This window comes from Methylobacterium marchantiae (genome assembly GCF_042679825.1).
Classification (GTDB): domain Bacteria; phylum Pseudomonadota; class Alphaproteobacteria; order Rhizobiales; family Beijerinckiaceae; genus Methylobacterium; species Methylobacterium marchantiae.
In genome coordinates this window covers 1-54,400 of record NZ_JBHTND010000022.1, presented here as the reverse complement: position 1 = coordinate 54,400, position 54,400 = coordinate 1, and the positions used below count along the sequence as shown (strand labels likewise).

Genomic DNA, 54,400 nt, shown 5'->3' with positions numbered 1-54,400 from the left:
GTGAGGGGTGTCTCGAGGGCGCCTCCGTTCGGAAGCGCTCAGCGCACTAGGTTTTAATTGCTATTATCTGCCTTTATTGCTAAAAATGCGTCCGTAGGCATCATCTTACGGGGCATTCTCCATGTCGCGGCTCGCAACCTATGAGCATGAGTCCGCAGCGATCCGCTCGGACTTAGCCGGCATCGCCGTCGAGGTCGAACTGGTCCGCGTCGAGCGCGTCCTTGCCCGCAAATATAGCCCCGATCAGCCCCGCGAGCCGGCAGGCCAGTCCGGCGGCGGACGCTGGACTTCAGGAGCCTTGGGCGACGATGGATCAGCGGATCCCGAAACGACGGGCTCTCTCGGTTCGGATACATCGCCGGACAGCGAAGAGACCATCACCGAGGACGGCTCGCGCGTCCTCTCCCTTCGCATCCGCAGCCATCCCTCTCAGGGCTGGGACGAGCAGCACACCGTCATCGCGCCGGACGGAACGCGAACCGTCTTCGAGATGGAAGGGCGAACCCAGACCATCCGCGATGGTGAGACGGGAGAAATCCTGTCGCGCAGCACCATGGTCGATGGACGGGCGGTGCCAGAGGCCTTCGCTCAGAACGCAAGAGCCTCGCGCCCATCCCCCTCACGACACAAGGCAGCGGTTGAGGCGGCATTGGCCTTGCTCTCGGTCTTCGCGCTGCGGAAGAGCCGAGATGGAAAGGCGATTTTCGATGCGCCGGCTAGCGCATACGAGCCAGGGCCGGATCCGAACTATCCTGCGATGTGGGTAGGCCGGGTCGACCAACAAGAACTGGACGCCGCCTGTCCGCGTCGTGGCGAGGTTCAGGAGATCCTCGATGAGTCCGTCGCCCAGGCACGTGGCACCGGCGACTTCATGGACGCGCAGGATTTCGGCAACCGGGTGCACGCCATCGCGGCCGGAAAGATCCGCGCGCTCCACGATCAGAACCTCGTCCCGGAGGTCTCATATATTTACGGCGCGGAAGAACCCGTTCCCTACGGCACGAAGTTCTCACTGCGTCTCGATGCGCTCGAACGCAGCGTGCCTTCGACGGTCTGCGTCCACGATCACAAGACGGGCGAGAGCGGCTTCACGGCTCTGCGTGCGGCGAGCATCGCGGCAATGGTTGCGCGAAATTTTCCCGGCACGCAGCGTACATCGTGACTGAGGTAAGGCCGTCCCGATGACCAACGCCAAGCAGATCAGGCAGGTCTTCAAGCCGCTGATGGAGCGGCACGACGACCTCGTGCATCTCGGCGCAGGCTATCTGTGGCTTCGTCCGGTTCGGCATGTGGCCCTGCGGGTCCTGATCGAGCGGAGCTCCCACAAGGACATGTGCACGCCGCAATGGACGATGGTGAAGACCTTCATTCCCGGCGTCGATCTGACGGTGAGCATCGGCCAGGCGGGCTACCTGATGCCCCCTGAATCGGCCCCCGTGCCACACTGGATCTGGTCCGACCCGACGATCGTCGCGGCGCTGATCTCGGCCATCGAGACCGAGGCCCTGCCCCGGCTTCGCGCCATCGATTCGCTACAGGCCTTCCAGGCCCTCTACGCGGACAATCCCTTCTACCGGAGGGACCAATGGCCGGAGAACCGGATGATCGTCGACATCGCGCTCGGCGACCTCGACGAGGCGCGCATTCTCTGCGAGTCGCTGGAGCCCGAGATTCGCGAGAACCGCTATCCGGACGATCCCTGGTTCCAGAAGCGCCGCCGAAAGGTCCTGGCCGTCGCCGAGCCGCTCTTCGCCAACGACCGCGCCGCCCTCGCCGAGATCCTGCACGGCTGGGAGGCCGACAACATCCGCGGCACGAAGATCGAGCCCTATTGGGAACCGACGCCGTTCCCGCTGGAGACGGCGCCGGGCTGACGCGTGTCAGCCTTCGCTGGCATCGTCGCGAAAATACGGCTCCACCGGGCCCTTCAGCTTCACCGTCATCGGGTTGCCGGCGCGGTCGAGGGTCTTGCCGGCCGAGAGGCGGACCCAGCCCTCGCTCACGCAATATTCCTCGACATTGGTCTTCTCGACGCCCTTGAAGCGGATGCCGATGCCGCGTTCCAGGATGGCCTCGTTGTAGAACGGGCTGTTGGGGTTCACCGCGAGGCGGTCGGGGGGCGTGTCGGACATCGTCTTTGCCTTGGGGTCGATCGATAGCGTTGAGGTCGATCGATCGTCTGTCGGGAAGCCAAGCTGACCGGGTAAGGGATTCAGGCTCCGCCCGCAACGCCGCCAACAGCGCCGACAGCCCTGGCCGCTCGCACGGCCGCGACCAGCTCGGCGACGCGCTCGCTCTGGAGGAGCGGCACCAGGGGGCGGATCGCGGCGGGGTCGAGGTCCCACCACGCGGTCTCGATCAGGTCCGCGACGAGCTCCGGAGCGAAGCGGGACCGGATCACCCGCGCGGGGTTTCCGGCGACGACGGCGTAGGGCGGCACGTGGCGGGAGACCACCGCATGGGCCCCCACCACGGCGCCGTGTCCGATGGTGACACCGGACAGGATCAGGCAGCCGGAACCGAGCCAGACGTCGCTGCCGATGGTCACGTCGCCGCGCGAGGCGTGGTGGTCGGCCGAGGCGTCCACTCCCGGCCACAGCCCCGCCATGGCCGCGAACGGATAGGTCGTGGCCCAGTCGAGGCGATGTCCCCCGCCGAGGAGGATCTCGACCTTGTCGGCGATGGAACAATACCGGCCGATCGTAAGGTGCCGCCCAGCTTCCGGGAAGCGGACTTTCGGGCGGCCATAGGAGTAGGCTCCGATGGAGAACCCGTAGGTTTTCACCAGTTTCGCGAGATGGAGGCGGGTCTCGTTGTGCGGGTTGCGCCCACTCCGCAGGCGGTGCAACAGGGACGTCAACCAACGCATCCCGACGTCCGGCGGGAGAGTCCGGCGGAGCCGAAAAGGCCCGCCATCGAGGGAGTGAGGCTCATGGGCGACAACATGTCCGACGATCTCAAGTCCGGGGCCCTCGTCTACCACCGCCTGCCCCGGCCCGGAAAGCTCGAGATCCAGGCGACGAAGCCCCTGGGCAACCAGCGCGACCTGGCCCTGGCCTATTCCCCCGGCGTCGCCGCCGCCTGCATGGCGATCTACGAGGATCCGCAGGAAGCCGCCAACCTCACCATCCGCCAGAACCTCGTCGCCGTGCTCACCAACGGCACCGCCGTGCTCGGCCTCGGCAATATCGGCCCGCTGGCCTCGAAGCCGGTGATGGAGGGCAAGGCCGTCCTGTTCAAGAAGTTCGCCGGAATCGACGTGTTCGACATCGAGGTCGACCAGAACGACGTGTCCAAGCTGGTGGACGTGGTCTGCTCCCTGGAGCCGACCTTCGGCGGCATCAACCTCGAGGACATCAAGGCACCCGAGTGTTTCGAGGTCGAGGAGCAGTGCCGGGCGCGGATGAACATCCCGGTCTTCCACGACGACCAGCACGGCACGGCGATCATCGTCGCGGCGGCCGTCCTCAACGGCCTCGAACTCGCCGGCAAGCAGCTCTCCGACGTCCGCATCGTCACCTCCGGCGCCGGTGCCGCGGCGCTGGCCTGCCTCAACCTGCTGGTGTCGCTGGGCGCCCGCGTCGAGAACATCACGGTCACCGACATCAAGGGCGTGGTCTTCAAGGGCCGCACCGAATTGATGGACCGCTGGAAGGACATCTACGCGAAGGAAACCGAGGCCCGGACCCTGGCCGAGGTCATTCCCGGTGCCGACGTGTTCATCGGCCTCTCGGCGGGCGGCGTGCTGAAGCCCGAATACCTCGAGAAGATGGCCGAGAAGCCGCTGATCATGGCGCTGGCCAACCCCTATCCCGAGATCATGCCGGATCTCGCGCAGGAGAAGCGCCCCGACGCGATGATCTGCACCGGGCGGTCCGACTTCCCGAACCAGGTCAACAACGTCCTGTGCTTCCCCTACATCTTCCGCGGGGCGCTCGACGTCGGTGCCACCTCGATCAACGAGGAGATGAAGCAGGCCGCCGTGAAGGCCATCGCCGCGCTCGCCCGCGAGACGCCGTCCGACGTGGTCGCCCGCGCCTATGGCGGCGAGGCCCGGCCCTTCGGCCCGCGCTCGCTGATCCCGAGCCCGTTTGATCCGCGCCTGATCCTGCGCATCGCCCCGGCCGTCGCCAAGGCGGCGATGGATTCGGGCGTCGCCGGCCGGCCGCTGGAGAACATCCAGGTCTATTCCGACAGCCTCGACCGCTTCGTCCACCGCTCGGGCTTCATCATGAAGCCGATCTTCTCCAAGGCGAAGGAGAACCCCAAACGGGTCATCTACACCGAGGGCGAGGACGAGCGCGTGCTGCGCGCCGCCCAGGCCATCGCCGAGGACAAGGTCGCGCGGCCCATCCTGGTGGGACGCCCGCGGGTGATCGAGACCCGGATCAAGCGCTTCGGCCTCTCGCTCAAGCAGGGCGTGGATTTCGACCTGATCGATCCCGAGGACGATCCGCGCTACCGCGACTACGTCGCCACCTATCTCGAAGCCGCCGGCCGGCGCGGCATCACGCCGGATGCCGCCCGCACGCTGGTGCGCACCAACAACACGGTAATCGGCGCCATCGCGGTCCGCCGGGGCGAGGCGGACGCGCTGATCTGCGGCCTCGAAGGCCGGTTCGAGACGCGCCTGCGGGTGATCCGCGACGTGATCGGCCTCGCGCCGGGCGTGCTCGACTTCGCCGCCATGAGCCTCATCGTCACCAAGCAGGGCGCCTACTTCCTCGCCGACACCCATGTCCGGCCCGACCCGAGCGCCGAGGAGATCGCCGACGTGGCGGTGGCCTGCGCCGGCCACGTCTCGCGCTTCGGCCTCACCCCGAAGATCGCGCTGCTGAGCCATTCGGATTTCGGGCAGTCCGATTCCCGCTCGGCCATGAAGATGCGCACGGCCCTGGGCCTGATCCGGGGACGCGCCCCGAACCTTCAGGTGGACGGCGAGATGCAGGCCGACACCGCGCTCTCCGAGCTGATCCGCGACCGGGTGCTGCCGGGCTCGCCCCTCAAGGGTGCCGCCAACGTGCTGATCTTCCCCAATCTCGACGCGGCCAACATCGCCTTCCAGTTCTCGAAGGTCCTCGCCGACGCCCTCCCCGTGGGCCCCCTGCTGATCGGCCCGGCGAAACCCGCCCACATCCTGTCGCCCTCGGTGACGGCGCGCGGCATCGTCAACGTCACCGCCGCGGCGGTGGTGGAGGCCCAGGCCACTTCCGTCGAGCCCACCGCGGTGACGGCCGAACCCGGGGCGGCGCCGATCTCCGAGTGAGGGTCTTCGCGGACGCCGCATCGGCGGCCAGACCACGGGAAAGGCCTCCGAGATCTCGGGGGCCTTTCCCGTTTGCGAGCCCGGAAACAGGGGCGGACCCTGAGGCGCCTGGCCGCCGGATTGCATGAGGAATTCGCGATCGACCCTTCCAGCGGGAAAAACCCATGTGTCTCGGTGACGACCCGAACTGCGCGCATTTCGCCGAGCATCGGAGCCGCTTCCTGGGGGATCTGGCGCCCGAGCGGCGCGCCTTCCTGAAGAGCGGGTTCGTGGCCACCGGGGGTGCCGCGGCCCTCGCCGCCGGAGGCCTCTCCCTCGTCGGCCCCGCCCTGGCGCAGACCAGCGCCAAGGGCATCCGGCAGACGGCGCATTACCACCTGCCGGCCACCGCCGAGACCGTGCATTGGGGCTATTTCTCGAAGCTGCTGAAGCCCCAGGTCGAGATCGCGTCCGGCGACTACGTCACCATCGAGACCCTGACCCACCACGCCAACGACGATGCCGAGCGCATGGTGACGGGCGATCCCGGCGCCGAGAGCGTGTTCCTCTGGACCAGGGAGAAGAAGGGCGTCGCCCGCCGCGGCGCCGGGCCGGAGACCGGCCCGCTCGGACCGGGCGGCGGCCTCGGCGTCCATATCTGCACCGGGCCGGTGGCGATCCGCGGGGCTGAGCCCGGCGACGTGCTGGAAGTGCGCATCCTCGACGTGGCGCCCCGCCCCTGCGCCAATCCCGCCTTCAAGGGGCGCAGCTTCGGCAGCAACGCCGCCGCCTGGTGGGGCTACCATTACAAGGACATGATCACCGGCGACCGGCCGCGCGAGGTCATCACCATCTACGAGGTCGATGCGAGCGGCGCCCGCGACTGGGCGAAGGCGGTCTACAATTTCCGCTGGCCCGGCGTGACCGACCCGTTCGGCGTGGCGCATCCCACCATCGATTATCCCGGCATCCCCGTCGACCACACCAGGACGAACCGCAATTTCGACGTCCTCAAGGGCGTGCGCGTGCCGATCCGCCCGCATTTCGGCACGATGGGTCTCGCGCCCAAGGAGGCCGACATGGTGAACTCGATCCCTCCGAGCTACACCGGCGGCAACATCGACAACTGGCGCATCGGCAAGGGCGCGACGATGTACTATCCCGTCGCGGTGCCGGGCGCCCTGTTCTCGGTGGGCGACCCGCATGCGAGCCAGGGCGATTCCGAACTCTGCGGCACCGCCATCGAGTGCTCGCTCACCGGCACGTTCCAGTTCGTCCTTCACAAGAAGGCGGACCTCGCCGGCACGGCCCTGGAGACCCTCGACTTCCCGATGATCGAGACCGCCGAGGATTGGGTGCTCTCGGGCTTCAGCTACCCCAACTACCTCGCCGATCTCGGCCCCGACGCGCAGAGCGAGATCTTCGCCAAATCCTCCATCGACCTCGCCATGCGCGACGCCTTCCGCAAGATGCGGTCCTTCCTGATGCAGGCGAAGGGTCTCACCGAGGACGAGGCGATCTCGCTCATGTCCATCGCCGTCGATTTCGGCATCACCCAGGTGGTGGACGGCAATTGGGGCGTCCACGCCATCGTCAAGAAGGCGATCTTTGCGGATCGGCCGGAGTGAGAATCTAAAATTCTTCTACAACCCTTGATAGAAATCTCATCTGTATCTAATGAGATCGATGATCGCATGTGGCACTATCGAGCCTTTCCAGGCAAATTTGCACCAAATTTCTGGCACCGTCTGCGATGGGCCATTTTAAGCACGTCCCGAACTACGACAGTAAATTAATTATTGCCTAGCGCTATTTCACCATCAGGAATAAATCGCATGAACAGAGATAGAAATGCCGGAAAGCTAGCTGAGATGGCCCTTGGAAAGACTATTGAAGATCTTACGACCAATAATTCTCTTGAATTTGCGAACATCACAAACGCATCGCTAAAAGACGGTGCAATCGAACGCCTAATTGATTGCTTTGAGAATGCAAGTCAAGTCGATGAACGTGGCGTCGAATTTTGGGCAGCGCGAGATCTTCAAGATCTACTTGGGTACTCAAAATGGGATAGCTTTGTCGAAGTAATTGAGAAAGCGAAAATCGCCTGTCGCTCAACGGGCCAAGCGCCTGAAGACCATTTTGCGGACGCCCGGAAAATGGTCTCTATCGGCTCGGGAGCCGAGCGCGCGATCCCAGACATTCACCTCACACGCTACGCTTGTTACCTTACCGCCCAGAACGGCGACTCACGCAAGAAGCCGATTGCGTTTGCTCAAACATACTTTGCAATCCAAACTCGTCGTCAGGAAGTTCAGGACGAGGATTCCTCGCAGTATGCCCCGCTCTCAGAAGACCAAAAACGACTACTCCTCCGCGAGGAAATAAAAGATCACAACAAAAAGCTTGCGAGTGCGGCTAAAGGCGCTGGTGTTATCGATCCATTTGACTTCGCCGTATTCCAAACATTTGGCTATAAAGGTCTTTATGGAGGCTTGGATCGAAATGGGATTCAGCGGCGAAAAGGCCTAAAATCTAAACAGCATATCCTTGATCACATGGGGAGCACTGAGCTAGCTGCGAATCTATTCCGCGCAACGCAAACTGAAGAGAAATTAAGACGCGAGGACATCAAAGGCAAAGGCGCAGCAAATGCAGCTCATTTCGAGGTTGGCGCAAAAGTCAGACAAGCAATACATGACATTGGAGGAACCATGCCAGAAAACCTTCCAGTAGCAGAAGATATCGCCAAGGTGGGGCGACGCTTAAAAAGAGCACTGGCTAATAGTACAAAATCTGAAAAATAACTTTCTGCTTGAAATTTTTCTTATATGAGGGTCGCGCTCACACCACCGCGATCCGCCCCTCCAGCCCCAGTATCCGGCCGAGGCCGCGGACACGGTTGAGGAGGCGGTCGCCCGGCAAGGCGGCCATGTCCGCCGGCAGGGTCAGCGTCACCCGCCCGTCCTCCAGGAGCACCGGCAGGCGCGCGAGCGCCCCCTCCATCCCCGCCGAGACCGGGAAGGCGATGCGCAGGAGGGCCCCGAGGAGGCGGGCGCGCTCGAACAGGCGCGGCCCGGCGAGGCTGCGCAGCATCGGGCTCGCCTTCTCGGCGGCGACGCCCTCGTGGCGGAAATAGACCGCCAGCGCGAGATAGGCCCGGCCGGGATGGTCGATCCCGACGAAGGCCGCATGGGTGATGATGTTGATGCTCTGCTCGCCCCGGTAATCGGGATGCGCGCGCCAGCCGATATCCGACAGCAGGCAGGCGGCGTGGCGCAGGCGGCGCTCGTCGGCGGTCTCCGGCCCGTCGAGGGTGGCCACGAACCGGTCGGTCCAGGCGATGAGATCGGCGCCGTGTCCCGGCGAGCGGGCGCGCAGCCGGTTGAGCTCGGCCGCCGCCGCGAGCAGCGGATCGGTCAGGCGCGTGTCGCGGTCGAGCTGCTCGTAGAGCAGGCCCTCGCGCACGCCGCTCGCCGAGATGGCGAGTTCGCGCGGGCGGCCGACGCGGATGATCTCCTCCAGCACCACGGCGCCGTAGGCCAGAAGCGGCCGGCGCGCCTCGGAGACGGCCTCCACGTCCTGCAGCAGCGCGGCGTCGGTGCGCTCGACCACTTCGAGGAAGCTCAGCTCGTCGGACGGCTCGATCGTGTAGCCGTGCATGACGTGGAGCGGATATCCCCGCGCGGCCTGGTGCAGGCGGGCCAGGGCCCGCCAGGTTCCGCCGACCGCGTAGAAACTGCGCCCGCGCAGGGTCTCGAGCTGGGGAGCCGCCTTGGCGAGGTTCTCCCGGGCGATCTTGAGGGCCTTCTTCACGGAACCGCCGGAGAGGTCCTGGAGGGCGAGCCCTCCGAGCGGCATGGTCACGCCCTGCCCCACCGTGGCGCCGCGCACGTCCACGAGTTCGAGGGAGCCGCCGCCGAGATCGCCGACGACCCCGTCCGGCGTATGGAAGCCCGAGACCACGCCGAGGGCCGAGAGCTCCGCCTCGCGCCGTCCCGACAGGAGCTCGATCCGCTGGCCGCAGGCGGCCTCCGCCGCGGCGAGGAATTCCGGACCGTTCTGGGCGTCGCGCGCGGCGGCCGTGGCCAGCACGAAGACGCGCCCGACCCTCATCGTCTCGCACAGGATACGGAAGCGCGCGAGCGCGCTGAGGGCGCGACGGACCGCCTCCTCGTTGAGCCGGCCGGTGGTGAGCACGTTGCGGCCGAGGCCGCACAGGACCTTCTCGTTGTAGAGCGGGGTGGGCGCGCGGTTCAGGCCGTCATAGGCCACGAGACGCACGGAATTCGACCCGATGTCGATGATCGCCACCGGTTCCACGCGATCCTGCACGCCGGGATCTCCTTGGGTCGTGAAGCCGATGCCCGCCCTGTCGAACCCTGCCCTGCCGTCGCGAGGACGTCCCATGACCGGCTCCTGCTGGGCTCGTCCGTTCACGGGCGCTGGGCTCTGCGGCTCAGCGCACGCGGGCTCGACTTCTTCGAGGACTTGCCCCGGCCCGACAGGCTCGGGTTCGTCATGAAGTACTTGTGCGCGTTGAACGGCTCCTCGCCCTCGGAGGGCTGGACCCGCTCGCTCGCACCCGATGCCAGTACACGCCAGCTCTGCTGGTTGTCGAGGAGGTTGGCGAGCATGATCTGGTCCAGCACCTGCTGGTGCACAGTCTGGTTGGTGATCGGCAGGAGCGCCTCGACCCTGCGGTCGAGGTTGCGGCTCATCAGATCGGCGGACGAGATCGAGACCGTGGCCTTGGGGTGCGGCAGGCCGAATCCGTTGCCGAAGGCGTAGATCCGTCCGTGCTCCAGGAAGCGCCCGACGATGGATTTCACCCGGATCGTCTCCGACAGGCCGGGGATGCCGGGCCTGAGGCAGCAGATGCCGCGCACCACGCAGTCGATCTGCACGCCGGCCTGTGAGGCGTCGTAGAGCGCATCGATGATCTGCGCGTCGACGAGCGAGTTGCACTTGATCCAGATCGCGGCCGGACGCCCCGCCTTGGCATGGGCCACCTCGGCCTCGATGCTCTCGATGAGGCGCGGCTTCAGCGTCAGCGGCGAGACCGACATCCGTTCGAGCTCGGCCGGTTCGGCGTAGCCGGTGATGTAGTTGAAGATGCGGCTGACGTCGCGGGCCACCGCCGGATCGGCGGTGAAGAACGACTGGTCGGTGTACACCCGCGCCGTGATCGGGTGGTAGTTGCCGGTGCCGACATGGCAGTAGCTCACGAGCTTGTCGCCCTCGCGGCGCACCACCATCGACAGCTTGGCGTGGGTCTTCAGCTCGATGAAGCCGAACACCACCTGCGCGCCGGCCTTCTCCAGGTTCCGGGCCCAGCGGATGTTGGCCTCCTCGTCGAAACGCGCCTTCAGCTCGACGAGCGCCGTGACCGACTTGCCGAGCTCGGCGGCTTCGGCCAGCGCCGCCACGATCGGCGAGTTCGACGAGGTGCGGTAAAGGGTCTGCTTGATCGCCACCACGTTCGGGTCGCGGGCGGCCTGGGCCAGGAACTGCACCACCGCGTCGAAGGATTCGTAAGGGTGGTGGACGATGAAGTCCTTCTGCCGGATCGCCGCGAAGACGTCGCCGCCGCTCTCGCGGATGCGCTCGGGGAAGCGCGGGTTGTAGGACTTGAACTTCAGGTCGGGCCGCTCGATCCCGACGATCTGCGACAGCTCGTTGAGGGCCAGCATGCCCTCCACCACGAAGATCGCGTCGTAGCCGATCTCGAGCTCGTCGGCGACGAAGGCGCGCAGGTCCTCCGGCATCCCGGCCTCGACTTCGAGCCGGATGACGACGCCGCGGCGGCGCTGCTTGAGGGCGCTCTCGAAATGCAGGACGAGGTCCTCCGCCTCTTCCTCGATCTCCAGGTCGGAATCGCGGATGACCCGGAACGCCCCCTGCCCCTTCACGAAGTAGCCCGGGAACAGGCGGCCGGTGAACAGCACGATCACCTGCTCGATGGTGATGAAGCGGGCGGTGGAATCCCCCGCCACATCGGGAAGGCGGACGAAGCGGCCGAGGACCGAGGGCAGGCGGATCAGGGCGCGCAGGGTCCGCCCGTCGCGCGGCCGCACCATCATCAGAGCGATGCTGGAGCCGAGATTGGACAGGAACGGGAACGGGTGGGCCGGGTCGATGGCCAGCGGCGTCAGCACCGGGAAGACGTGGCTGAGGAAATACTCCTCCAGCCAGGCCTTGTGCTCGGGGGTGAGGTCGCCGGGCTCCACCAGATCGATGCCGACACCGTGCAGGTCGTCGCGCAATTCGCGCCAGCGCCGCTGCTGGTCGAGGGCGAGGCGCGAGACCTCGGAGCCGATGCGGGCGAGCTGCTCGGCCGGGCTCAGCCCGTCCTGCGACGGCTGGATCAGCCCGGCGCGGACCTGGTCGTGCAGGCCCGCCACGCGGACCATGAAGAACTCGTCGAGGTTGTTGGCCGAGATCGACAGGAAGCGCAGCTGCTCCAGCAGGGGATGGCTGGTATTGGACGCCTCCTCCAGCACCCGCCGGTTGAACTGCAGCCAGGACAATTCCCGGTTCACGAAACGCTCGGGCGAATGGCGCAGGGCACGCCCGGCCGCGAGCACGGTCTCCCGCACCTGGGGCTCGGCATGTGCCCGCTCGGGCGCCGCATCGGCCATGACGGTCTCGACCAGGATCGAATCGGCTTCGTCCGCTTCGTCGATCGGGGCGGATTCCGCCACGGATCGAGACTTCGGGGCCGCTTTCGAGGCGGGCTTGGCCGGCCGCGCCCGAACGGCCGCGGCCCGCACCGGACCGGTCCCCGCAGGCCGGCGGCGGGCGGCGGGGCGTTTGGTGGCGGAGTTCTTGGTGGCGTCTGCCGGGTCGGATCCGGACGACGCGTCGCCCCGGCCGTCCTCACCGGGACCGTTGTCGCCGGGCGAGTCGTCGGCGTTCAGGGCCGCCTCCCTGTCCTCGGCATCGGTGTCCTTGGCGATCGCGTCCGAATCCATTTCCGGCAACGGGTCTTCTCCTCATTCTGGTCGAACGACCGGCCTCGTAACATGAGGCAGGGTCCTGGCGTATGACAATCGGGACGGCCCGCGATCAGGGCAGGGCATCGTCCGCCTCGTCGTCACCCGCCTCCTCGTCCGGCAGGCCGAGCGCCGCCAGCACCGACATGACCAGCGGCCGGGTGATGCGGCGGCCGCGTCTCAGAGCGTCGCGGTCGAGCTCGGCCACCACCGCCCTGGCGCGGGCGAGGGAGCGGTCGATCCGCAGGGCGATGGCTTCCACGACGCTGAGATCGACCACGAGCTGGCGGTCGACGAACAGCTTCACCAGCACCGCACGCATGAGGGCATCGTCGGGAGGCAGGATGGTGGCGCCCGGCGCCAGCCTGAGGCGCGAGCGCAGGTCCGCGGTGACGAGGCCGAGCGTCTCCACCGGCGCGGCGGCGGTGATCAGCACCGGGCTGCCGTGCTCGCGCGCGAGGTTGAGGAGGTGGAACAGGGCCGCCTCGTCGCGCCCCTCGGGCCGGTCGATATCCTCGATGACGAGAGCGCCGTTGGAGACGAGATGCGTCACCGCGCCCGCATTCACCTCGGAGGCCGGGACGGTCCAGGCATGGGAGCGCGTCGCCCAGATCGAGGCGAGGTGGCTCTTGCCGCTGCCGGACGGCCCGGTGATGAGGCAGACCGTGTCCGGCCAGCGCGGCCAGGCCTCGACCAGCCCGTAGGCTGCCTCGTTGGCCGGCCCCACCAGGAAGTCCTCGCGGCCGTAGCGTGGGTCCAGCGGCAGGTCGAAGGCGAGCTGCTTCGGGGGCGCGACCTCGCGCATCGGCGTCCTCATCCCTCGCGCTTCTGAATCAGGATCGGCTCTTCGGCATAGTAGAGCGGGCTCTGGAGATAGCGCGAGATCGCGAACCGGACGACGACGCCGATGGAGGCCGCCACCGGGACGGCGAGCAGGAGGCCGAGGAAGCCGAACAGCGAGCCGAAGGCCAGCAGCGCGAACATCAGCCAGACCGGGTGGAGACCGACCGAGTCGCCCACGAGCTTGGGCGAGATGACGTTGCCCTCGAAGAACTGGCCGATCACGAACACGGCGACGGTCAGCCCGATATGGAGCCAGTCCGATGTCGGCCAGAACTGGACCAGGGCGACGCCCACCGACAGCAGGAACCCGACCAGCGTCCCGACATAGGGGATGAAGGTGAGGAAGCCCGCGATCATCCCGATCAGCACGCCGAAATTCAGGCCGACGAAGAACAGGCCGACGGCGTAGAACGTGCCCAGGATGAGGCAGACCAGGGTCTGTCCGCGCACGAAGCCGATGATCGCCCGGTCGATCTCGCCGGCGAGACGACGCACGGTGGTGCGATGGCGCGGCGGGGTCCAGCCGTCGACGGTGGCGACCATCCGGTCCCAATCGACCAGCAGGTAGAAGGCGACGACCGGGGTGACGACGAGCAGCGAGGCGATGGAGACCAGCGCCTGGCTGCCCGACCACAGGGACTTGAGGAAGGCGAGGAACCAGGCCCCACCCTGCCCCACCAGGGTGCCGACGGAGGATTGCAGGTCGTTGAGCACGTCGGCGCCGCCGACCCTGGTCATGAGCGGCCCGACCCGCTCGACGATGATCCCCTGCAGCCGCGAGACCATGCCGGGCAGCGTCGTCACCAGCGCCGAGACCTGGTTGGCGGCCAGCGGCACCACGATCAGCAGCACCACCACGAGGCCGACGACGAACATGGCCAGGATCAGGAGTGAGGCGGACAGCCGGCCGAGCCCCCAGCGCTGCAGCCGGTCCGCCATGGGATCGAGCAGGTAGGCGAGCGCCAGCCCGGCCACGAAGGGCAGCATCACGCCCGAGAGCAGGTAGAGCAACAGGGCGACGATGCCGAGGCCCACCAGTCCGATCACCGCCCTGCCGCGCATCGGCCCGTTCCCCCTCGTCATGTCCGCCGTTGGGGAGAGTGGGAACGGGAGCGGTTACGGTCAAGGCTGCCAGGATGACGTCACTGCCCCGGATTGCCGTCCGATATCACGGTGAGGCGTCACTCCGAGGCGCCACCCGTTGCCGAATTTCCCGATCCCCACTCGCCGAGATTGGCGCGAGCGGCTAGAGCAGCGTGAAGCGTTGGCAGGCCAACGCTTCACGCTGCTTAGCTCCTTGGTGTGCCGCAGGTCACCGACGCAAAACCGGTGACCACTTTTGCGAAACCTGCTTAGAGGAGCGACAACGACTCTGGCCGACATCCTGATGCCGGTCGTGCGAGATGCGGATTGCGAGACGGGGCGCCGATGACGGCCGAGAACACGAACGGCGAAAGCCAGGGCGGGATGACCTATGCGGATGCGGGCGTCGACATCGACGCGGGCAACGCCATGGTCGAGACGATCAAGCCGCTGGTGCGCTCCACCCGCAGGCCGGGGGCGGATGCCGAGATCGGCGGGTTCGGCGGGTTGTTCGACCTGAAGGCGGCCGGCTTCTCCGACCCGATCCTGGTGGCGGCCAATGACGGCGTCGGCACCAAGGTCAAGATCGCCATCGAGACCGGACGCCACGACACGATCGGCGTCGACCTCGTGGCGATGTGCGTGAACGACATCATCGTCCAGGGCGCCGAGCCGCTGTTCTTCCTCGACTATTACGCCACCGGCAAGCTGGTCCCCGGCGTCGGCACCGACATCGTGCGCGGCATCGCGGCGGGCTGCCGCATCGCGGGCTGCGCGCTGATCGGCGGCGAGACCGCCGAGATGCCCGGCCTCTATGACGGGGCGGATTACGATCTCGCCGGGTTCAGCGTCGGCGCCGCCGAGCGTGGCAAGCTGCTGCCGCGCCCCGGCATCACGCCCGGCGACGTGGTTCTCGGCCTGCCCTCCTCCGGGGTCCATTCCAACGGTTTCTCGCTGGTGCGGCGGATCGTGGAAGCGACCGGCCTCTCCTACGAAGATCCCGCCCCGTTCGAGCCGTCGCGCTCGCTCGGCGACGCCCTCCTCGAGCCGACCCGGATCTACGTGAAGCCGCTCCTCGCCGCGCTGAAGTCCACCGACGGGATCAAGGCGCTCGCCCACATCACCGGCGGCGGCTTTCCCGACAACCTCCCCCGCGTGTTGCCCGACGGCGTCGGCATCATGATCGATCTCGACACCATCGTGCCGCCGCCGGTCTTCGGCTGGCTCGCCCGCGAGGGCAACGTCGCCGAGCACGAGATGCTGCGCACCTTCAATTGCGGCATCGGCATGGTGGCGGTGGTCTCGCCCGAGAGCGTCGGAGCGGTGACCCGCGCCCTCGACACCGCCGGTGCCTCGCCGATCCGCCTCGGACTCATCACCGAGCGCGGACCCGAACCGGTGACGTTCCAGGGCAAGCTCGCCCTGTGATGCCGCGCGCCAAGACGCGGGTCGCGATCCTGATCTCGGGGCGCGGCTCGAACATGGTCTCGCTGATCGAGGCCGCGACGGCGCCGGATTATCCCGCCGAGATCGTCCTCGTGGCCTCCAACCGGCCCGAGGCCGGCGGCCTCGCCCATGCCGAGGGCGCCGGCATCGCGACCAGGGCCCTCGATCACCGCGCCTATCCCGACCGGGCGAGCTTCGATGCCGCCCTGAACGCGGAACTCGAAGCCGCCGGGATCGAGCTCGTGGTGCTCGCCGGCTTCATGCGGATCTTCTCCGCCGGCTTCGTCGAGGCCTGGGCGGGGCGGATGATCAACATCCATCCCTCGCTGCTGCCGCTGTTCCGCGGCGTCCATACCCACGAGCAGGCCCTGGCGGCCGGCGTGCGGCTGCATGGCTGCACGGTGCATTACGTGGTGCCGGAGCTCGATGCCGGGCCGATCGTGGCCCAGGCCGCCGTCCCGGTCCTGCCGGGCGACGATGCCGACAGCCTCGCTGCCCGCATCCTCGTCCAGGAGCATCGGCTCTATCCGCGCGCCCTGGCGCTGATCGCAGGCGGACGGGCGAGACTCGAGGACGGGCGCGTGATCTTCGCCGAGGATGTCGCGGCGGCCGAAGGAGCCTTGCTCAGCCTCTCCGAGTGACGCCCGGTTCGACCTGCCGACCTCACAGAACCGAGGTCGGCAGAGCCGTTGACTAGGCCGGGCGCGGCAGCTTGCAGCTGTCGAGGGCCGAGAGTGCCTTGGCGCGGGCCGAATCGTTGAAATAGCCGGTGGAGCGGTAGGATTCGAGCTCGACCGGGTCGAGGCTCGCCAGCGTCTGCTTGGCGTAGCAGCCGCACGGACGGGCGAGGGAGGCCTCGGGAACGCTCTGCAGGCGCGACTGCGTCACGGTGCAGGCGTGGCGCACACGGCCGGTCAGGTTGCTGGCGGAGGCGGTCTTGAGGGCCGGGTCGGGCGTGTAGCCTTCGAGCGACGCCGTGGGACCGCCCTTGTTCGCGTTGCAGGCGGCGAGGAGGGCGACGAGGCCGGCGGCGAGCAGAATCCGGCCGGTGCGCGGAGCGATGGAGCGCATGGAATTCGGGGTCCGTAAAAGGGATTCGATGAGGGAATCCCTTTCACGCCGCGCACGACTCGCACGCAAGGGCGTTCGCGCCACACCGAGCATCGTTCCGCCAAACGCATCCCGGTTCAGGGTATGGGATGCGATCGAACAACGCGCCCGGGTCGGTCTCCATGCGCGAGACCGCGATGAGCCCGCCCGGGCGCGAAGGTTTTTCCGGGTCAGCCGACGATGTCGGAAACCCTTCAGCCGACGATGTCGGAATCCTGGAAGAACTGCGCGATCTCGATCTTGGCGTTCTCGGCGCTGTCCGAGCCGTGGACGGTGTTCTCGCCGACCGATTCGGAGAAGGTCTTGCGGATGGTGCCCTCGTCGGCATTGGCCGGGTTGGTGGCGCCCATCACGGTGCGGTAGGCGGCGACGGCGTTCTCGCCCTCGAGCACCTGCACGACGACGGGGCCGGAGGTCATGAAGGAGACGAGCTCGCCGAAGAACGGGCGCTCCTTGTGGATCTCGTAGAATTTCTCGGCCTGGGCCTGGGTCATCTGGATGCGACGCTGGCCGACGATGCGCAGGCCCGCCTTCTCGATCACGGCATTCACCGCGCCGGTGAGGTTCCGCTTGGTCGCGTCGGGCTTCAGGATGGAGAAAGTGCGCTCGGTGGCCATGATCAGTCCGGTTATGTTCGCTCAGCCGAAAACGGCTTCGGCGGCCGGCTTATAGCGGCCGCATCCCCTCCCCTCAACCCGATGGCGGAGATGCCGCCCATCCACAGCGGAAACGGCTTGGCCATGGCGCCGGCGCAACACTGCCGGAAAATCGCCCAATTGCGGGGGTCTTCTGGCTCCAGACTTTCTCGACCCCACACCCGCTCGACCTCACGGCTCACGACCCTTTGCGACGCTCCCGCCGACGCGCCGCAGCCCTTCACAGGCCACAGGAGACCCAAAGCCATGCGCGTTGCCCTGACCTCCGCCTTCCTGCTCTCCGGACTCGTCGCCGCTGCCGCGGCCCCGTCCAAGGACCCGTCCGGCACCTGGCTAACCAAGGACGGCCGCGCCAAGATCCGCATCGACCATTGCGGCGCGAACATCTGCGGCAAGGTCGTGTGGCTCAAGACGCCGACCACCGAGACCGGCGCCCCGCGCACGGACGCCAAGAACCCGGACCCGAAGAAGCGCTCGCGCCCCGTCATCGGCCTGCAGCTCATCGAGGGCCTCGCCCCCGACGAGGAAAAGTTCTCGGGCGACATCTACAATATCGACGAGGGCAAGATCTATCAGGTGAGCCTCGAGCGCGAATCCGGCTCGGAGCTCAGCGTGTCGGGATGCCTGCTCAAGGTCCTGTGCGGCTCCGAGACCTGGACCCGCGTGCCAGACGTGAACCAGCAGGCTGCCATCGCGCCGACCCCGGAGGCGGCGGCCCCCAAAGCGGCTCCGAAGCCCGTGGCCAAGCCGGCCGCTCCCCAGGTTGACGCCAAGAAGTAGCGTTCAGATCGCGGCGAGGCCCCGCTTGACGGCCGGCCTCGCCAGGATTCCCACGAGCCAGCGCCGGACGTTCGGAAGCTCCGACAGGTCGACGCCCTGCTTGTCGTGGTGCTTGGCCCAGGTGAAGATCGCGATGTCGGCGATGGAATACGCGCCGGCCACGAACTCCCTGTCGGCGAGGCGCCGGTCGAGGACGCCGTAGAGCCGGTGCGATTCGGTGGTGAAGCGTTCGATCGCGTAAGGGATCTTCTCCTGCGCGTAGATCCGGAAATGGTGGGTCTGGCCGAGCATCGGTCCGAACCCTCCCACCTGCCAGAACAGCCACTCGTCCACCGCCACGCGGGCGCGCTCGTCGGCGGGGTAGAGGCACCCGGTCTTGCGCCCGAGATATTGCAGGATCGCCCCCGATTCGAAGACCGCGATCGGCTCGCCGTCGGGTCCGTCCGGATCGACGATGGCGGGAATCTTGTTGTTGGGCGAGATCGCCAGGAAGTCCGGCGCCATCTGGTCGCCCTTGCCGATGTTCACCGGCACCACCCGGTAGGGCAGCCCGCATTCCTCCAGCATGATCGGAATCTTCCAGCCGTTGGGCGTGCCCCAGGTATGGACGTCGATGGGCTTCTCGGTGGCGGCGGCCATGGGAAACGTTCCGCTCCTGTCAGGGTCGCATCATATCGCCGGATCAAACCGGACGGCGGGCGGATGGTTGCAGGATCCACGCCGACATCGAACGGTGGACGGTGTGCGGCGGCACGGCGAAGGGACTTGCCCTCCACCCGACTTCTAGCTGTGATGGCGGCGGATCGGCGCCATCCCGTGAGCGCAGTCCGACGACCTGGGGTTGCAGAGATGCGGTTTCGTTTCCTTCTCGCCGTGGCGATCACGGCACCGATCGCCTTGAGTTTCGTGAACCCGGCTTTCGCCAAGGACCCGGCGGCGGCCTCGTCCACGGCCCCCGCCGCCGCCGCGAAGGAGCCGACGGTGAGCCAGAGCGCCGCCCGCGAGCGGCAGAAGAAGTGCGGCGCCGAATGGCGCGCGCTCTCGGTCGCCGACAAGGCGGCGCAGGGACCGAAATGGCCGCAATATTTCAGCAAATGCGTCAAGCGCTTGAAGGAGATCAAGGCCTGATCTAAGCAGGCTTCGCAGAAGTGGCCCCGGTTCTGCGACAAAAACCTGCGACACATCAATAAGCTAAGCAGGGTGAAGCGTTGGCTTGCCAACGCGAGCCTGCTTAGTTCGGCTGGCGAGGGGCTCGGGCGAGAGCCCCGCCGGCCTGGAGCGGAGAAGCGGACGGATGCGGGAGCGCGAGGCGCTGCAGCGCGTGGTGGCGGTGGCCGCGATCGTCCCGGTCGCGTCGGGGCTCTTCGGCATCCTGTTCGGGCTCGGAGGTGTCGGCGGCAACAGCCTCTCCGAAATCTCGGCCGACAGCCATTTCCGCTACCTGTCCGGCCTTCTGATGGGCATCGGCATCCTGTTCTGGAGCTGCGTCCCGGGAATCGAGACCAAGTCGCGGCTGTTCCGCTTCCTCACCCTCGTCGTCGTGCTCGGCGGCCTGGCGCGGCTCCTCGGCCTCTATCTCACGGGCCTGCCCTCGGCGGTGATGCTCTGCGCCCTGGCGATGGAGCTCGTGGTGACGCCCCTCCTCTGCCTCTGGCAGATGCGGGTCGCCGGCAGGGCCGTGGATGCGGCGGCGGGCGCGCATTCCCTGTGAGCGGGGAATTGCCTGTGAGCGGGGATTGCCTGTGACTGGGGTTTCCCCGTGAGCGGCGCTTCCGCCGGAACACGCCCCTCCCCCCTCGACCGCGCGCTCTCCTTCGCGGAGCGCATCGTCCCGGCGCCCTCCGCCTGGGCCTTCGCCCTGCGGATCTGGCTCGCCATGGTGCTGGCGCTCTACGCCGCCTTCTGGCTCCAGCTCTCCGGTGCCTCGTCGGCGGCCGTCTGCGTGGCGATCCTGGCCCAGCCCAAGCGCGGCCAGGCCCTGTCCAAGGCGCTGTACCGGTTCCTCGGCACCCTGGCGGGCGCGGCGGTGTCGATCCTGCTGATCGCCCTGTTCGGGCAGGACAGGGGACTCCTCCTCGTCTCCGTGGCGACCTGGCTCGCCCTCTGCGTCTTCGTCGCCCACTTCCTGCAGGATACCCGGGCCTACGGGGCGATGCTGTCGGGCTATACCGTCGCGATCGTCGCCGTCGCCCATATCGATGCGCCGCAGGAGGTCTTCGACGCCGCGATCGACCGTGTCGCCGCGATCACCATTGGCATCGTCGCCATCACCTTCATCAACGATGCGCTGGCCTCACCGAGCACGTGGCGCACCCTGCGCAAACCCCTTTCGGAAGCCCTCAAAGCCACGAAGGCCTTCGCCCGCGAGACGTTGTCGCGAAAAGATCCCGGATCGGAGCGGGCCGCCGCCCTGATCCGGCAGATCGCGGTGATGCGCGCCGATGCCGGCGCCATCGGCGGCGAGCTCGACGACGGCGCGCGGCGGGCCGCGGGCGCGCGCAGCACGATCGCGGCGCTCTACGCCATGGCGGCGGCGAGCCGCGCCTTCACCGCCGCCGGCGGGATGCTGGATCGTCCGAGCGAGGCCGTCTCCGAGGTCCGCAGGATCTGCCTCGGCCTGACCGACGAGGCGGGGACCGGTGCCGACGAGGCCGCGCACCGCCTCGGCACGGTGGTCGACGCGGCGATCCGGCATGGAACGACCGACCCGGTGGAAGTCCTGGCGCTCCAGCGCGGCCTCGACTTCGCGCGCGCGGCGGCCTTCGCCGAGGATGGCCTGAACGCCCTGTCCACGGGGTGCCGGCCGAGGCGCGACGTCGCCCTGCCGACGCATCGCGATTTTCCGGTGGCCCTTCGCGGGGCGGCCCGCGTGGGGATCGCCTTCGCCGCCACCGCCCTGTTCCTCATCGCCGCCGGCTGGCCGGCCACCTCCTTCGCCCTGGTGCAGGTGGCGGCGACCTGCGCGCTCTCGGCCATCGCGCCGGATCCGAAGGCCTTCGCCCGCGGCGTGCTGATCGGCATGCCCGTGGCGGCCCTCTGCGCGGGTTTCGTGCTCTTCGGCGTGCTGGCGGGCGAGCAGGGCTTCCCGCTGCTCGCCATCGCCATCGCGCCCGTGATCTTCGTCGCCTGCTTCCTCAGCCTGAATCCGCCGACCTTCGGGGTCGGCTTCATTCTCCTCGTCTTCTTCATGGTCCTCCTGTCCCCGTCGAACCCGCAGACCTACGACGCGCAGACCTTCCTCGCGAACGCGTTCCTGGTGACCATGGCGGCGGGCATCCTGTTCGTCGCGGTGCGGATCGTGCTGCCGATCTCGAACGCGCAACGCCGGGCCTTCGCCCTCGATTCGGCCAGGGCCTCGGTGCTGGACGCGCTCGCCGGCGATGGCGGCGACGCCACCACCCGCACCAGCCTCAACAGCGACAGGCTGCTGCAATTCTCGCAATGGAGTTCGGGCAGCGGCGCGGTCCGCGCGGCGAGCCTCGACCGCGCCTTCGACCTGTCCCGCCTCGAATCCGCGGCCGCCCGCGCCCATGCCCAGCTCTGCCGCCTCCCCGAGACGCCGGACCTGCGCGCGGCCGCGAGGCAGGCCCGGGAAGGGCTGGAAGCCGCGGATGCGACCGCGATCGCCGAGGCCGCGCGCCTGTTCCTCCGACACGGGCCGGAGGCGGACAGGCGGACACGCCTCGACATCGCCCGCCTCGTCAGCGACCTCGTGACGGCGAGCCGCGTCCTGGAGGATCAGGGCCGCGTCCTGCGCCGCCTCGGCGTCCTGCAACCGGTGCGATCCCCGTGAGGTTCTCAGCAGCGTGCGGACCTCTCCTCCGCCCCACCGCCCGCCCGATGGAGGCGTCCCATGCGTCACGACATCGATCTCGGCGGCGTCCTGATCTCGCCCTTCGTCGCCTATGTGGTGGCGGCCCTGGCGATCATGGTGCTCCTGCGCCTCGGTTTCAGCCGCATCCGCTTCAGCCGCTACGTCGCCAACCCGCCGTTGGCCGAGGCGGGGATCTTCGTCTGCATCCTCGCGCTCCTCATCGTCTTCCTCTGAGCCCTCGCCGCCTTCCCCCGAGCGGAGCCTCCCGCTGACATGGTCTCCCACTGACATGGCCGACGACACAGCCGACGACGACCTCTCGGACGCCGCTCCCTCGAAGGAGCGCTCGCCGGCCCGCGCCGGGCGCCGGATTCGGCGCGGGTTGAGGCTGCTGGCGACGTTAGCGATCCTGGCCTGCGCCTGCGTGGCCGCCGCCCTGGTCTGGCAATTCTACGTCACCGCGCCGTGGACGCGCGACGGACGCGTCCGGGTACAGGTGGCGAGCGTGGCGCCCCAGGTCTCCGGCCAGATCGTCGAGCTGCGCGTCACCGACAACCAGAACGTCGCCCGGGGCGACGTGCTCTACGTGATCGACCCCGTCGATTTCGACATCGCCATCGCCACCGCGCAGGCGGAACTGGAGAACCGCGAGGCCGACCTCCAGGTGAAGCGCACTCAGGCGGCCCGTCGCGAGGCGCTGACCACCCTCTCCACCTCGGTGGAGGAGAAGCAGCAATATGCGGGCACCGCCAAGATCGCGGAGGCGGCGCTGGCCTCCGCCAGGGCTCAGCTGCACCAGGCCCGGGTCAATCGCGGCCGCACCGAGGTGCGTTCGCCGGTGAACGGCCGCGTCACCAACCTCCTCCTGCGCGCCGGCGACTACGCCACCGCCGGCACCGTGAACGTCGCGGTGATCGACACCGATTCGTTCTGGATCGACGGCTATTTCGAGGAGACGAAGATGGCCCACATCCATGTGGGCGACGCGGCGAAGGCCGAGCTCCTCGGCTATGCGCCCCTGATCGACGGCAGGGTGGAGAGCATCACCCTGGGCATCAGCAACGCCAACGCGTCGCCGAGCACGCAGGGCCTGCCCAATGTCGACCCGGTCTATACCTGGGTGCGCCTCGCCCAGCGCATTCCCGTGCGCATCCGCATCGACCGGGTCCCCGACGGCGTCACGCTGGTGGCCGGCATGAACGCCACCGTCTCGGTCGGCGAGGCGGGAGCCCATGGCGGCGCGTTCTGGAAGAGCCTGCGCGACCGCCTCACGGGGACGGCCACCCCCGCCTCGACCGAGAAAGACCGCCGGGTTTCCGATCCGGCCCCCTGATCGTCGCATGGCCGCGGGCTTCGACGAACCCGAGTCGGACACCAAGTCTCAATGAGCCCGGCGGACGACCGCAGCCGCGCGGTCGCGCGGGCAAGCCTGCATGTGCGGAACCTCACGCCCGGCCGAGCCTTCCGGCTTGACGCTTATCATGATCGTCGTCATGTTTATTTTACATGATGATGATCATGAATTTGAGGAAGCCTCCCCCATGTCCACCAAGCCCACCGTTCTCGTCACCGGCGCCTCCTCCGGCATCGGCGCCGTCTATGCCGACCGCTTCGCCCGCCGCGGTCATGACCTCGTCCTCGTCGCGCGCGACGTGAAGAGGTTGGATTCCCTCGCCGAGCGCCTCCGCCGCGAGGCGGGAATCGCCGTGGACGTCGTCCAGGCCGATCTGACGCAGGCCGACGACCTCGCCCGCATCGAGACCCGCCTGCGCGAGGATGCCCGGATCGGCATTCTCGTCAACAATGCCGGCGCCGCCCTCCTCGGACGCTTCACCGACCAGACGCCGGAGCGCATGGCCGACCTCATCGGCCTCAACGTCACCGCCCTGACCCGGCTCGCAGGCGCCGTGGCGCCGCGCCTCGCCGCTTCCGGCGAAGGCGCCATCGTCAATATCGGTTCGGTGGTCGGTCTCGCGCCGGAATTCGGCATGAGCGTCTACGGAGCGACCAAGGCCTTCGTCCTGTATCTGAGCCAGGGCCTCCATCTCGAACTCGCTCCCAGCGGCGTCTACGTCCAGGCGGTCCTGCCGGCGGCGACCCGCACCGAGATCTGGGAGCGCTCGGGTGCCGACGTGAACACGATGTCGGGCGTGATGGACACCGACGAGCTGGTGGACGCCGCCCTCGTCGGCTTCGACCGGCGCGAGACCGTCACCATCCCCCCACTCCCCGATGCGGGCCAATGGGACAGTTTCGATGCGGCGAGAGCGGCCATGCTTCCCAATTTCGCGCAGGACCATGCGGCCGAGCGCTACCGCACCGTGGCTTGAGAATTCGGCTCGGCTCATGCCTCTCACCACCCGGGTATGAGCCGATCCCGTGCTGGGGCGTTGTTTCCGTGGTGCTCGGCCGAAACCGGCACCAGGGGCGCGGCCGCCAAGACGCCATCGCGACACGTCGCGTCCCTCCCGGAGAACAAGACCCTGGAGGAACAGATGACGCCCCCCACGAGACTCCCTTTCGCCCATCTCCCGCGTGCCGCTGCCCTCGCCCTCGCTCTCGCGATCGGCCTGGCAGGTCCGGCCCTCGCGGGGCCGGAGAAAGCCGCCGTGTTCGATTTCCAGTTCGCCAAGGGTGCGCCGACCCCGCCGACGGACGAGGAGCGGGCTCGCCTGACCCGGATCAGCGGCCAGTTGCGTGATCTGCTCGAGGCGAGCGGGCGCTACACCATCGTCTCCACCGACCCGGTCCGCCAGAAGGTCGAGAAGGGGGCGGACCTGCGCGCCTGCAACGGCTGTGCGGAGGAATATGCCCGGACCCTCGGCGCCGAGGCCGCGATCACCGGCGAGGTGCAGAAGGTGTCGAACCTCATCCTCAACATCAACGTCTACGTGAAGGACCTGAAGGCCGGCACGCCGGAGAAGGCCTACAGCGTCGACCTGCGCGGCAACACGGACGAGTCGTTCGACCGGGGCATCAAGTACCTCGTGAAGAACCAGATGCTGGACGGCACGGCTCATTGAGCCGCCGGCCCTGACACTGCCCTCTCACCGTCGCGACGCCCGGAGCTCGGGTCGCATCCCGGTCAACCGTCTGACGGGCAACAGGTTTCCGGAATGCCGCGATGGGAATGAATACAGCTTTCCGAAAGACGAAATAAGGACTTGACGCCTGCCCCGTCTGGTTCCACCTTGATGGGGTGCTTCGATGCAAAGCACATCTCAAGCAACGAGGAGGCGCTGATCGGTTGTCGATCGCGGCCAACTTAGCGGCAGGAGACGGGAATGACTCCACCCCAGCAGCACGCTGCGACGATCGCCCGGGACTAATTCGGTCCGGACGCTGAGCAGCACAGACACGAATTACGGGACGGAAGCGGTCTCCGGGGCGCAGAAGCGGCCGATACGGCACGACTTCGAATGCGCAGAATGCCCCACCTCGACCGCTTCCGCCGCCCGCTGTCTCGGACGAAACTGAGTCTAAGGATTACTTTTCTTCCATATTTCTATCGACATAAGATTTGTTAATAACAGCGTTTGTTTTAAGAAATTTAATCATTATTTCTTCGATTTGATTCCTTAGCTCGTCTTGAGTGATTTTAATGTATGATGCGGCTACAACTATAGGCTTTTTGTACCAGAATGCGTTTGAGTGTTGAATAAGACGCTTTCTGACATTTTTAGATCTTCCGACATAAATCGGCCGATCACTAATATCATAAAGAACATATACCCCAGGCTCTGACGGTATCAGATCAAACGCATGTGGATCGAAATCCTGCAGTGAGCCTAAGCCCTCTACAGATTGCGACGCCTCATCTTCCTTAGTTGTATTTTCTGGCGCTTCAACACCTAGAACTGACTCTATCTTTTCCTTTGTGGAATAGCTTGGGTTAAGCGTTTTGCCATTTTCGATATTATATATTGACTGCGGAGATATGCCAACTTTCTGCGATAGTTGGCTCGCACTAAGGCCAGATTTTTCTCGCTCTGATTTTAGCCATTGGCCAAACTTGCTGACGCCACCTGATATTAAGTACTCGATCGCTTCTTCAATTGATGACTGCGTATCAGCGCTTGGATTTTGTGTCCGACCAACCTCAATGTATCTAATTGTGGCGCTGGAAACGCCAGCTTGTTCTGCTACTGCCTGAGCAGTTAGCTCATTATCTTCTCGAATTTTTTTCAGCCATTTTCCAAATCTGCTGATTTTTGCCGAAGAATTCGCCATAGAGATGCATCCAGGAATTTTTTCTTTCCAGTACATCTTAAGCGAGAAAAGCGAATTTATTCAATCCCTAGCTTGGCCTTCAGCAGCGCGTTCACCGCCGCCGGATTGGCCTTGCCGCCGGTGGCCTTCATGGTCTGGCCCACGAACCAGCCGAGCAGGGTCGGCTTCTCCTTGGCCTGTTGAACCTTGTCGGGGTTCTTGGCGATGATCTCGTCCACCGCCGCCTCGATGGCATCGGTGTCATTTACTTGGTTCATACTGCGCGATTTGACAATCTCGCGCGGGTCCCCACCCTCGGACCAGACTATATCAAATAGTTCCTTGGCGATCTTGCCCGAGATCACGTTCTCGCCGAGCAGATCTAAAATTGCACCTAGTTGCTCAGGCTCGACTGGGGCCTGCGATAAATCTAGCCCGTCTTTGTTCAAACGCCCAAAGAACTCATTGATAACCCAGTTAGCTGCAATTTTTGCATCACGTTTTGGCGCTACCGTTGTTAACTTGCCATCAGGGCCTTTCAGCACTCGTTCGTAGAAATCAGAAAATGCGCGGTCTGCAATCATAACATTGGCAGAATAAGAATCGAGACCGTACTCACTCATCAGTCGCGCCTTCTTGGCGTCCGGCAGTTCCGGCAGGCCCTCGGCCAGGGCATCGACATAGGCCTGGTCGAATTCCAGCGGCAGCAGGTCCGGGTCGGGGAAGTAGCGGTAATCGTGCGCCTCTTCCTTCGAGCGCATGGAGCGGGTCTCAGCCCGGGCCGGATCGAACAGGCGGGTCTCCTGGGAGATCGTGCCGCCATCCTCGATGATCGCGATCTGGCGCCGCGCCTCGACCTCGATGGCCTGGCCGATGAAGCGGATCGAGTTGACGTTCTTGATTTCGCAGCGGGTGCCGAGCGGATCGCCGGGTTTCCGCACCGAGACGTTGACGTCGGCGCGGAGCGAGCCCTTCTCCATGTCGCCGTCACAGGTGCCGAGATAGCGCAGGATGGTGCGCAGCTTGGTCACGTAAGCGCGCGCCTCCTCGGACGAGCGCAGGTCCGGCCGCGAGACGATCTCCATCAGGGCGACGCCCGAGCGGTTGAGATCGACGAAGCTCTGGGTCGGGTTCTGGTCGTGCAGGGACTTGCCGGCATCCTGCTCCAGGTGCAGGCGCTCGATGCCGACGGTGATCGACTCGCCGTCCGCGAGGTCGACCAGCACCTCGCCCTCGCCGACGATGGGGTCCTTGAACTGGCTGATCTGATAGCCCTGCGGCAGGTCCGGATAGAAGTAGTTCTTCCGGTCGAACACCGAGCGGTGGTTGATCCGCGCCTTCAGGCCGAGGCCGGTGCGCACGGCCTGGGCCACGCATTCCTCGTTGATCACGGGGAGCATGCCGGGCATCGCCGCGTCCACCAGGGAGACGTGGTCGTTCGGCTCGGCGCCGAATTCGGTGGAGGCGCCGGAGAACAGCTTCGAGCGGCTCGTGACCTGTGCATGGATCTCCATGCCGATCACGACCTCCCAGTCGTGCAGGCCGCCCTTGATGAGCTTCTTGGGGTTCACGGGTGCGGTCATGATGGCCCGGGTTCAGCGTTGCGCGGCGCGAAAGGCGCGCCAGAGGGTGGAAGTGCGGGCCGGCGCGGTCAAGCGCGCAGTCGGTAGAGGCGGTGCGCGAGGAAGCCCAGGGTGCCCCACAGGAAGCCCGCCATCCAGCGGATGGGAAAGAAGGTCGGCCCGTCATGGCTGATCGGCGCCGGCCAGGGGATGCCGACGGCTGTGACGGCCCAGGACACCAGCACCGAGATGGCGAAGGCCATCAGCGACACGAGGATGACCTTCACGAACTGGTCCGACTTCCAGCCCATGACCAGCGCGATGGCGATCAGAACGGGATCGAACGCGGCCCAGATCCAGACGTCGAAGGGATAGACCGGGACGGTCATGACCGCGCCTTCATGCCCACCACGCGGCGGGCAGCTTGGTCCGTCCGGCCGCCGTCTCGATCACCTGGGCGGCGGCGAAAAGCGTCTCCTCGTCGAACGGGCGGCCGATGAGCTGGAGGCCCAGCGGCAACCCCTGTGCGTCCAGCCCGGCCGGCACCGAGATGCCGGGCAGGCCCGCCATGTTCACCGTGATGGTGAAGACGTCCTGCAGGTACATCTCGACGGGGTCGCCCGAGCCCTTCTCGCCGATGCCGAAGGCGGCCGATGGGGTGGCGGGGGTGAGGATGGCGTCGATGCCGGAGGCGTAGGCCTCTTCGAAGTCGCGCTTGATCAAGGTGCGGATCTTCTGGGCGCGGACGTAATAGGCGTCGTAATAGCCGGCCGAGAGCACGTAGGTGCCGATCATGATGCGGCGCTTGACCTCGCGGCCGAAGCCGGCGGCGCGGGTGTTCTCGTACATCCCGGCAATGTCCTTGCCGGGCACGCGCAGGCCGTAGCGCACGCCGTCGTAGCGGGCGAGGTTCGAGGAGGCCTCGGCCGGGGCCACGATGTAATAGGCCGGCAGCGCGTAGCGCGTATGCGGCAGCGAGATCTCGCGGATCGTGGCGCCCGCATCCTTCAGCATCGCGGCGCCCTTGTCCCAGAGTGCCTGGATCTCGGCGGACATGCCCTCGACCCGGTATTCCTTGGGGATGCCGATGGTCAGGCCCTTCACGCCGCGCGCCACCGCCGCCTCGAAATCGGGCACGGGGAGATCGGCGCAGGTGGTGTCGCGGGAATCGGCCCCCGCCATCGAGCCGAGCAGGATGGCGCAGTCGCGCACCGTGCGGGCGATGGGCCCGGCCTGGTCGAGGGACGAGGCATAGGCCACCGTGCCCCAGCGCGAGCAGCGCCCGTAGGTCGGCTTGATCCCCACCGTGCCGGTGAAGGCGGCGGGCTGGCGGATCGAGCCGCCGGTATCGGTGGCGGTGGCGCCGAGGCACAGATGCGCGGCCACCGCCGCCGCAGAACCGCCGGAGGAGCCGCCGGGCACGAGCTTGGTATCCGAGCCGGCCCTGCGCCAGGGCGAGACCACGTCGCCATAGGCCGAGGTCTCGTTGGACGAGCCCATGGCGAACTCGTCGAGGTTGAGCTTGCCCAGCATCACCGCGCCGTCGCGCCACAGATTGTGGGTCACGGCCGACTCGTAATGCGGCTGGAACCCTTCGAGGATCTTGGAGCCGGCGGTGGTGGCCACACCGTGGGTGCAGAACAGGTCCTTGACCCCGAGCGGCAGGCCTTCGAGGGGGCGGGCCTCGCCGGAGGCGATCTTGGCATCGGCCACCCCCGCCATCTGCAGAGCGCGCTCGGGCGTCTCCAGCAGGTAGGCGTTGAGGCCGCGCGCCGCTTCGATCGCCGAGAGATGCGCCTTGACGAGCTCGGTGGCCGAGAAATCCCCGGCCTTCAGCCCGTCGCGGGCCTCGGCGAGGGTGAGTTCGTTGAGATGGGTCATGTCGCCTGTCCTCAAAGCCCGCCGGACCCCGTCGCCATTCTCAGGCGCCGCGCGGTCCGAGCCGGGCACGCATCACGAAATCGAGCGTGCTACTCGACCACCTTCGGGACGAGGAAGTAATGGTCCTCGGTCTCGGGGGCGTTGAAGACGATGTCGCGGGCATGTCCCCCGTCGGTCACCACGTCGGCGCGCTTCTTCATCGCCATCGGCGTGACCGAGGTCATCGGCTCGACGCCGTCGACATCGACTTCGGAGAGTTGCTCGACGAAGGCGAGGATGGCGTTGAGCTCGCCCTGGAGCGGGGCGACCTCCTCGTCGCTCACCGCGATACGCGCCAGATGCGCGATACGCCTCACTGTGGTTGCGTCGACCGACATGCTGCCTTCGGACCTCGGGACCCCGCGCCGGATCGCGCGTCAGGGGCCGGGCTATAGCACCGGGCTCCGCGGCCCCGCAACGCCGCGGCCGGAGGGAAGCGTCGCGTCAGACGATGGCGTTGCCGGCATGGGCCGGCGCCTCGACCACGATCCCCTTGTCCTGGCGCCTCATCTCCGCCTGCCGGAAACCGAGAGCCATGATCTCGAAAGCCAGGACGAGCATCAGCTTGTGCCGGAGCGGCATGCCGCCCCCGGTCGCGGTACGCGCGGCGGTGGCGCCCGTTCCGAGCGGCCGTCTCGTGCCGAGCCATCGCGACATGCGGTCGAGCCGATGCATTCCGCCTCCGTATCGTTAACAGATCCTTAACGGACTTATGGCGCATTCGCTCCCCGTGCGGCTATTCCCCTTCCGAGGTATGGTTAAAACGCGTTGGGGACAGGCATCATGTGGCAGACGGTGTTCGCGGAATTCGCCGCCGGGCCGAAGGCCGAGGCGGCCGAGATCGAGCGCGCCGAGACGGAACTCGGGTTTGCCCTGCCGGAGAGCTACCGCAGCTTCTGCCTCGCCTGCGGAGCCGGACTCGCGGGCGGTTCCGTCCGCATCGCGATCCCGAGCCCGAGCGAGAGTGCGGATCTCGTCACCCGCTCCGAACTGATCGCCCACAGCATCGCCTCCGTGATCGAGACGCGGGAGGGGCATCGCTTCGAGGTCGAGGGCGACGACCCGGCCGTGGTCGAGCGCGCCTGCTTCTTCGGTGAAACCGAAGCGGGCGAGTTCCTGTTCTGGGACGTCGTTCCCGGCACCGACGGGGACGAGCGCCGGGAATACGAGATCTGGGTGATGGGCGCCGATCTCGAATCGGTCCGGTTCGGCGGAGCCGACCTCTACGACCTCATGCGCCGGCTTCAGGGCCCCGCCGTGCGCGGCATCCTCGGCATGGGCGCCGAACCGCTGCCCTCCAGCTTCCTGGGCGACGGCACCAAAGGCTCGGCCGGCCTGCACTGACCGCCCGCTCCTGGTTCAATGCTGAACCGCAGTCATCGAATGATGACAAGTCTTGGTGAGCCTGTCCCATAGATCAGGCTCACGAAGGTCCGGCGGACGACCGCCGCCGCGCGGTCACGCGGACAGACCGGGATGAAGGCGAGTTCGGCGAGGTCTGATATTATTCGTTGTGGCGCTCGTTTGCCATAAGGCAACAGCTATTGAAAATTTTGATGAACAACTGCAATGTTCATCGATAAAAGCGCCGAAAATTGATTTCGCGTTCCTCACTCTTGTTCTTCGATGTTCCTGCGTCGAAGCCAAGAACGATTATTAGCTTAGGATTATGTAAATTCGTAGCCGGGAGTGCGGAGATGGATGCCGAACAAGCGAAAATTAAAGCCTGCGCTGCGTATCAGGCGAGATATCCTCAAGACATTCATGTGACGGCGACTGATTTCATAGAAAAGGCATTTTCAGGCTCTCTTGTCTCCATACGGGCCGAAGAGCCATCAGGAAATATTACCGAAGAAGTTGTCTATTTAGACAAATCTTACAATGTAACTATATTTAACACTACCGAGGAACTCGTCCGTTTTATGCAGAATAAGTCGAAAATGTGGATTGTTGATCTGATATCGGACCAGTCGTTTGTAACAGGTATTGTTTTTATATCATTGATAGTTTTCATTTTTCTTTTAGGCATGCAAGGAAATGACAAATTTGGGAAAGAGCCTTTGGCGGCTCTCAGCAGTGTTCTGGGCGCCGCGGCTGGATTTTACTTCAGTCAGAAGAAGACCTGATGGGACTAGCGGATGACCGCGAGCGTCGTGCGCGGATTGCCGGGGTGCTATCGGCTCGATGAACTCTTGCCGGCTCGAGTTGGATCGCGCAGGAGGAGCGCCATCACGGGAGCGGGACGGACATGGACGAGGCTGAAATGCGGGCTTTCGCGGAGGCCTCGCAAGGGGGCGCACGCCTCATCGGCATCGATCTCGGCACCAAGACGATCGGCCTCGCTTTGTCCGATGTCGGCCGGCAGATCGCCTCGCCGCTGGAGACCATCCGCCGGGTGAAGTTCACCCCCGACGTCGCCCGCCTGCGCGTCCTGTGCGAGACCCACCGGGTCGGCGGCCTCGTCATGGGCCTGCCCCTCAACATGGACGGCAGCGAAGGACCGCGCGTCCAGGCGACACGCTCCTTCGTGCGCAACATGAAGCCCCTGCTCGACCTGCCCGTGCTGTTCTGCGACGAGCGCCTCTCCACGGCGGCCGTGACCCGCGCGCTGATCGCGGCGGATGCGTCGCGGGCCAAGCGCGGCGAGGTCGTGGACATGCTGGCCGCCGCCTACATCCTCCAGGGCTGCCTCGACCAGATCCGGGGGATGCTGGGGGAGGAGGAAGCGGAGACGGATTTCAGCCGATGAGCGACACCGCTCCGCTGCCATGCCGCTCGATCCGCCCGTCGAGTTCCAGCTCCAGCAGCGTCGTCTGGACGATGCGCACGCTGAGGCCGGCGGCACGGGCGAGGTCGTCGGTGCCGATGGGGGTCGGGCTGAGATAGGCGATGAGGCGGGTCCGGTCGTCCGTCGGTTCGGGCGGCTCCGGCTCCTCTTCCGGCTCGGGGGCCGCTCCGCCGATCCCGTCGAGTTCGTCCCAGAAGATCGGCGCGTCGGCGAGGTCCGGCCGGTCGAGGGCGAGTTGCCCGCTCCCCTGTTCGAAATCTCCCCGGCCGATCAGCGGCGCGATGGCGGAGGTCACGTGCTCGACCTCCGAGACCAGGGTCGCGCCCTGGCGGATGAGGTCGTTGGTGCCCTCGGCGCGGGGATCGAGAGGCGAGCCCGGAACGGCGAAGACCTCCCTGCCCTGCTCCAGGGCGAAGCGCGCGGTGATGAGCGAGCCCGAGCGGCGGGCGGCCTCGACCACGACGGTCCCGTAGGCGAGGCCCGAGATGATGCGGTTGCGGCGGGGAAAGTCGCGGCCGCGAGGCTCCCAGCCCATGGGCATCTCGGCGAGCACCGCGCCGCCGGCCTCCAGGATGCTCTCCACCAGAGCCTCGTGATTGGCCGGATAGATCCGGTCATGGCCGCCGGCGAGCACTGCCACCGTGCCCGAGAGCAGGGACGCCTTGTGGGCGCGGGCATCGATGCCGCGGGCGAGTCCCGAGACCACGACGAGGCCGGCCTCGCCGAGGCCCCGTGCCAGCCGCTCGGTGAAGCCGAGACCGGCGGCCGAAGCGTTGCGGGAACCGACGATGGCGATGGCCGGCCGGTACAGGATCGCCGTCTCTCCCCGGATCGCGATGAGCGGGGGAGCCGAATCGGCGGCCTGGAGCAGCGTCGGGTACTCGTCCTCGCCCATGGCGACGAGGCGGGCACCGATCCTGGCCGCAGCCTCCATCTCGGCTTCCGCCTGCGCCCGCGTCACCGGCACGACCCGCTTGGCGCCGCGTCCGGCAAGCCCCGGCAGGGCCTCCAGAGCCGGACCGGCTCCACCGAACCGGTTGATCAGGGTGCGGAACGTGCGCGGGCCGATACCGTCGGTGCGGATCAGCCGGAGCCAGTCGAGGCGTTGGGCGGGGTTGAGTTGCATGCCCATGCCCCGCACCTCTCCCGATGGCCGATCGGGTCAGCCTTTCTGCCCGATCCGCCCCTCGGACCCGTCGAGCAGCCGGCGGATATTGGGAGCGTGCTTCCACCATAGCAGGATCGCGAGTAGGAGAAACAGCAGCGCAACCGCAGGATGTCCCGTCGCCCACAGGACGATGGGCGTCGCGGCCGAGGCGGCCAGCGCCGCCAGCGACGAGTATTTCAGGGCGAAGGCGAGGCCGAGCCAGATCGCCGCGAAGGCGAGGAGCCCGATGGGGCTGAAGGCGAGGAGCACGCCGAGGAAGGTGGCGACCCCCTTTCCGCCCTTGAACCCGAGCCAGACCGGGAAGAGGTGGCCGAGGAAGGCGCCGAGCCCGGCCGCCAGGGCCGCCCCCTCGCCGAGGCGGAAGGCCACCAGCACGGCGAGAGTGCCCTTCAGCGCGTCGCCGAGCAGCGTCGCCGCCGCGAGGCCCTTGCGGCCGGTGCGCAGAACGTTGGTCGCGCCGATATTGCCCGAGCCGATGGCGCGGACGTCGCCGAGCCCGGCGAAACGGGTGAAGATCAGTCCGAACGGGATCGAGCCGGCGAGGTAGCCGCCGATCAGGCTCGCGAGCAGGACCGGCCAGCCGGTATCGAGAAGCACGCTCACGCCGCCGCCTCCGTGCCCTGTGCCGCGCGGAAGACGATGCGGCCGCCGACCATGGTCAGCGACGCCGCGCCCTGGAGACGGGCCTCGTCGAAGGGCGAGTTCTTCGAGCGGGACTTCAGGCTGCGCTTGTCGAGCACGTAGGGCAGGTCGGGATCGATCAGGACGAGGTCGGCCGGTGCGCCGACGGCGAGCCGGCCGGCCTCGCGCCCGAGGATCCGTGCGGGATGGGCCGTCAGGGCGGCGAGCAGGCGGGGCAGCGCCACGTCGCCGGTATGGACGAGGCGGAGCGCCGCGCCGAGCAGGGTCTCGATGCCGAGCGCTCCGTCGGCGGCCTCGGCGAAGGGCAGGCGCTTGGTCTCGACGTCCTGCGGGTTGTGGTCGGAGACGACGACGTCGATCACGCCCTCGTTCAGGGCCTCCACCAAAGCGAGGCGGTCGGCCTCGTGGCGCAGGGGCGGCGAGAGCCGGCAGAAGGTGCGGTAATGGCCGATATCGCCCTCGTTGAGGACGAGATTGTTCACCGAGGCACCGCAGGTCACGGGCAGGCCGTCGTGCTTGGCCCGCCGCACGATCTCGACGGAATCGGCGCACGAGATCATGGCGGCGTGGTAGCGCCCGCCGGTGAGGCGCACGAGGCGGATGTCGCGCTCCAGCATCACCGTCTCGGCCTCCCGCGGGATGCCGACGAGGCCGAGGCGCGAGGCCATCTCGCCCTCGTTCATGACGCCCTCGCCGACGAGGTCGGGCTCCTCCACGTGCTGCATCAGCAGGGCGCCGAAATCACGGGCATAGGTGAGCGCGCGGCGCATCACCTGGGCGTTGCGCACGGCCTTCAGGCCGTCGGTGAAGGCGACGGCGCCGGCCTCCTGCAGCAGGCCGAACTCGGTCATCTCCTGGCCGGCGAGCCCCTTGGTGATGGCGGCGGCGGGCAGGACGGTGACGCAGGCGGTGTCGCGCGCCCGGCGCAGGACGAAATCGACGATGGCCGGCCCGTCGATGACCGGGTTGGTGTCCGGCATGCAGACGAGCGTCGTGACCCCGCCGGCCGCGGCCGCGGCGCTGGCGCTCGCCAGGGTCTCGCGGTGCTCGGCGCCCGGCTCGCCGACGAAGGCGCGCAGGTCGATCAGGCCGGGAGCGAGGACATGGCCGGCGCAATCGATGGTCTCGGCGCCCTCGGGGGGGGCGGGCGACGCACCCCAGGCGATGTCGGCGATGCGGCCGTCGCGCACGAGGACATGGCCCGGCCCCTCGCGGCCGGTGGCCGGGTCGCAGAGGCTGGCATTGGCGAGGAGGAGCGGGCGCACGGTCAAAACCCTCCCCCCTCCACGGAGAGTGGACAGTGGTAGGCAGACGCTGAACCCGGGTCGCCGTCAGGAAACGCTCGAAGCACCACTAACCTGCTAATCGTTCGAGTTCTGGGACTTGGACGACGATGACCGCATGCCCCAGCGACAATGCCTGCTGTACGTCCGCATCGCTGCGCAGGTCTTCGATAGACCGCGACGGCGGCAGCGCCTCGTTGTCGGCCTGGGCGTCTTCGATCCAGAGCCGTAAGGCCTCCGGCGCTCGATCTAGAGCGATATCCGCTGTCTCGCCCGCGGTACCGCAGCCGGGCAGGTCGGGAAACCAAATTCCCCACAAGGACCCTGGGTCCTTCTCGAGGATGCCGAGATACCGGATCATCGCTCCATCCCTCTCAGACAAGCCAGCCAGCCGAGCGGGCGATGTTTCGGGCCGTACCGAGCGGCAGGTCTCCCCGCCCACGCGGCACCGGAATACGCCCTGGCTTCTGCGGATGTTTGTAGACGTCGTGGTCTCCGGTCGCCACCCGTACGGTCCAGCCCTCTCCGTCGAGACGCTTCCGAATGGCCCGGATGTCCAAGTCGAAGGTGCGTGGCGGCATGGTACGCCCCGGCTCACGCGTTCGGCAGATGCGTCGCGAGGGCTTCGAGCACCGCCATGCGCACGGCGACGCCCATCTCCACCTGCTCGCGGATGAGGGATTGCGCCCCGTCGGCGATCTCGGACGAGATCTCGACGCCGCGGTTCATGGGTCCCGGATGCATCACCAGGGCGTCGGGGCTCGCCAGGGCCAGCTTGTCGGCGTCGAGGCCGAAATAGCGGAAATACTCCTTCACCGAGGGCACGAAGGAGCCGTTCATGCGCTCGCGCTGGAGGCGCAGCATCATCACGATGTCGCAGCCCTCCAGACCCTTGCGCATGTCGGTGAAGACCTCGACGCCGAAACGCTCGATCCCGGTGGGGAGCAGCGTCGAGGGGCCGATGACACGAACCCTCGCCCCCATCGCCTGGAGCAGGATGATGTTGGACCGGGCGACGCGGGAATGCAGGACGTCGCCGCAGATCGCCACGCGCAAGCCCTCGATCCGGCCCTTGTTGCGGCGGATCGTGAGCGCGTCGAGGAGCGCCTGGGTCGGGTGCTCGTGGGCGCCGTCGCCGGCATTGACCACGGCGCAATCGACCTTGCGGGCGAGGAGATGCACCGCCCCGGCCGAATGGTGGCGCACGACGATGATGTCGGGCCGCATGGCATTGAGCGTCGCCGCCGTGTCGATGAGGGTCTCGCCCTTCTTCACCGAGGAGGAAGCCACCGACATGTTCATCACGTCGGCGCCCAGCCGCTTGCCGGCGAGTTCGAACGAGCTCTGCGTGCGGGTGGAGGGCTCGAAGAACAGGTTGATCTGGGTGCGGCCGCGCAGGATCGTGCGCTTCTTCTCCACCTGCCGCGACAGCGCCACGGCATCCTCCGCCCGGTCGAGGAGGGCCTCGATATCGGGGCGCGTCAGCCCCTCGATGCCGAGGAGATGCCGATGGGGAAAGGAACGGGATGCGACGGTCATTCTGGGACCATGGCTATAGGGAGAGGAAGGGGGAGCGGCAAGGAGGCGGGCGCGCCGCCGGTCGGCCGCGCCCCGCGGACTGCATGCGGCGTGTAACCTTTCCGCCCCGTGGCTCGTAGTCCCGTCACAGCCCACGCCCATCCCGGGTTCCCGGATGGGGTTCGACCTGTCGATTCCGGAGTCCGCCCCTTGGCCGCGAGCACCACGAAACGAGCGCATGAGCGGATCGAGACGGTCCGCCGCCGCTGGTCCTTCCGCCATCCTCTGGTGATCCGGGCCGCGCACTGGATCAACCTCGTCTGCCTCGTGGTGCTGCTGATGAGCGGGCTGCAGATCTTCAACGCCCATCCGGCGCTGTACTGGGGCTCGGCCTCGCATTTCGACACGCCGCTCGCCGCCATCGCCGACGACGAGACGCCGCAGGGCACCGCGCGGGGCATCGTCACGGTCGGCGGCCATACCTTCGATACCACCGGCTGGCTCGGCCTCTCGGCCTTTCAGGGCGCGCAGGCGAGCCGGGCCTTCCCCGCCTGGATCACCCTGCCGGCGAACCAGGACCTCGCCACCGGGCGCCGCTGGCACTTCCTGTTCGCCTGGGCCTTCGTCATCAACGGGCTGATCTATCTCCTCTACGGGATCGAGAGCGGCCAGCTGCGCCGCCGGATCGTCCCCCAGAGGGATCAGATACGGGATTTCGGCACCTCGGTCCGCGAGCACCTGACGCTCAGATTCCCGCGAGGCGAGGAGGCCAAGCGCTACAACGTGCTGCAGAAGATGACCTATTTCGTCGTCATCGTCCTGCTCCTGCCGCTGATGCTGCTCACGGGCCTCGCCATGTCGCCGGGTTTCAACGCGGTGCTGCCCCTGCCCGCCCTGTTCGGCGGCCGGCAATCGGCGCGGACGGTTCATTTCATCGTGATGAACCTCCTGGTGCTGTTCACCCTCGTCCATGTCGTGCTCGTGCTGGTCTCGGGCGTCTGGAACAACCTGCGCGGCATGGTCACCGGCTGGTTCGTGATCGAGACGACCAGGACCTCCGATTCGGGAAAGATCCGATGACGCGCCCTCCGAACCGCCGCGGCATCCTGACCGGCGCGGCCGGCCTGCTGAGTGCCGCCTTCCTCGGCGGCTGCGACCGCATCGCCGGCACCGAGTGGGGCCGGCGCACGCTGAAGCTCGGCGAGGATGCCAACCTGTTCGTACAGCGCCTGCTCCTCACGCCGACCTCCCTCGCCCGCGAGTTTTCCGAGAGCGACATCTCGCCCTGGTTCAAGCCGAACGGCACGATCGACCCTCAGGACAGGGGCTACAAGGCACTGGCGAAGGCCGGTTTCGCGCGCTTCGGCCTCCGGATCGACGGCCTGGTCGAGCAGCCTCAGGACCTGTCGCTGGCCGAATTGCGCGCCCTGCCCGCGCGGACCCAGATCACCCGGCACGATTGCGTCGAGGGATGGAGCGCCATCGGCAAGTGGACGGGCGTGCCCCTCGGCGAACTCCTGACCCGGGCGAGGCTGAAGCCGAATGCGCGCTACGTCGTCTTCCATTGTGCCGACACGATGGAGATGGCCGGCGGCGGTCTCGAAGGCGGCGAGGAGGCGGAGGAGGCCACATCTTCCGATGCCGACACCTCGGGCGGCGCCGAAGGCAAGGCCACCGACGCGGCCGATGCCGCTGGCGGCCCGGCCGGCCGGCCGATCCGGTACTATGAGAGCATCGACCTCACCGACGCCTTCCACCCGCAGACGATCCTCGCCTACGACATGAACGGCAAGCCCCTGCCCGTCTCGAACGGCGCCCCCCTGCGCCTGCGGGTCGAGCGCCAGCTCGGCTACAAGCAAGCCAAATACGTCATGCGGATCGAGGTGGTGGACAGCCTGTCCGGGATCGGCGACGGCCAGGGCGGCTATTGGGAAGATCGCGGCTACGAATGGTATGCGGGGATCTGACGGAGGCTTCGATCCGGAAGCGGGCTTCCAGATGGGCTTGCAACGGCGTCGTGCGCCGCCGATTTGACAACCCCGTGCCCTTGACCCACTTGTCCCACGCCCAGCGCCGAGCCGGCCACGGTGTCAGGCCACGTTTCAAGTCTTGCACATAATTTGTGAGCCTCGGCGGGTGCGAACCCTGCCGGCTGCGAGGCCCGGCGGCTGCTCGGGCACTGACGAGAGGCTGATCCGCACATGAAAGTCGTCGTCGTCGAGTCGCCGGCCAAGGCCAAGACGATCAACAAATATCTCGGCCGCGACTACGAGGTGCTCGCCTCGTTCGGCCATATCCGCGACCTTCCGGCCAAGGACGGCTCCGTCGACCCGGAGGCGGATTTCCGCATGCTGTGGGAGCTGGACGATCGCGGCTCGAAGCGCGTCTCGGAGATCGTCAGGGCGCTGAAGGGGGCCGACGGCCTGATCCTCGCCACCGATCCGGATCGCGAGGGCGAGGCCATCTCCTGGCACGTGGTCGAGGCCTTGAACGCCCGCAAGGCGATCAAGGGCATGCCGATCGAGCGCGTCACCTTCAACGCCATCACCAAGGCGGCGGTGGACACCGCCATGCGCAACCCGCGCCAGATCGACCAGGCCCTAGTGGACGCCTATCTGGCGCGCCGGGCGCTGGACTATCTCGTCGGCTTCAACCTCTCGCCGGTCCTGTGGCGCAAGCTGCCGGGCGCCCGTTCGGCCGGCCGCGTCCAGTCCGTCGCCCTGCGCCTCGTCTGCGAGCGCGAGCGCGAGATCGAGACGTTCCGCCCCCGTGAATACTGGTCGCTGGTGGCGACCCTGGTGACCCAGGACGGCGCCGTGTTCGAGGCCCGTCTCGTGGGCGCCGACGGCAAGCGCATCCAGCGCCTCGACGTCGGCACCGGCGACGAAGCCGCCGCGTTCAAGCGCGACCTCGAACTCGCGACCTTCCAGGTCGGCAGCGTCGAGGCCAAGCCGGCCAAGCGCCACCCGGCCCCGCCCTTCACCACCTCGACGCTCCAGCAGGAGGCCTCGCGCAAGCTCGGCCTCGCCCCCGCCCAGACCATGCGCGCCGCCCAGAAGCTGTACGAGGGCGTCGAGATCGGCGGCGAGACGGTGGGCCTCATCACCTACATGCGGACCGACGGCGTCGACATGGCGCCCGAGGCCATCGCCGATGCCCGCCGCGTCATCGGCAAGGAATACGGCGAGCGCTACCTGCCGGGCGTGCCGCGCAAATACAGCGTCAAGGCCAAGAACGCGCAGGAGGCGCACGAAGCGGTCCGCCCGACGGACATGAGCCGGCTACCGAAATCCGTAGCCCGCTATGTGGATGCTGAGCAGGCCAGGCTCTACGACCTGATCTGGACCCGCACCGTGGCGAGCCAGATGGAATCGGCCGAGCTGGAGCGCACCACCGTCGACATCGTCGCCTCGGTCGGTCCGCGCAGGATCGAGCTGCGCGCCACCGGACAGGTGGTGAAGTTCGACGGCTTCCTCACCCTCTACCAGGAGGGCAAGGACGACGAGGAGGACGAGGACGGCAAGCGCCTGCCGCCGATGACGGCCGGCGACGCGCTGAAGCGCGAGCGCATCGTCTCGACCCAGCATTTCACCGAGCCGCCGCCGCGCTATTCCGAGGCGAGCCTCGTCAAGCGGATGGAGGAACTCGGCATCGGCCGGCCCTCCACCTATGCCGCCGTGCTGCAGACGCTGCGCGACCGCGAATACGTGAAGATCGAGAAGAAGCGGCTGGTGGCCGAGGACAAGGGCCGCCTCGTCACCGGCTTCCTCGAGAGCTTCTTCAAGCGCTATGTCGAGTACGATTTCACCGCCGATCTCGAGACGCAGCTCGACCGGGTCTCGAATGCCGAGATCGACTGGCGCGAGGTGCTGCGCGATTTCTGGCGGGACTTCTCGGCCGCGATCTCCGGCACCAAGGAGCTGCGGGTCACCGAGGTGCTGGATGCGCTGAACGATCTCCTCGGGGCGCATATCTTCCCCGAGAAGGCGGACGGCTCGAACCCGCGCACCTGCCCGACCTGCGGCTCGGGACAGCTCTCGCTCAAGCTCGGCAAGTTCGGCGCCTTCGTCGGCTGCTCGAACTACCCCGAGTGCAAGTACACCCGCCAGCTCGCCGCCTCCGGCGTCGAGGGCGAGGGCGACGGCTCGTCGGAGAATGGCGGCCAGCCCGGCACCCGCGTGCTCGGCAACGATCCCGTCAGCGGCCTGCCCGTGACGATCAGGGACGGCCGCTTCGGCCCCTTCGTCCAGCTCGGCGAAGCCTCGACGGAAAAGGGCGCGGAGAAACCCAAGCGCTCGTCGCTGCCGAAGGGGCTCGCTCCCTCCGCGGTGGATCTGGAAAAGGCCCTGCGCCTGCTCTCTCTCCCCCGCGAGGTGGCCAGGCACCCCGAGAGCGGCGAGCCGATCCTGGCCAATCTCGGCCGGTTCGGTCCTTACGTGCAGCACGGGAAGATGTACGCCAATCTCGGCCGCGACGACGACGTGCTGGAGATCGGCGCCAACCGCGCCATCGACCTGATCGTCGCCAAGGAGCAGGGCGGCGGACGCCGCGGCCCGGCCTCCGATCCCGGCCGGTCGCTCGGTACCCATCCCGAGACCGGCAAGGACATCGTGGTGAAGTCGGGCAAGTACGGTCCCTATGTCACCGACGGCACCACCAACGCGACCCTGCCGAAGACCATGGCCGCCGAGGACATCGCCCTGCCACAGGCGCTCGAACTGATCGCCGCCCGCGAGGCGGCGGGCGGCGGCAAGAAGAAGGCGCCGGCCCGCAAGACCGCCAAGAAGGCCACAGCGACGAAGACCACCGCCAAGGCGGGGGCGGCGAAGGCTCCCGCGAAGAAGGCGGCGACCAAGGCGGCGGGCACCGAGGAAGCGGCCGGGACGGCGGCGAAGACCACGGCCGCCAAGACCACGAGCACGACCACGACCGCTGCCAAGAAGCCGGCGGCGAAGGTGGCCTCGCGCAAGAAGGCCTGATCCGTCGGCCCGTCGATGACGCGTCTCGTCTCTCCATCGCGGGGAGGAGAGACGCGTCATCGAGCCCCTCTTGCGCGCCCCGGCGGTCTGGCCGACCATTGCCGTATTGTCCGCGTCAGGCGAGGCTTTTGCCCCATGCTGATCCTGCTCTCCATCTGTCTCGCGGCCCAGCCGTCCCAGTGCAAGGAGGACAGGATCTCCCTGTCCTACGAGGCGACGAACCCGTTCATCTGCCTGCGCACCGCGCAGAGCGCGCTGGCCACCTGGCAGGAAACCCACCCCGAATGGCACGTGACGCGCTGGCGCTGCGCGACGCGGGAGAGCCTGCCCAAGGACCTGTGAGCACCCGCCCCTGCCCGATGGGTCTGGACGCCGTGGCGGATTGCGCTATCGCTCCCGCCTGAGGGAACGGCGAGACACGGGCGGCCATACGCGATGCGCTCTCTGAAGGTCAGGTTCGCGCTGCTGCTCGGCGGCGCCGCGTTGCTGGTCGTCCTGGCGGCACTCGGGGTGCTGGGCTCCATCGGTGCGGCCGAGCGCACCATCGACCGGACGCTGGCGGCGCAGGCGCGGCTCGAACTCCTGGTGGAACTGTCCGGCCGCATGACCCAGTACGGTCTCGCCGCGCTGGAGACCGTGAGCAATCCGGACGCCCAGCCCGAAGGTCTCGCCATCGCCCGCACCAATGTCGACCGGGCGCTCGTCGCCGTCGACGAGGCGCTGGGCAAGAGCATCGCCGTCAGCGACGATCCCCTCGACCGGATGCAATACGCCGCGCGCACGCGGCCGCTGGCCCAGCTCCGCTCGGCGCGGGCCATCCTCGACCGGCAGGTCTCCCAGGTCCTGCGCCAATCGGAGGAGGAGCAGCGGCGCAACTCCATCCGCGGCGCGCTGAACGGGTTCGGCGCCATGACCGGCCAGCCGCTCTCCTTCCTCATCGAGGTGGAGCGCCGCTCGATGATCGCGGGATCGGACGAGGCGCGCCAGCTCTCTTCGACCCTGCGCATCGCGTCGCTCGCCGCCGTCGTCCTGGCCCTGGTCCTGGTCTTCGTCCTCTACCGGGCGGTGACCCGGCCGACCCTGGCGCGGATCGAGGCGGTGCGCCAGGCGGCGGGCGCGGTCGGGCGCGGTGAGCTCGATACGCGGCTCTCGGTGGCGACCCGCGACGAACTCGGGCTGCTGGTCGCGAACTTCAACCGCATGGCCGCCCGCCTCGCCCGGCGCGAAGGGCGGCTGGCCGCCGACCGTGCCGCCCTCGAAGACACGGTGGAGGCGCGGACCACCGACCTGCGCGCCGCCAACGAGCGCCTCGAGGCGGTGGACCGCTCGCGCCGGCGCTTCTTCGCCGATGTCAGCCACGAATTGCGCACCCCGCTCACCGTGATCCTCGGCGAATGCGACATCGCGGCCCGCTCGGCCGGACGAGCCGGAGTCGACCATGCGCCGGTCTTCTCCACCATCCGCAAGCGGGCACTCCGCCTGCAGCGCCGCGTCGAGGACCTGCTGCGGGTCGCCCGGTCGGAATCCGGCCAGATCGAACTCGACCGCCGCGCCACCGGCGCCGTCGCCATCCTCACCGACGCGGTGGACAGCGCGGCCTCGGAGGCCACGCGCCGGAGGGTGAGCCTCACCCTCGAACCGGCCCGGCGCGACGTCACGCTCCTGGCCGACCGGGAATGGCTGCGCCAGGTGGTGGAGAGCCTCATCGACAACGCCCTGCGGCACGCGACCGGGCTGACGCGGGTCACCGTCGCGCTCGCCGTGGAGGACGGGATCTCCGCCGCGATCACGGTGACGGATGACGGGGCGGGCTTTCCGGAAGCCGGCGCGGACCTGTTCGAGCGCTTCCGACGGGAAGGCCATTCGGGCGAATCCGGCTTCGGCATCGGCTTGGCACTGGCGCGTTGGGTAACGGAGCGCCATGATGGAACGATCGGCCTCGGATCGGGCGAGGATGGGAAAGGCGCGCGCGTGACGCTCGTCCTGCCCGTCCTCGACCTCGATTCCGGGGCTCCAGAGGAAACGAAGCGGAAGGAAGGCGTCGCATGACGCGTGTGCTCATCGTCGAGGACGACAGCGACATCCGGGCCATGCTGGCACGGGGTCTGGAGGCGGAGGGGTTCTCCGTGGGCGTGGCCGGCTGCGTCGACGACGCCCTCACCTCCGCCCGCGACGATGCGCCCGGTGCCGTCGTCCTCGACATCACCCTGCCCGACGGCTCGGGCCATGATGTCTGCCGCTCCCTGCGCGAGGGCGGGTATCCCGGCCCGATCCTGTTTCTCTCTGCACGCGACGAGGTCCGCGACCGGGCCGAGGGTCTGGCGCTGGGGGCCGACGACTACATCGTGAAGCCGTTCGTCTTCGACGAGCTTCTCGCCCGCCTCCAGACGCATCTCCTGCGCCGCAAGGAATCGGACCAGCCGCGCACCATCGTCACCGCCGGCAAACTCGTCCTCGATCTCAACATCCGGCAGGTCTCCCTGGGGGATGCGACAGCGCGCCTCACGCCGCGGGAGGCCGAGCTCCTCGCCCTCCTGATGGACAAGGCCAACCAGCCGGTGTCGCGCGGCGACATCTTCGACAAGCTCTGGGCGGGCCAGGGCGGGCTCTCGCTGAATGTCGTCGATGTCTACGTCGGTTACCTGCGCACCAAGCTGTCCGATTTCGTGCGTTTCGGCGGCCCGGTGATCGTCACCGTGAGGGGCCGCGGCTTCATGCTCGATCTGCGCGGGCAAGATTTCCGACACTAAGTCCAAGCCGGATTCCGGAGGGTTCCGGGACGATCCGGCAATTTATCGCTTGAAGAGTCCGGCGGAATTGTCGATATAGCTCCCGCGACAGAAATGACTGCGCCGTCAGTGTCTTAGGATCTTCTTAAAACCGGATCCGGATGCTGCTGACGTCAAAGAAACCTTTTAGGAGAAACACCATGACCTGGGCTGCCCCCGTCGTTTCCGAGATCTGTGTCGGCATGGAAGTCACCAGCTACGAGTCGGCCGAGATCGACACCTTCAACTGAGATATGCGTCGCGCTTGAGGATCGAGGCAGCGCCGGTTCAGCCATGCATGTCGTGATCCTCGGCTCGGCCGCGGGCGGCGGCCTTCCCCAGTGGAATTGCCGCTGCCCCATCTGTTCCCTCGCCCGCGAGGATGCCTCCCGCGTGCGGCCGCGGACCCAGTCGAGCATCGCCGTGTCGCCCGATGGCGAACGTTGGCTCCTGGTGAACGCCTCGCCGGACATCCGGCAGCAACTCTTCGACAATCCGGCGATGCATCCGCGCGAGGGCCTTCGCCATTCGCCGATCCACGCCGTGCTCCTCACCAACGGCGATGTCGACCACGTGGCGGGGCTGCTCACCCTGCGCGAGGGCCAGCCCTACACGCTCTACGCCACCTCCGGCATCCTCGATTCGGTCAATGCCAACCGCGTCTTCGACGTCATGGCCGCCGATGTGGTCTCGCGCGAAAAGATCGCCCTCGATCGCGGCTTCGAACCGGTTCCCGGCCTGACGGTCACGCTGTTCGCGGTGCCGGGCAAGGTGCCGCTCTGGCTCGAGGACGAGACCATGGAGATCGGCGCCGAGACCGAGACCACGGTCGGCGCGATGATCGAGGCGGGCGGGCATCGCCTCGCCTACATTCCCGGCTGCGCCCGCGTGACGGACGGGCTGAAGCAGCGCATCGCGGGCGTCGACGCGCTGCTGTTCGACGGCACCGTGCTTCTCGACGACGACATGATTCGCGCCGGGGTCGGCGTGAAGACCGGTTGGCGGATGGGCCATGTTCCGATGACGGGAGAGGGCGGATCGATCGCGGCCCTCGCCGATGTGGAGATCGGCCGCCGGGTCTTCGTCCACATCAACAACACCAATCCGGTGCTGGTGGAGGGCTCCGCCGAGCGCGATCGCGTGGAAGCCGAGGGCTGGACCGTCGCCCATGACGGGCTGACCCTGTCGCTCTAGCCGGACGTTCGGCTGGCATTTTAGTGCCGCAGCCTTATCTTGTGTCCAATGGGATTGTGCGATTCCTGCCCGTGGCCTTCACGGGGATCGACGCCATCTATAAGAAAAGTTCTACCGTCCGCCCTTCGTCGAAACGCCGAGCCACGCCATGACCGCGCCTTTCCCCACCCCCAAGACCGACGAGTCCCAGCGCCTGCTCAGCCCCGAAGAACTCGAGGCGGCCCTGCGCGACATCGGTGCGCGTCGCTACCACAACCTGCATCCGTTCCATCGCCTGCTGCACGACGGCAAGCTGAACAAGGATCAGGTCCGGGCCTGGGCGCTCAACCGCTACTATTACCAGGCGATGATCCCCGTGAAGGACGCCGCCGTGCTCGCCCGCATGACCGACGCCTCCCTGCGCCGGGTCTGGCGCCAGCGGATCGTCGACCATGACGGCGACGCGCCCGGAGACGGCGGCATCGAGCGCTGGCTCAAGCTCGCCGAGGGCGTCGGCTTCCGCCGCGACTACGTGGAATCGACCCAAGGCATCCTGTCAGCGACGCGGTTCTCGGTGGATGCCTACGTGCATTTCGTGAAGGAGCGCTCGCTCCTCGAAGCCATCGCCTCCTCGCTCACCGAGATGTTCTCGCCGACCATCATCTCCGAGCGCGTGGCGGGGATGCTGAAGAACTACGACTTCATCACCAAGGACACGCTGGCCTATTTCGACAAGCGCCTGACCCAGGCGCCGCGCGATGCCGATTTCGCCATCGCCTACGTCAAGCAGCACGCCACCACGCCCGAGCTGCAGCGTCAGGCGATGGATGCGCTGACCTTCAAGTGCAACGTGCTGTGGACGCAGCTCGACGCCCTCTACTTCTCTTACGTGGCACCGGGCATGACCCCGCCGGATGCGTGGATTCCGGGCACCGGCCTCGTCGCCGAGGTGGCGCAGGCGGTCGGCACCGGCACGATCCGGTCTGGCGACGTGCCCCGCCTGCCCCGCGGCGTGCGCCTGCGCCACGACGAGGTCCGCGGCCAGCACGTGCTGCTGGCGCCCGAGCGCACCTTCGACCTCGATGCCAATGCCGTGGCGGTGCTGTCGCTGGTCGACGGCCAGCGCAGCGTGCGCGACATCGCGGGCAAGCTGGCCGAGACCTTCGCGGCCGACCGGGACGTGATCGAGGTCGACGTCCTGGCGATGCTCAACGACCTCGCCACCAAACGGGTTCTGGAGCGATGAACGCCATCACGCCGAATACCCCTTCCCTGCCGGCTCCGGTCGGGCTCCTCGCGGAGCTGACCCATCGCTGCCCCCTGCGCTGTCCCTATTGCTCGAACCCGCTCGAACTCGACCGGCGCTCGGGCGAGCTCGACACCGCGACGTGGCAGCGGGTGCTGACGGAGGCGGCGGGTCTCGGCGTGCTGCACGTCCACCTGTCGGGCGGAGAGCCGACGGCCCGCAACGACATCGTCGAGATCACCCGGACCTGCGCCGAGCTCGGGCTCTATTCCAACCTGATCACGTCCGGCGTCGGCGGGGCGCTGGCCAAGCTCGACGCGCTCTACGATGCCGGGCTCGATCACGTGCAGCTCTCGGTGCAGGGCGTGGACGCCGCCAATGCCGAGAAGATCGGCGGCCTGAAAAACGCGCAGCCGCAGAAATTCGCCTTCGCCGAGCGGGTGACCCAGCTCGGCCTGCCGCTGACCCTCAATTCGGTGATCCATCGCGGCAACATCCACGAGGTCGAGGGTTTCATCGATCTGGCGGTGAAGCTCGGCGCCAAGCGTCTCGAAGTCGCGCACACCCAGTATTACGGCTGGGCCTACGTGAACCGCGCCGCGCTGATGCCGGACAAGGCCCAGGTCGATCAATCGATCCGCATCGTCGAGGCGGCCCGCGAGCGGCTGAAGGGCCAGCTCGTCATCGATCTCGTGGTGCCGGATTACTACGCGAAATATCCCAAGGCCTGCGCCGGCGGCTGGGGCCGCAAGCTGATGAACGTCACGCCGGCCGGCAAGGTCTTGCCCTGTCACGCCGCCGAGACCATCAAGCAGCTCGAATTCTGGTACGTGTCCGACCATTCCCTGGCCGATATCTGGGCGAATTCGCCCGCTTTCACCGCCTATCGCGGCACGGACTGGATGCAGGAGCCCTGCCGCTCCTGCGACAGGCGCGAGAAGGATTGGGGCGGCTGCCGCTGCCAGGCGCTGGCCCTGGCCGGCGACGCCGCGGCCACCGACCCGGCCTGCTCGCTCTCCCCGCTCCACTCCAAGGTGCGGGAACTCGCCAAGGAAGAGGCGGCCGAGACGCCGCCCGATTATGTCTACCGGACGATCGGCAGCAACGTGGATCGCGCTGCGCCGCCGCCCCTGAAAGAGGATGCTCCCCTGTGAAGCCCGTACTCGTCGCGCTCGCCCTGTCGCTCGCCGGCCTGCCCGCCCTGGCACAGGGCACGCCCTCGGCCGACGCTCCCGCCGTCACCAAGGCCAACACGGCCACTCCGCCCAATGCCTCGGACCTGCTGTTCGAGGAGCCGCAGATGAAGAACGTGGCTCCGGGCTCGACCCTGACCTATTCCTATCTGCGGCGCAGCGGCATCTCCAAGGGCCCCTTCGGCCCGACCATGGACGACCAGATCAAGCTCACCATCGAGCCGGGTGCGGCGCCGGAGAAGCGCAATATCCGCGTGCAGATGTTCTCGGGCGCCAACCGCTTCCCGGCGGGCCCGTTCGAGGACATGCCGGGCAACCCGGTGATGACGCTCTTCCTCGAGCATCACCTCATCGATCTCGCCAAGGTGCTCTCGGCCAACCCGCGCTACATCAAGAACGGCATCCGCAAGGCGCTTCGCGACAATGCGACGGTGACCGCCACCACCGCCACGGTGAAGGGGCAGACGGTGGATGCCTGGCGCGTGGAGGTGCAGCCCTTCCTCGACGACAAGATGAAGGACCGCATGCGCGGCCTCGAGAACCTGAAATACACCTTCGTGACGTCGCCTGCCGTGCCCGGCGAACTGCTCTCCATCGAGGCGCAGTCGAAGACTGCGGATGGCGGCGAACTTCTCCAGGAGAACCTGACCTATGATCCGAACGCTGGCTAAAGGCGGCCTCGTCGCCGTCATGCTCGGCCTCGCCGGCGCTCCCGCCCATGCGGTCGAGAGCGAGAACGACTATCCCACCGAGGCGCGGGCGGATTACGTCTTCGGCTGCATGGCGGCCAACGGGCAGTCGCGGGAATCGCTGTCGCGCTGCTCCTGCTCGATCGATGCCCTCGCCTCGATCCTGACTTATGACAAATACGTCCAGGCGAGCACCGTCCTGTCCATGCGCCAGGGCATCGGCGCCCGTTCGAACGAGTTCAAGTCGACCAAGGTGTTCGACGACAAGGTGGCGGACCTCCGCCGTGCGCAGGCCGAGGCCGAAATCCGCTGCTATCGCGGCGGGGTGTGACCGGCAGACATCCGCCCGGACACGGCGATCCATCTCCGCCTCATCCTGGGAAGCGGTGAAGCGGCCTCGAAGGAGCCTTCCCGTGCTCGCGGTGCGATCGGGAGGCCTCCTTCGAGGCCTTCGCTTTGCTTGGACACATCAGGATGAGGTGGATCGATGGGATCGTCCTGGTCTACAGCATCGAGACCGATCCTTCGTCGAAGAGCCCCAGTGCCACCATCCCCGTCCCCGACCCTGAAAACCCTCCTGCCCGGCCTCGGTGAGCGCGTGCTCGTCATGGGCATCCTCAACGTCACCCCGGATTCCTTCTCGGACGGGGGCCGTTTCGAGGGGCTGGAGGCAGCGCGCTCCCAGGCCGAGGCGCTCGTGGCGGAAGGGGCGGCCCTCGTCGATATCGGCGGGGAATCGACCCGGCCGGGCCATATGCCCGTATCGGCGGCGGAGGAGCAGGCCCGCATCCTGCCCGTCATCCGCGACCTCGCCCCGCGCCTCGCAGTCCCGATCTCGGTGGACACCTACAAGGCCTCCACCGCCGAGGCGGCGCTGGGCGCGGGGGCCAGGATCGTCAACGACGTCTGGGGCCTGCAGCGCGAGCCGGACATCGCCCGCGTCGCGGCCGCCCATGGCGCGCCGGTCATGGTGATGCACAACCGGGAATCGATCGACCCCGATATCGACATCGTCGCCGACATGCTGCGTTTCTTCGAGCGCTCCCTCGACATCGCCCGCCGCGCCGGCATCCCGGACGCGGACATCGTGCTCGATCCCGGTATCGGGTTCGGGAAGAGCTGGTCCCAGCATCTCGAAGCCCTGCGGCGACTGCCCGAACTCAAGGCCCTCGGCTTTCCGGTCCTCGTCGGCGTCTCGCGAAAGTCGATGCTCGGGCGCCTGCACGATGCCGAGACGAAACCCGTCGACCGCCTGTTCGGCTCGCTGTCGAGCCATGTCCTCGCCGCGACGCTGGGGGCCGACATCGTCCGCGTCCACGACGTGGCACCCCATGTGGACGCTCTTCGCGTCGTCGATGCCGTGATGCGGACCACCCGATGAGCGATCGTATCCTCGTCGAACGCATCGCCGTCTTCGCCTATCACGGACTCCTCGAGGAAGAAGCGCGGATCGGCCAGCGCTTCTATATCTCCCTCGATTGCCGCATCGACCTGCGCCAGGCCGGCCTGTCGGACGACATGGCGCAGACGGTGAGCTATGCCGACCTCACCGAGATCGTGGTGCGCATCGCCACCACCCGGCGCTTTTCCCTCATCGAGGCCCTGGCCGAGGCCATCGCCGCCGAGATCCTCGACCGGTTCGCGGGCGTGGACAGCATCGGGGTTCGCGTCGACAAGCCGAGCGCCCCCGTGCCGGCGGTGATCGACGGCGTCGCCATCTCGATCATGCGCAGCCGCGCGGGACTCTCGCGATGAATGCCGCCTATCTCGGTCTCGGCAGCAATATCGGCGACAAGGCGGCGACCATCGCCGAGGCGATCCGGCGGCTCGAAGCCAGCCCGGGCATCCGGCTCACCGCGCGCTCCAGCGACTACCGCACGCCACCCTGGGGCGATACCGACCAGGACTGGTTCCTCAACGCGGCGGTCGCCGTCGAGACCGACCTGACCCCGCACGCCCTGCTGGAGACCGGCCTCGCCATCGAGACCGCCATGGGGCGGGTACGCGAGCGGCGCTGGGGTCCCCGCGTCATCGACATCGACGTGCTGTCCTATGAAGGCGCCGCGATCTCCGACGAGCGTCTCGTCCTGCCGCACCGTTTCGTGCGCGAGCGCGCCTTCGTCCTCGTCCCCCTGGCCGAGATCGCTCCCGATCTGATGATCGGGCCGGAGACGGTGAGTCAGGCCCTGTCGAAGCTCGATACGGCCGGCATCGTCCGGGAATGATGCCGGGCCGTCACGGTCGAAGCTCGATCGGCGTGCCGACATCGACGCGGGCGTAGATGTCGGCCATCTCGTCGTTGGCGACGCCGACGCAGCCGCTGGTCCAGTCCTTCAGGCGATGCAGCCGGCCGAGCCAGGAGAAGCCGTTCATGATGCCGTGGATCATGATGTCGCCGCCCGGCTCGTAGCCGGTATCCTGCGCCGCCCGCGCGTCGGCCTCGTTCGGATAGGACACCTTCAGGGAGAGATGGGCGACGCTGAGCGGGTTGCGATAGGCGATGGCATAGACGCCCTCGGGCGTTCGCCCATCGCCTTCCCGCTGCTTGTGGCCGACGGGCGAGAACCCGAGGGAGACCGGGTATGCCGCAAGCACCCGGCCGTCCCGAAACAGGGTCAGGCGACGGGCGGATTTCTCCACGAGAACACGATCGGCCCGCTCGGGCTCGGCGACGAGATCCGGGGCGACGCGGCCGATCTGGGCACGGTCGGCCACGACGAATCCCGTCGCGGCGACGGCGAGGATGGCTGCAGCCGCGAGGCCGGTCCGTCGTCGTGACATCGCCGCCCTCCCCTCGTGGCCCCCGGCGCGCTCGTGGCATCCCCTCGCTCCCGACGACCGGTCGAGAGCGAGGAGACCCGGCATCAGGGAGCGGCAGCCGGCTCGAGCAGCTTGTTGCCTTCGTCTTCCAACAGCGGGACGTCGTAGTCCCGCAGGACCTTCTCGATATCGGCCCTGCGCTTGCGCAGGATCGTATTGAGGCTGCGCTTCCAGTCGTTCTCCTCCATCCGCACGCCCATGGCGATGCGGAAGGTGAGAGCCGGACGATCCGGCTCCTGCAGCAGCGGCACGACCTTCATCGCCACGCCGCTCTGCTTGGCGAGCCAGCCGGCGGCCGGTCCCCAGAGGATGGCCGCATCGATCTTCTTCTCGGCGAGATCGCCGATGACCTCGGCGGAGACCGTCTGGTACTTGCGCGCGGGATCGAGCTGATAGGGCGCGTAGGCCTTCATCGACGCGATGAGGCCGACCTCGCCCATCCGGTTCACGGGCGGCGTGCCGCCGATGACGCCGATGGCCTTGCCCTTGAGTTTGGGGTCGTCCAGCCGCGTGACGTCGTCCAGTTCCCCGCTGCGCACGACCAGGGAATAGCTGGAGCGATAGTAGGGGTTGGTGTGCTGGACGAGCTCGCCACCGGCCGCCGAGCCGATGATCAGGTCGCACAGGCCGGTGCCGAGCGTGTTGCGGACGAAGCCGGGGCCCTGCGTCAGCCAGTAATAGCGGACCTTGACCTTCAATTCGTCGGCGACGATCGCGGCGATCTTGTTCTCGAACCCGTCTTCCTTGCGCTGGGAGAACGGCATGTTGCCGGGATCGCCGCAGACACGCAGGACGTCGGTGGTGACGAGATCGGGGAGGGATTGAGAGAGGGCGGGACGCGCCCCTGCCGAGATCAGCAGGAGCGCGCAGAACGCCGTCGAGACGGAGCCGGAACCAGCCATCAGCCGCCCAGGCACTCCTTCTCGGCCTTCTTGGCCGCTTCCGGCTTCTCTTCCTTGTCGGTCGGGCGCACGCGCGGCATCGCACCGGAGGCACGGGCCTTCAGATAGGTGTAGAGGTCGTCGGCGTAGCACATGACGTTCTTGTTATCGCCGAAGGCGGGCATGACGTTGGTGCCGCTCGAGCTGATGTCCTGCTTGCCGCCGGCGATGATGCCGATGAACTCCTCGTAGGAGATGCGCTTGAGCGAGTCCTTGAGGGCGGGCGCGTAGGTCGATCCCATGGCGTCGGGGCCGTGGCAGACGTGGCACTCGGCGTGATAGCGGCGGTAGCCGGAATAGGCGTACCAGTCGAACTTCTTGCCGTCGTTGGTGATGTGGTAGGTCGGAGCGCCGTCCTTATCGAAATACTTGCCGTCTTCGACCTTCACCGCCTGATACTTCTCGAGGAGCTTGGCGTCCTTTTCAGAAGAATTGGGGTCGAGCTGATTGGCCACTGCAGGATCGGCAGCAGGCTTGGCGTCTTCCGCCCGGACGGCAACGGTGGATGCGAGAGCCAGAACCAGGGCGGCCACGAGCGGACGGATGGCGGCTTTGCTTTCGTACTGCAACGACGTTTCTCCCAGGAGCATTCTCGGTCCACGCGACCGAGGTTCGAAGTCTTCTTAATAACGATCTAATCATAAAGGTGCCGGCGCGGAAACCCGCGCCGGCACCCTAAAGCTTCGAGCTTCGTGCGACCGATTAGTTCGGCAGAGCGAAGACGGTCAGCTGTCCACCAAGGTTGGTGTAGTTCGAGAGAGCGGCGTAGCCACCCACCGCGCCGAGACCGGCGTTCGGGTCGGTCAGGCCGGCCGCGAGGCCGATGCCGGCCCAGCCACCGACACCCGACAGGATGCCGACGAACTGCTTGCCCTTGTGCTGGTAGGTCATCACGTTGCCGATGATGCCCGACGGGGTCTTGAACTTGTAGAGTTCCTTACCCGACTTGGAGTCGACGGCCTTCAGGTAGCCCTCGAGGGTACCGTAGAAGACCACGTCGCCGGCGGTGGCGAGAGCACCGGACCACACCGAGAACTGCTCGGCATTGGACCAGACGATCTTACCCTTGACGCCGTCCCAGGCGATGAAGTTGCCCATGCCGCCATGGCTGTTCGGCGCGGGGTACATCGCGAGGGTCGCACCGACGTAGGGCTGACCCGGGGTGTAGCTCACCCGGAACGGCTCGTAGTCCATGCAGACGTGGTTGGTGGGCACGTAGAACAGGTTGGTCTTCGGCGAGAAGGCAGCAGGCTGCTGGTCCTTGGTGCCGAGGGCCGCGGGGCAGATACCCTTGGAGTTGGTATCTTCACCGTTCTGCTCGGTGGAGTACTTGGCGACGACCAGCGGGCGACCGTAATTCTTGGAGCCCTTTTCCATGTCGACCTTGGTGGCCCAGTTCACCACCGGATCGAACTTCTCGGCGACGAGAAGCTCGCCGGTCGCGCGATCGAGGGTGTAGCCGAAGCCGTTGCGGTCGAAGTGGGTGAGCAGCGGACGATCCTTGCCGTCCACCTTCTGATCCGTGAGGA

Annotated in this window: 58 protein-coding genes and 1 pseudogene (1 of these 59 cut by a window edge); 34 read left to right on the top strand and 25 right to left on the bottom strand. The window is 67.2% G+C overall.

Annotation, left to right across the window (positions count from 1 at the left end):
• The 3 genes from ACFQ4G_RS15855 to ACFQ4G_RS15845 form a co-directional block, all read left to right on the top strand.
• A protein-coding gene (locus ACFQ4G_RS15855; protein ID WP_238204786.1) for a hypothetical protein crosses the window boundary here: on the top strand, nt 1–4 show its 3' portion. The gene continues 293 nt to the left of window position 1, outside the view; the window shows 4 of its 297 coding nt (coding positions 294–297); its start codon lies off the left edge, out of view; it ends in the stop codon at nt 2–4.
• A 117-nt stretch (nt 5–121) separates the two neighbouring features.
• On the top strand, nt 122–1,162 hold the full coding sequence (locus tag ACFQ4G_RS15850; protein ID WP_238204784.1) for a hypothetical protein: 1,041 nt from the start codon (nt 122–124) through the stop codon (nt 1,160–1,162).
• A gap of 19 nt (nt 1,163–1,181) precedes the next feature.
• Nucleotides 1,182–1,874, top strand: a complete 693-nt coding sequence (locus tag ACFQ4G_RS15845) for a hypothetical protein (protein WP_238204782.1) — start codon at nt 1,182–1,184, stop codon at nt 1,872–1,874.
• 6 nt (nt 1,875–1,880) lie between these two features.
• Here the strand turns inward: ACFQ4G_RS15845 and ACFQ4G_RS15840 are convergent, their stop codons facing one another.
• Nucleotides 1,881–2,132 (bottom strand): DUF3297 family protein, encoded by a 252-nt coding sequence (locus tag ACFQ4G_RS15840; RefSeq protein WP_238204780.1) that lies wholly within the window; start codon nt 2,130–2,132, stop codon nt 1,881–1,883.
• A gap of 80 nt (nt 2,133–2,212) precedes the next feature.
• On the bottom strand, nt 2,213–2,869 hold the full coding sequence (locus tag ACFQ4G_RS15835; RefSeq protein ID WP_238204778.1) for a CatB-related O-acetyltransferase: 657 nt from the start codon (nt 2,867–2,869) through the stop codon (nt 2,213–2,215).
• Nucleotides 2,870–2,932: 63 nt separating this feature from the next.
• Here ACFQ4G_RS15835 and ACFQ4G_RS15830 point away from each other — a divergent pair, with 63 nt between their 5' ends.
• From ACFQ4G_RS15830 to dinD, 3 genes are all read left to right on the top strand, one after another.
• Nucleotides 2,933–5,266, top strand: a complete 2,334-nt coding sequence (locus ACFQ4G_RS15830; RefSeq protein ID WP_379040559.1) for an NADP-dependent malic enzyme — start codon at nt 2,933–2,935, stop codon at nt 5,264–5,266.
• Nucleotides 5,267–5,430: 164 nt separating this feature from the next.
• A complete protein-coding gene (locus ACFQ4G_RS15825) occupies nt 5,431–6,873 on the top strand; it encodes an acetamidase/formamidase family protein (RefSeq protein ID WP_238204777.1) in 1,443 nt (480 codons plus the stop codon).
• A gap of 207 nt (nt 6,874–7,080) precedes the next feature.
• A complete protein-coding gene (dinD, locus tag ACFQ4G_RS15820) occupies nt 7,081–8,052 on the top strand; it encodes a DNA damage-inducible protein D (protein ID WP_238204776.1) in 972 nt (323 codons plus the stop codon).
• Nucleotides 8,053–8,089: 37 nt separating this feature from the next.
• On the opposite strand, the gene ppx is transcribed toward dinD, so the two are convergent.
• The 4 genes from ppx to ACFQ4G_RS15800 all read right to left on the bottom strand — a co-directional run bounded on the left by ppx (nt 8,090) and on the right by ACFQ4G_RS15800 (nt 14,145).
• Nucleotides 8,090–9,655, bottom strand: coding sequence for an exopolyphosphatase (gene ppx / locus ACFQ4G_RS15815; protein WP_238204775.1), 1,566 nt, complete (start codon nt 9,653–9,655; stop codon nt 8,090–8,092).
• Between the two features lie 26 nt (nt 9,656–9,681).
• The gene (locus tag ACFQ4G_RS15810) at nt 9,682–12,228 is read right to left on the bottom strand and encodes an RNA degradosome polyphosphate kinase (protein WP_238204774.1); all 2,547 of its coding nucleotides are present in this window, start codon (nt 12,226–12,228) and stop codon (nt 9,682–9,684) included.
• Between the two features lie 85 nt (nt 12,229–12,313).
• Nucleotides 12,314–13,045, bottom strand: coding sequence for a DnaA ATPase domain-containing protein (locus ACFQ4G_RS15805; RefSeq protein ID WP_238204816.1), 732 nt, complete (start codon nt 13,043–13,045; stop codon nt 12,314–12,316).
• An 8-nt stretch (nt 13,046–13,053) separates the two neighbouring features.
• A complete protein-coding gene (locus ACFQ4G_RS15800; RefSeq protein ID WP_238204814.1) occupies nt 13,054–14,145 on the bottom strand; it encodes an AI-2E family transporter in 1,092 nt (363 codons plus the stop codon).
• Between the two features lie 366 nt (nt 14,146–14,511).
• On the opposite strand from ACFQ4G_RS15800, the gene purM reads away from it, so the two are divergent.
• A complete protein-coding gene (purM, locus tag ACFQ4G_RS15795; protein ID WP_238204773.1) occupies nt 14,512–15,594 on the top strand; it encodes a phosphoribosylformylglycinamidine cyclo-ligase in 1,083 nt (360 codons plus the stop codon).
• A complete protein-coding gene (gene purN / locus ACFQ4G_RS15790) occupies nt 15,594–16,253 on the top strand; it encodes a phosphoribosylglycinamide formyltransferase (protein ID WP_238204772.1) in 660 nt (219 codons plus the stop codon). The genes purM and purN overlap by 1 nt, the downstream gene beginning before the upstream one ends.
• Nucleotides 16,254–16,305: 52 nt before the next feature.
• Here purN and ACFQ4G_RS15785 read toward each other — a convergent pair whose 3' ends face one another.
• Both ACFQ4G_RS15785 and ndk read right to left on the bottom strand, forming a co-directional pair.
• Nucleotides 16,306–16,683: a hypothetical protein gene (locus tag ACFQ4G_RS15785; RefSeq protein ID WP_238204771.1), complete on the bottom strand. Its 378-nt coding sequence runs from the start codon at nt 16,681–16,683 to the stop codon at nt 16,306–16,308.
• 233 nt (nt 16,684–16,916) lie between these two features.
• The gene (gene ndk, locus ACFQ4G_RS15780; protein ID WP_018043493.1) at nt 16,917–17,339 is read right to left on the bottom strand and encodes a nucleoside-diphosphate kinase; all 423 of its coding nucleotides are present in this window, start codon (nt 17,337–17,339) and stop codon (nt 16,917–16,919) included.
• A gap of 285 nt (nt 17,340–17,624) precedes the next feature.
• Between ndk and ACFQ4G_RS15775 the strand changes: the two genes are divergently transcribed.
• Nucleotides 17,625–18,158, top strand: coding sequence for a DUF2147 domain-containing protein (locus ACFQ4G_RS15775; RefSeq protein ID WP_238204769.1), 534 nt, complete (start codon nt 17,625–17,627; stop codon nt 18,156–18,158).
• 3 nt (nt 18,159–18,161) lie between these two features.
• On the opposite strand, the gene ACFQ4G_RS15770 is transcribed toward ACFQ4G_RS15775, so the two are convergent.
• On the bottom strand, nt 18,162–18,797 hold the full coding sequence (locus tag ACFQ4G_RS15770; RefSeq protein WP_238204767.1) for a glutathione S-transferase N-terminal domain-containing protein: 636 nt from the start codon (nt 18,795–18,797) through the stop codon (nt 18,162–18,164).
• A gap of 210 nt (nt 18,798–19,007) precedes the next feature.
• Between ACFQ4G_RS15770 and ACFQ4G_RS15765 the strand changes: the two genes are divergently transcribed.
• The 7 genes from ACFQ4G_RS15765 (at nt 19,008) to ACFQ4G_RS15735 (ending at nt 24,995) form a co-directional block, all read left to right on the top strand.
• Nucleotides 19,008–19,286: a hypothetical protein gene (locus ACFQ4G_RS15765; protein WP_238204765.1), complete on the top strand. Its 279-nt coding sequence runs from the start codon at nt 19,008–19,010 to the stop codon at nt 19,284–19,286.
• A 166-nt stretch (nt 19,287–19,452) separates the two neighbouring features.
• Nucleotides 19,453–19,869 carry a DUF4345 domain-containing protein gene (locus tag ACFQ4G_RS15760; RefSeq protein WP_238204764.1) on the top strand — a complete coding sequence of 139 codons (417 nt, stop codon included), beginning with the start codon at nt 19,453–19,455 and terminating at the stop codon, nt 19,867–19,869.
• Between the two features lie 48 nt (nt 19,870–19,917).
• Nucleotides 19,918–21,951, top strand: a complete 2,034-nt coding sequence (locus ACFQ4G_RS15755; RefSeq protein WP_238204762.1) for an FUSC family protein — start codon at nt 19,918–19,920, stop codon at nt 21,949–21,951.
• A 60-nt stretch (nt 21,952–22,011) separates the two neighbouring features.
• Nucleotides 22,012–22,206 carry a DUF1656 domain-containing protein gene (locus ACFQ4G_RS15750; RefSeq protein ID WP_238204757.1) on the top strand — a complete coding sequence of 65 codons (195 nt, stop codon included), beginning with the start codon at nt 22,012–22,014 and terminating at the stop codon, nt 22,204–22,206.
• Between the two features lie 55 nt (nt 22,207–22,261).
• Nucleotides 22,262–23,305: a biotin/lipoyl-binding protein gene (locus ACFQ4G_RS15745; RefSeq protein ID WP_238204756.1), complete on the top strand. Its 1,044-nt coding sequence runs from the start codon at nt 22,262–22,264 to the stop codon at nt 23,303–23,305.
• A gap of 208 nt (nt 23,306–23,513) precedes the next feature.
• On the top strand, nt 23,514–24,302 hold the full coding sequence (locus ACFQ4G_RS15740) for an SDR family NAD(P)-dependent oxidoreductase (RefSeq protein ID WP_238204755.1): 789 nt from the start codon (nt 23,514–23,516) through the stop codon (nt 24,300–24,302).
• Between the two features lie 165 nt (nt 24,303–24,467).
• Entirely contained in the window at nt 24,468–24,995 is a 528-nt protein-coding gene (locus ACFQ4G_RS15735; RefSeq protein ID WP_238204754.1) for a DUF3280 domain-containing protein, read from the top strand.
• Between the two features lie 463 nt (nt 24,996–25,458).
• Here ACFQ4G_RS15735 and ACFQ4G_RS15730 read toward each other — a convergent pair whose 3' ends face one another.
• From ACFQ4G_RS15730 to ACFQ4G_RS15705, 6 genes are all read right to left on the bottom strand, one after another.
• Nucleotides 25,459–26,202, bottom strand: a complete 744-nt coding sequence (locus tag ACFQ4G_RS15730; protein WP_238204753.1) for a helix-turn-helix domain-containing protein — start codon at nt 26,200–26,202, stop codon at nt 25,459–25,461.
• A 56-nt stretch (nt 26,203–26,258) separates the two neighbouring features.
• Nucleotides 26,259–27,764, bottom strand: coding sequence for an Asp-tRNA(Asn)/Glu-tRNA(Gln) amidotransferase subunit GatB (gatB, locus tag ACFQ4G_RS15725; RefSeq protein WP_238204751.1), 1,506 nt, complete (start codon nt 27,762–27,764; stop codon nt 26,259–26,261).
• Nucleotides 27,765–27,832: 68 nt separating this feature from the next.
• Entirely contained in the window at nt 27,833–28,132 is a 300-nt protein-coding gene (locus tag ACFQ4G_RS15720; RefSeq protein ID WP_238204749.1) for a hypothetical protein, read from the bottom strand.
• Between the two features lie 10 nt (nt 28,133–28,142).
• Nucleotides 28,143–29,624 (bottom strand): Asp-tRNA(Asn)/Glu-tRNA(Gln) amidotransferase subunit GatA, encoded by a 1,482-nt coding sequence (gatA, locus tag ACFQ4G_RS15715; RefSeq protein WP_238204747.1) that lies wholly within the window; start codon nt 29,622–29,624, stop codon nt 28,143–28,145.
• A gap of 89 nt (nt 29,625–29,713) precedes the next feature.
• On the bottom strand, nt 29,714–30,001 hold the full coding sequence (gene gatC, locus ACFQ4G_RS15710) for an Asp-tRNA(Asn)/Glu-tRNA(Gln) amidotransferase subunit GatC (protein ID WP_238204745.1): 288 nt from the start codon (nt 29,999–30,001) through the stop codon (nt 29,714–29,716).
• Between the two features lie 106 nt (nt 30,002–30,107).
• Complete coding sequence (locus ACFQ4G_RS15705) at nt 30,108–30,338, bottom strand: hypothetical protein (RefSeq protein WP_238204743.1); 231 nt, start codon at nt 30,336–30,338, stop codon at nt 30,108–30,110.
• Between the two features lie 108 nt (nt 30,339–30,446).
• Between ACFQ4G_RS15705 and ACFQ4G_RS15700 the strand changes: the two genes are divergently transcribed.
• The 3 genes from ACFQ4G_RS15700 to ruvX all read left to right on the top strand — a co-directional run bounded on the left by ACFQ4G_RS15700 (nt 30,447) and on the right by ruvX (nt 32,412).
• On the top strand, nt 30,447–31,007 hold the full coding sequence (locus ACFQ4G_RS15700; protein ID WP_238204741.1) for an SMI1/KNR4 family protein: 561 nt from the start codon (nt 30,447–30,449) through the stop codon (nt 31,005–31,007).
• 353 nt (nt 31,008–31,360) lie between these two features.
• On the top strand, nt 31,361–31,789 hold the full coding sequence (locus ACFQ4G_RS15695; RefSeq protein WP_238204740.1) for a hypothetical protein: 429 nt from the start codon (nt 31,361–31,363) through the stop codon (nt 31,787–31,789).
• Between the two features lie 122 nt (nt 31,790–31,911).
• Nucleotides 31,912–32,412 carry a Holliday junction resolvase RuvX gene (gene ruvX / locus ACFQ4G_RS15690; RefSeq protein ID WP_238204738.1) on the top strand — a complete coding sequence of 167 codons (501 nt, stop codon included), beginning with the start codon at nt 31,912–31,914 and terminating at the stop codon, nt 32,410–32,412.
• On the opposite strand, the gene dprA is transcribed toward ruvX, so the two are convergent.
• From dprA to ACFQ4G_RS15660, 6 genes are all read right to left on the bottom strand, one after another.
• Nucleotides 32,402–33,577, bottom strand: coding sequence for a DNA-processing protein DprA (dprA, locus tag ACFQ4G_RS15685; RefSeq protein ID WP_238204812.1), 1,176 nt, complete (start codon nt 33,575–33,577; stop codon nt 32,402–32,404). The genes ruvX and dprA overlap by 11 nt on opposite strands.
• Nucleotides 33,578–33,613: 36 nt before the next feature.
• Nucleotides 33,614–34,216 (bottom strand): glycerol-3-phosphate 1-O-acyltransferase PlsY, encoded by a 603-nt coding sequence (gene plsY / locus ACFQ4G_RS15680; RefSeq protein WP_379040568.1) that lies wholly within the window; start codon nt 34,214–34,216, stop codon nt 33,614–33,616.
• 2 nt (nt 34,217–34,218) lie between these two features.
• Entirely contained in the window at nt 34,219–35,526 is a 1,308-nt protein-coding gene (locus ACFQ4G_RS15675; protein ID WP_238204734.1) for a dihydroorotase, read from the bottom strand.
• A gap of 88 nt (nt 35,527–35,614) precedes the next feature.
• Nucleotides 35,615–35,905 (bottom strand): type II toxin-antitoxin system HicB family antitoxin, encoded by a 291-nt coding sequence (locus ACFQ4G_RS15670; protein WP_027173543.1) that lies wholly within the window; start codon nt 35,903–35,905, stop codon nt 35,615–35,617.
• Nucleotides 35,906–35,918: 13 nt separating this feature from the next.
• Nucleotides 35,919–36,125, bottom strand: coding sequence for a type II toxin-antitoxin system HicA family toxin (locus ACFQ4G_RS15665; protein ID WP_238204732.1), 207 nt, complete (start codon nt 36,123–36,125; stop codon nt 35,919–35,921).
• Between the two features lie 13 nt (nt 36,126–36,138).
• Nucleotides 36,139–37,083 (bottom strand): aspartate carbamoyltransferase catalytic subunit, encoded by a 945-nt coding sequence (locus ACFQ4G_RS15660; RefSeq protein ID WP_238204730.1) that lies wholly within the window; start codon nt 37,081–37,083, stop codon nt 36,139–36,141.
• 189 nt (nt 37,084–37,272) lie between these two features.
• Between ACFQ4G_RS15660 and ACFQ4G_RS15655 the strand changes: the two genes are divergently transcribed.
• The 15 genes from ACFQ4G_RS15655 (at nt 37,273) to folK (ending at nt 51,335) form a co-directional block, all read left to right on the top strand.
• Nucleotides 37,273–38,142 carry a cytochrome b/b6 domain-containing protein gene (locus ACFQ4G_RS15655; protein WP_238204728.1) on the top strand — a complete coding sequence of 290 codons (870 nt, stop codon included), beginning with the start codon at nt 37,273–37,275 and terminating at the stop codon, nt 38,140–38,142.
• Nucleotides 38,139–39,029 carry a molybdopterin-binding protein gene (locus tag ACFQ4G_RS15650; RefSeq protein WP_238204726.1) on the top strand — a complete coding sequence of 297 codons (891 nt, stop codon included), beginning with the start codon at nt 38,139–38,141 and terminating at the stop codon, nt 39,027–39,029. Before ACFQ4G_RS15655 ends, ACFQ4G_RS15650 begins: the two co-directional genes overlap by 4 nt.
• Before the next feature lie 234 nt (nt 39,030–39,263).
• On the top strand, nt 39,264–42,041 hold the full coding sequence (topA, locus tag ACFQ4G_RS15645) for a type I DNA topoisomerase (protein WP_238204724.1): 2,778 nt from the start codon (nt 39,264–39,266) through the stop codon (nt 42,039–42,041).
• A gap of 135 nt (nt 42,042–42,176) precedes the next feature.
• Nucleotides 42,177–42,383, top strand: coding sequence for a hypothetical protein (locus ACFQ4G_RS15640; protein WP_238204721.1), 207 nt, complete (start codon nt 42,177–42,179; stop codon nt 42,381–42,383).
• A 93-nt stretch (nt 42,384–42,476) separates the two neighbouring features.
• Complete coding sequence (locus ACFQ4G_RS15635; protein WP_238204719.1) at nt 42,477–44,090, top strand: sensor histidine kinase; 1,614 nt, start codon at nt 42,477–42,479, stop codon at nt 44,088–44,090.
• On the top strand, nt 44,087–44,791 hold the full coding sequence (locus ACFQ4G_RS15630) for a response regulator transcription factor (RefSeq protein ID WP_238204717.1): 705 nt from the start codon (nt 44,087–44,089) through the stop codon (nt 44,789–44,791). Before ACFQ4G_RS15635 ends, ACFQ4G_RS15630 begins: the two co-directional genes overlap by 4 nt.
• Before the next feature lie 179 nt (nt 44,792–44,970).
• A complete protein-coding gene (gene pqqA / locus ACFQ4G_RS15625) occupies nt 44,971–45,060 on the top strand; it encodes a pyrroloquinoline quinone precursor peptide PqqA (RefSeq protein ID WP_018043604.1) in 90 nt (29 codons plus the stop codon).
• A gap of 43 nt (nt 45,061–45,103) precedes the next feature.
• Complete coding sequence (pqqB, locus tag ACFQ4G_RS15620) at nt 45,104–46,003, top strand: pyrroloquinoline quinone biosynthesis protein PqqB (RefSeq protein ID WP_238204715.1); 900 nt, start codon at nt 45,104–45,106, stop codon at nt 46,001–46,003.
• 148 nt (nt 46,004–46,151) lie between these two features.
• Complete coding sequence (pqqC, locus tag ACFQ4G_RS15615; protein WP_238204713.1) at nt 46,152–47,228, top strand: pyrroloquinoline-quinone synthase PqqC; 1,077 nt, start codon at nt 46,152–46,154, stop codon at nt 47,226–47,228.
• Complete coding sequence (gene pqqE / locus ACFQ4G_RS15610; protein WP_238204711.1) at nt 47,225–48,382, top strand: pyrroloquinoline quinone biosynthesis protein PqqE; 1,158 nt, start codon at nt 47,225–47,227, stop codon at nt 48,380–48,382. The genes pqqC and pqqE overlap by 4 nt, the downstream gene beginning before the upstream one ends.
• Nucleotides 48,379–49,092 carry a hypothetical protein gene (locus ACFQ4G_RS15605; RefSeq protein ID WP_238204709.1) on the top strand — a complete coding sequence of 238 codons (714 nt, stop codon included), beginning with the start codon at nt 48,379–48,381 and terminating at the stop codon, nt 49,090–49,092. The genes pqqE and ACFQ4G_RS15605 overlap by 4 nt, the downstream gene beginning before the upstream one ends.
• The gene (locus tag ACFQ4G_RS15600) at nt 49,073–49,441 is read left to right on the top strand and encodes a hypothetical protein (RefSeq protein WP_379040545.1); all 369 of its coding nucleotides are present in this window, start codon (nt 49,073–49,075) and stop codon (nt 49,439–49,441) included. Before ACFQ4G_RS15605 ends, ACFQ4G_RS15600 begins: the two co-directional genes overlap by 20 nt.
• A gap of 276 nt (nt 49,442–49,717) precedes the next feature.
• Entirely contained in the window at nt 49,718–50,491 is a 774-nt protein-coding gene (gene folP / locus ACFQ4G_RS15595; RefSeq protein ID WP_238204808.1) for a dihydropteroate synthase, read from the top strand.
• The gene (gene folB / locus ACFQ4G_RS15590; RefSeq protein WP_238204707.1) at nt 50,488–50,865 is read left to right on the top strand and encodes a dihydroneopterin aldolase; all 378 of its coding nucleotides are present in this window, start codon (nt 50,488–50,490) and stop codon (nt 50,863–50,865) included. The genes folP and folB overlap by 4 nt, the downstream gene beginning before the upstream one ends.
• A complete protein-coding gene (gene folK / locus ACFQ4G_RS15585) occupies nt 50,862–51,335 on the top strand; it encodes a 2-amino-4-hydroxy-6-hydroxymethyldihydropteridine diphosphokinase (protein WP_238204705.1) in 474 nt (157 codons plus the stop codon). The genes folB and folK overlap by 4 nt, the downstream gene beginning before the upstream one ends.
• 10 nt (nt 51,336–51,345) lie before the next feature.
• Here the strand turns inward: folK and ACFQ4G_RS15580 are convergent, their stop codons facing one another.
• The 4 genes and pseudogenes from ACFQ4G_RS15580 to ACFQ4G_RS15565 form a co-directional block, all read right to left on the bottom strand.
• On the bottom strand, nt 51,346–51,891 hold the full coding sequence (locus tag ACFQ4G_RS15580) for a L,D-transpeptidase family protein (protein ID WP_238204704.1): 546 nt from the start codon (nt 51,889–51,891) through the stop codon (nt 51,346–51,348).
• Between the two features lie 83 nt (nt 51,892–51,974).
• Nucleotides 51,975–52,832 (bottom strand): rare earth element methanol dehydrogenase accessory protein XoxJ, encoded by an 858-nt coding sequence (gene xoxJ, locus ACFQ4G_RS15575; protein ID WP_238204698.1) that lies wholly within the window; start codon nt 52,830–52,832, stop codon nt 51,975–51,977.
• The gene (locus ACFQ4G_RS15570; protein ID WP_379040542.1) at nt 52,832–53,461 is read right to left on the bottom strand and encodes a c-type cytochrome, methanol metabolism-related; all 630 of its coding nucleotides are present in this window, start codon (nt 53,459–53,461) and stop codon (nt 52,832–52,834) included. Before ACFQ4G_RS15570 ends, xoxJ begins: the two co-directional genes overlap by 1 nt.
• Before the next feature lie 112 nt (nt 53,462–53,573).
• Nucleotides 53,574–54,400, bottom strand: a pseudogene (locus ACFQ4G_RS15565) (PQQ-binding-like beta-propeller repeat protein); the annotation flags it as partial.

Bases quoted from the DNA above. Each gene is read 5' to 3' on its own strand.
- xoxJ (WP_238204698.1), bottom strand. From the start codon at position 52,832: ATGGCTGGTTCCGGCTCCGTCTCGACGGCGTTCTGCGCGCTCCTGCTG.
- ACFQ4G_RS15775 (WP_238204769.1), top strand. From the start codon at position 17,625: ATGCGCGTTGCCCTGACCTCCGCCTTCCTGCTCTCCGGACTCGTCGCC.
- ACFQ4G_RS15700 (WP_238204741.1), top strand. From the start codon at position 30,447: ATGTGGCAGACGGTGTTCGCGGAATTCGCCGCCGGGCCGAAGGCCGAG.
- folK (WP_238204705.1), top strand. From the start codon at position 50,862: ATGAATGCCGCCTATCTCGGTCTCGGCAGCAATATCGGCGACAAGGCG.
- ACFQ4G_RS15740 (WP_238204755.1), top strand. From the start codon at position 23,514: ATGTCCACCAAGCCCACCGTTCTCGTCACCGGCGCCTCCTCCGGCATC.
- ACFQ4G_RS15665 (WP_238204732.1), bottom strand. From the start codon at position 36,125: ATGCCGCCACGCACCTTCGACTTGGACATCCGGGCCATTCGGAAGCGT.
- ACFQ4G_RS15765 (WP_238204765.1), top strand. From the start codon at position 19,008: ATGCGGTTTCGTTTCCTTCTCGCCGTGGCGATCACGGCACCGATCGCC.
- topA (WP_238204724.1), top strand. From the start codon at position 39,264: ATGAAAGTCGTCGTCGTCGAGTCGCCGGCCAAGGCCAAGACGATCAAC.
- ACFQ4G_RS15850 (WP_238204784.1), top strand. From the start codon at position 122: ATGTCGCGGCTCGCAACCTATGAGCATGAGTCCGCAGCGATCCGCTCG.
- purN (WP_238204772.1), top strand. From the start codon at position 15,594: ATGCCGCGCGCCAAGACGCGGGTCGCGATCCTGATCTCGGGGCGCGGC.
- ACFQ4G_RS15600 (WP_379040545.1), top strand. From the start codon at position 49,073: ATGATCCGAACGCTGGCTAAAGGCGGCCTCGTCGCCGTCATGCTCGGC.
- ruvX (WP_238204738.1), top strand. From the start codon at position 31,912: ATGGACGAGGCTGAAATGCGGGCTTTCGCGGAGGCCTCGCAAGGGGGC.
- folP (WP_238204808.1), top strand. From the start codon at position 49,718: ATGGGCATCCTCAACGTCACCCCGGATTCCTTCTCGGACGGGGGCCGT.
- ACFQ4G_RS15650 (WP_238204726.1), top strand. From the start codon at position 38,139: ATGACGCGCCCTCCGAACCGCCGCGGCATCCTGACCGGCGCGGCCGGC.
- ACFQ4G_RS15805 (WP_238204816.1), bottom strand. From the start codon at position 13,045: ATGCGCGAGGTCGCGCCCCCGAAGCAGCTCGCCTTCGACCTGCCGCTG.
- gatC (WP_238204745.1), bottom strand. From the start codon at position 30,001: ATGTCGGTCGACGCAACCACAGTGAGGCGTATCGCGCATCTGGCGCGT.
- ACFQ4G_RS15730 (WP_238204753.1), bottom strand. From the start codon at position 26,202: ATGGCGAATTCTTCGGCAAAAATCAGCAGATTTGGAAAATGGCTGAAA.
- ACFQ4G_RS15720 (WP_238204749.1), bottom strand. From the start codon at position 28,132: ATGACCGTCCCGGTCTATCCCTTCGACGTCTGGATCTGGGCCGCGTTC.
- ACFQ4G_RS15735 (WP_238204754.1), top strand. From the start codon at position 24,468: ATGACGCCCCCCACGAGACTCCCTTTCGCCCATCTCCCGCGTGCCGCT.
- dprA (WP_238204812.1), bottom strand. From the start codon at position 33,577: ATGCAACTCAACCCCGCCCAACGCCTCGACTGGCTCCGGCTGATCCGC.
- ndk (WP_018043493.1), bottom strand. From the start codon at position 17,339: ATGGCCACCGAGCGCACTTTCTCCATCCTGAAGCCCGACGCGACCAAG.
- ACFQ4G_RS15660 (WP_238204730.1), bottom strand. From the start codon at position 37,083: ATGACCGTCGCATCCCGTTCCTTTCCCCATCGGCATCTCCTCGGCATC.
- ACFQ4G_RS15580 (WP_238204704.1), bottom strand. From the start codon at position 51,891: ATGTCACGACGACGGACCGGCCTCGCGGCTGCAGCCATCCTCGCCGTC.
- ACFQ4G_RS15785 (WP_238204771.1), bottom strand. From the start codon at position 16,683: ATGCGCTCCATCGCTCCGCGCACCGGCCGGATTCTGCTCGCCGCCGGC.
- pqqC (WP_238204713.1), top strand. From the start codon at position 46,152: ATGACCGCGCCTTTCCCCACCCCCAAGACCGACGAGTCCCAGCGCCTG.
- dinD (WP_238204776.1), top strand. From the start codon at position 7,081: ATGAACAGAGATAGAAATGCCGGAAAGCTAGCTGAGATGGCCCTTGGA.
- gatB (WP_238204751.1), bottom strand. From the start codon at position 27,764: ATGACCGCACCCGTGAACCCCAAGAAGCTCATCAAGGGCGGCCTGCAC.
- ACFQ4G_RS15825 (WP_238204777.1), top strand. From the start codon at position 5,431: ATGTGTCTCGGTGACGACCCGAACTGCGCGCATTTCGCCGAGCATCGG.
- ACFQ4G_RS15705 (WP_238204743.1), bottom strand. From the start codon at position 30,338: ATGCATCGGCTCGACCGCATGTCGCGATGGCTCGGCACGAGACGGCCG.
- ACFQ4G_RS15770 (WP_238204767.1), bottom strand. From the start codon at position 18,797: ATGGCCGCCGCCACCGAGAAGCCCATCGACGTCCATACCTGGGGCACG.
- ACFQ4G_RS15760 (WP_238204764.1), top strand. From the start codon at position 19,453: ATGCGGGAGCGCGAGGCGCTGCAGCGCGTGGTGGCGGTGGCCGCGATC.
- ACFQ4G_RS15670 (WP_027173543.1), bottom strand. From the start codon at position 35,905: ATGATCCGGTATCTCGGCATCCTCGAGAAGGACCCAGGGTCCTTGTGG.
- ACFQ4G_RS15840 (WP_238204780.1), bottom strand. From the start codon at position 2,132: ATGTCCGACACGCCCCCCGACCGCCTCGCGGTGAACCCCAACAGCCCG.
- pqqA (WP_018043604.1), top strand. From the start codon at position 44,971: ATGACCTGGGCTGCCCCCGTCGTTTCCGAGATCTGTGTCGGCATGGAA.
- ACFQ4G_RS15835 (WP_238204778.1), bottom strand. From the start codon at position 2,869: ATGCGTTGGTTGACGTCCCTGTTGCACCGCCTGCGGAGTGGGCGCAAC.
- ppx (WP_238204775.1), bottom strand. From the start codon at position 9,655: ATGGGACGTCCTCGCGACGGCAGGGCAGGGTTCGACAGGGCGGGCATC.
- gatA (WP_238204747.1), bottom strand. From the start codon at position 29,624: ATGACCCATCTCAACGAACTCACCCTCGCCGAGGCCCGCGACGGGCTG.
- ACFQ4G_RS15695 (WP_238204740.1), top strand. From the start codon at position 31,361: ATGGATGCCGAACAAGCGAAAATTAAAGCCTGCGCTGCGTATCAGGCG.
- ACFQ4G_RS15845 (WP_238204782.1), top strand. From the start codon at position 1,182: ATGACCAACGCCAAGCAGATCAGGCAGGTCTTCAAGCCGCTGATGGAG.
- ACFQ4G_RS15630 (WP_238204717.1), top strand. From the start codon at position 44,087: ATGACGCGTGTGCTCATCGTCGAGGACGACAGCGACATCCGGGCCATG.
- ACFQ4G_RS15800 (WP_238204814.1), bottom strand. From the start codon at position 14,145: ATGCGCGGCAGGGCGGTGATCGGACTGGTGGGCCTCGGCATCGTCGCC.
- ACFQ4G_RS15640 (WP_238204721.1), top strand. From the start codon at position 42,177: ATGCTGATCCTGCTCTCCATCTGTCTCGCGGCCCAGCCGTCCCAGTGC.
- folB (WP_238204707.1), top strand. From the start codon at position 50,488: ATGAGCGATCGTATCCTCGTCGAACGCATCGCCGTCTTCGCCTATCAC.
- ACFQ4G_RS15745 (WP_238204756.1), top strand. From the start codon at position 22,262: ATGGCCGACGACACAGCCGACGACGACCTCTCGGACGCCGCTCCCTCG.
- purM (WP_238204773.1), top strand. From the start codon at position 14,512: ATGACGGCCGAGAACACGAACGGCGAAAGCCAGGGCGGGATGACCTAT.
- pqqB (WP_238204715.1), top strand. From the start codon at position 45,104: ATGCATGTCGTGATCCTCGGCTCGGCCGCGGGCGGCGGCCTTCCCCAG.
- ACFQ4G_RS15750 (WP_238204757.1), top strand. From the start codon at position 22,012: ATGCGTCACGACATCGATCTCGGCGGCGTCCTGATCTCGCCCTTCGTC.
- ACFQ4G_RS15830 (WP_379040559.1), top strand. From the start codon at position 2,933: ATGGGCGACAACATGTCCGACGATCTCAAGTCCGGGGCCCTCGTCTAC.
- ACFQ4G_RS15635 (WP_238204719.1), top strand. From the start codon at position 42,477: ATGCGCTCTCTGAAGGTCAGGTTCGCGCTGCTGCTCGGCGGCGCCGCG.
- pqqE (WP_238204711.1), top strand. From the start codon at position 47,225: ATGAACGCCATCACGCCGAATACCCCTTCCCTGCCGGCTCCGGTCGGG.
- ACFQ4G_RS15570 (WP_379040542.1), bottom strand. From the start codon at position 53,461: ATGCTCCTGGGAGAAACGTCGTTGCAGTACGAAAGCAAAGCCGCCATC.